The sequence below is a fragment of the Streptosporangium subroseum genome, from assembly GCF_900188345.1.
In the GTDB taxonomy this organism is placed as follows: domain Bacteria; phylum Actinomycetota; class Actinomycetes; order Streptosporangiales; family Streptosporangiaceae; genus Streptosporangium; species Streptosporangium subroseum.
The window spans coordinates 57672-114933 of record NZ_FZOD01000016.1 but is presented as its reverse complement, the minus strand read 5'-3'; the positions used below and the strand labels follow the sequence as shown (position 1 = coordinate 114933).

Here is a 57262-nt window from a genome sequence, read left to right as displayed (position 1 = left end):
GTGGCGGTGAAGGTTCTTCGCGCTGAGGTGGCGGGCGACGACGTCGCGCGTCGCCGTCTTTCGCGCGAGGTGGAGACCATGCGGAGGGTGCGCAGCGAATACATCGCCGAGGTGCTCGACGCCGACGTGACCGGGCATCGGCCCTACATCGTGACCCGATACATCGCGGGCCCGCCGCTGGACGAGGTCGTCAAGCAGGACGGCCCCATGGAGCTGCCCGCGCTGCTCAAGATCGCGAAAGGGGTGGCGTCGGCGCTCGCCGCCGTGCACTCCGTCGGAGTGATCCACCGCGATCTCAAGCCGGGCAACGTGCTCATTCTGGACGGCCAGCCCGTCCTCATCGACTTCGGCATCGCGCAGGCCGTGGACGCCACCCGGCTGACCCAGACCGGCATGTTCATCGGCACGCCCGGCTACCTCGCCCCCGAGATCATCGAGGGTCACGAGGCGGGCCCCGAGGTCGACGTGCACGCCTGGGCGGGCACGCTGGTCTTCGCGGCCACCGGCCAGCCGCCCTTCGGCAAGGGCACGCTGGAAATGATCTTCTACAACATCACCGCGGGCAAGGCGAACGTGGACGCCGTCCCGCGGGAGCTCCAGCCGGTGCTGCGTGCGGCGCTGCAGCGTGACCCGGCCAAGCGGCCCAAGGCCGCCGAGCTGGCCGCGCAGGTGGAGCGCCTGTCGCCGGGCACCGGCCGGGCCAAGATGCCCGACGAGATCTCCACGCTTCCGCAGCTCGACGACTCGAGCCCCGACGCCGGGGGCGCCCCGGGACGTCCCGCCGGCCAGGGAGGCCGGACCGGCCGCGGAGGCCCAGACGCGCCCGTCCAGGCGGACCCCGGCGACGTGCCGACCCCGGTGGCCTCCCGTCCCTCGGTCCCCTCGCCCACGCCGTGGCCCCCGGCCCCGGTGGCCCAGCCGCGCGAATACGTCTCGCTGCTCGGCCAGGAGGCTCCCGACCAGGGAGCCGCCCCCCGGGTGACGCCCGAGGAGGCTTCCGATCCGGCGGCCACCCGCCGGGTGACGCCCGAGGAGCTGCGGCAGCTCGCGGCGGCCCAGCAGAACGTCTACGACATGCCCACCGGGATGCTCAGCCCGGAGGACATCCCCACCCGCGGCCCCGCCGTCCGCAACCAGCCCAGGCCGGGCGGCAACCCCGCCAACCCGATCAACCCGGCCAACCCGGACGCCGCCGACCGGCAGGGCGCCACCAAGCCGGTGCCCGACGGCGACATCCCGACCCAGCGGGTCCGCCCTCAGGACCTGCAGGAATACATCCGCAACCACCCCCCGCAGCCCGGTTATCCCGGGCAGCCGAACACCCCGGCCGCGAACGCGCCCGCCTCTCCGCCGCCGCCGTATCCGCAGCGCCAGGTCTCGTTCGAGCAGACGCCGCACGTCCGGCCGCCCGCACAGGCGTCGCCGCCGCCCTACCCGTACTCGCAGCCGCAGCAACCCCAGCAGCCCCAGCAGCAGTCGCCTTCGCAGGGTGCGTTCCATCCCGGCCAGCGGCCGGGCCACACGCTGCAGCGTTCGAAGGCGTACGGCGTGGCGAGCGCGCTGATGCTGGTCGTCATGGCGGTCGCGGCCGTCATGGCACCGGTCATCGTCGCCGTGGTGGTGATCCCGGTCGCCATCCTGCTGCGCGCCGCCGACATCGCCCAGCCCAAGCTCAGCGCCCGCCGGGCGGCGGGAGCGGCGGCGGCCGACGTCCTCAGGGTGATCGGCCAGCCGGCCGCGCTCCTGAAGTCGGTGGGCATCACCGTCGCGCTCGTGCCGTACGCGCTGATCCTCGGCCTGCCGGTGACGCTGCTGCTCACCGTGCTGGTCGGAACGATGCCGACCCCCTACACGTTGAGCTGGGGCACGGCGGTCGCGCTGTGGACCATCTGCGCAGGTCCTGGAGTTGAGGGTCCCAGCCGCCAGATGCGACGTACGCTGGCATCACTGCTGCCGTCCCGGAGCGCGGCGATGATCGTGGCCGCGGTGCTGGGCGCGGTGGCGGCGCTCATGGTCTTTCTCGCGATCGGGACCGTGGACAAGAACGCTCGACCGGCCGTCTGGACGCCGGTCGATGTCGGAACGGTGGTGCACGAGCTGGACGGACTAAGAAAGAAGGCGGCGTGATGGCGGGGGACACGCAAGCGCCTGAGCGACTTGGCCCATACCGGTTGCTCAGAAAGATCGGCGAAGGTGGCATGGGGGTCGTCCACCTGGGGCTCGACGAGGATGGGCGCGAGGTGGCCGTCAAGGTCCTGCACCCGCACGTGGCCGCCGATCTCAAGGCTCGCGACCGGCTCACCCGCGAGGTGGAGACCATGCGGCGCGTGCGCAGCCCCCACGTCGCGGAGGTGCTCGACGCCGAGCTGACGGCCAAGCAGCCCTACATCGTGACCCGGTTCGCCCCGGGGCGCACGCTGGAGGAGACCGTCCTCGAAGACGGCCCGCTCCCCGCCGACCAGGTGATCCGCCTGGCCGAGGGCATGTGCGCCGCGCTGGTGGCGATCCACGCCGCCGACGTCGTCCACCGCGACTTCAAGCCGTCCAACGTGATGATCGTCAACGGTGACCCGCTGGTCATCGACTTCGGCATCGCGCACCTGGTCAACGCCACCCGGCTGACCCAGACCGGCATGTTCGTCGGCACCCCCGGCTACCTCGCCCCGGAGATCATCCGGGATTCCGAGATCACCCAGGCGGCCGACGTGCACGCGCTGGCCTCGACGGTCTTCTTCGGTGCGACGGGCAAGCCGCCGTTCGGCACGGGCAGCTTCGAGGTCGTCTGCTTCAACATCATGGAGGGCCGGGCCAACATCGACCTGGCCCCCGCCTGGCTGCGCGCCTGGCTCAGGCAGGCACTGGCCGTCGACCCCACCGCCCGGCCGAGCGCGGTGGCGCTGCACCGGATGGCGCGTGCCCTCGACCCCACGGTGACGGTCTTCCACGACACCCCGCCCACCGCCGCCCACGAGAGCGGCACGAGGGCGCTCAACGCCGACGGCACCAGGGTTCTGGACGGCCAGGCCCCGACCCCGCCCCCGCCTTCGCCTTCACCGAACGGCACCCGGGCGCTGCCCCACGAGGGGACCTATTCCGACCTGCTCCCGCCGGTGGAGTACGCCAAGCCGGAGCGGCGCGAGCGCAGGCCCAGGTCCGAGCCGACCCGGCCCTCCGCCGGATCCTCGCCCCAGCAGGGCCGGTCCGCCACCGGCTCTCCGCCTCCCTATACGCCGGCGTCCAAGCCGCCTCCCTACGTTCCGGCCCCGCCCTCGGCCCAGGTGGGGTTCGCCCCGCCGCCCCCGCCGTACGCCGACCAGCGGGTCGCCGGATATCCGGCCCCGCCGCCGACCGGCCAGGCCAGGCCGTACGCGCCGCCGCCCCAGTCTCAGCTCCGGCCCCACACTCCGCCGACCCAGCCCCGCACCCCGCCGGAGGACCGCCCGCGCTACCGCACGGGTCACCCGCTGGCCGCGGGGCTGCTGCTGACGATTCTGGTCGCGCTGGCCTGCGTGCTGCCGGTCGTGGTGAGCGCGTTCGCGCTGGTGGCGGCGCTCTGCCTGCGCGTGGGCGAATACCTCTTCGGTGACCTGGCACAGCGCCGTTCGATACGTGGGAACAGCGCCACCGACCCCCTGCTCGCGCTGCTCGGCGCCCCGTGGGCGCTGATCAAGGCGGGCCTCGCGACGCTGGTCACGGCTCCGCTGGCCGCGATGTTCGGCATGTGCGTGTGGGGCGGGCTGGTCTATGTCGGGCAGATGAAGACCAATCCGGCCGCCGCCTACGCGGCGGGCGCGTTCGTGGCCGGGCTGTTCGTGCTGCCCGGTGGGGGCAAGCCCCGCAAGGCCGTGTCCCGCACGCTGACCGGGGTGATCCGCAGCCCCGGCGCGGCCATGGTGACCACGATCGCCCTGGGCACGCTGGCGTTCTTCGCGGTGATGGCCGTGGTGAGCGTGTCACCCTCCTTCGCGCCGTGGGACGCGCCGACCGATGTGATCGACAAGCTGCACGACGAGTGGACGAGGGCGGCGAACGACAGCGCGATGGGCGTGCTCGACCTCATCGGCGGTCTTGTCGACGACCTGATGAACAGCCTCGGCTTCGGTTTCCTGACCTTCTGGAAGTGAGCGTCGCGTCCTGACCTTCCGGAGGTGGGGATCTTCTCCGCGCCCCTCCGGGAGTGAGTGTCGTGCCATCGCTCCCGGGCCCGATGGGATCCATGGTCGACGGGAAACGTCTGGCGTGCGTCTCGTGTCCGCAGGTGGGCGAGTTCTCGGTGTCCCCCCGTGCGGGATCGCCGACTCTACGGCACCATGGATGACATCAGGCCGGAAGGAGTCGCATGGTTGCGCCGGACGGTGAACGCCTTGGCCCGTACCGCCTCCTGTCAAAACTCGGGGCGGGAGGCTTCGGCGAGGTCCACCTCGCGCTGGATCCCGAGGGGCGCACGGTGGCGGTCAAGATCCTGCACCCGCAGGTCGCGGCCGACGCGACTGCCCTCACCCGGCTGGCCCGCGAGGTGGAGACCATGCGGCGTGTCCAGGGCCCGCACATCGCCGAGGTCCTGGACGCCTCGATGGAGGGCGCCCGCCCCTACCTGGTCACCCGCTACGTGCAGGGACGTCCGCTCAGCGCGGTGGTCTCCGGTGACGGGCCGATCGGAGACGACGATCTCGTACGGCTGGCGTGCGGCCTGGCCGAGGCCCTGACCGCGATCCACGCCACCGGGGTCGTTCATCGCGACCTGAAGCCCGCCAACGTGATCCTGACCGACGGCGAGCCGGTTGTCATCGACTTCGGCATCGCCTGCGCGCTCGACTCCCCCTCGGTCACCACGGCGGGAGCGATCCTCGGCACGCCGGGCTACCTGGCGCCCGAAGTGCTGGAGGGTGCGGATTCCGGGGCGGAGGCCGACATCTTCTCCTTCGGTGCGACTGCGGCCTACGCGGCCACGGGGCGGCATCCGTACGGCACGGGCCCGGCCTCGGCGGTCGGCTATCGCGTCGTCCACCACCCTCCCGATCTGGAGGGCGTGCCCGGCTGGCTGGAGCCGCTGCTCCGGGAGTGCCTGCTGCGCGACCCGGCCGCCCGGCCGTCCGCGAGCATGCTCCTGGTCCGTCTGAGCGCCGCCCCGGTCGTCCAGGCAGTGATTTCGGGGGGTCCACGGGGTCCGGGGGGTCCGCCGGGCTCGCCGGCCCCACGCACTCGTTCGGCCTTCGCCACCGCCCCGTTCCAGGATGTCGCCGGGTTCAAGGGAGCACCGGCCGCCGGGCGGCGGGACGCCCGGGCCGGGGGCGCCCGGAGCCCGGGCGCCCACGTCCAGGACGCGCAGGTCCAGGACGCCCACGTTCAGGATGCGCGGATCCAGGAGGTGGCCCTTCAGGCGGAGAAGGGCGGAATGCAGGACCTCACCACCCGGCAGTGGCGTCCGGGCCGTCGGCCGCAGCCCGGCAGGCCCTCGCCTAAGGAGGCCCGCGAGCACCGCAGGGCCGTTGTGCACCGCCGCTGGGTCGTCGGCACCGGCCTGCTCGTGTCCCTGATGGCCGCGGCGGCCAAGGGCCCGCTGCCGGAGGTGTCGCTGCTGCTCCTGACCGGATACGGGCTGGTGATGCTCGCCGACGGGGGGATCGCCCTGTTCGCCCGCCAGAACCGCTCGCGCATGATCATCGATCTCGCCAGTGCCGCCGGCACCGTCGGGTTGTGGGCCGTTCTCGGCACGTTCTTCAGCACGCTCACCCTGGCGCTGGCCCTGGGGACCGTCGTCTTCGTCCTGGTCGCGATCCTGGTCGGCAGCTGAGCCGCAGGCCCGTACGTCGCGTCGATCCCCGCGCAGATTCCGGAATATAGTTCGGTATGGTGGGGAGGACAACCGACCGGGCAGGTCATCCGGGCGTACGGCGCAAGCCGTGCAACCTGGCGATTTGCGCCTAAGCTACCGATGAGTAACATGGTGTTGGGGGAGCTGGAACGGGTACGTCCCCGACCGGGTCACCCACTGTCACAGCGCCCTCGGGCACCTGGCAATCTTGGCAACACGTGCACGTACCCCGCGTGCGCGTACCGCAATCCGGCGCCAACCGCAGCGACGCGGTGGCGTACGCGTACACGGGAGGTCGGCCACCGGCCATGAACATCGTCGTCTGCGTGAAGCAGGTCCCCGACACGGCGACCGAGCGCAAGCTGAGGTCCGATGACAATACGCTCGACCGCGATGCCGCCGACGGCGTCATCAACGAGCTCTGTGAATACGCGGTCGAGGAGGCGCTGCGCCTGAAGGAGGCTCACGGCGGTGAGGTGACCGTCCTCACCATGGGCCCCGCCAAGGCCGCCGACACCATTCGCAAGGCCCTGGCCATGGGTGCGGACAAGGCCGTTCACCTGGTGGACGACGCGCTGCACGGCTCGGACGTGCTGGGCACCTCCTACGCCCTGGCGCAGACTCTCAAGAAGATCGGCTTCGATCTGGTCGTGCTCGGCTCCGAGTCGACCGACGCCCGCACCGGCGTGCTCGCCGCGATGCTGGCCGAGCGTCTGAGCGTGCCGCAGCTCACCTTCGCCAACAAGGTCGAGATCGACGGAACGTCCATCTCGATCCAGCGCGTCACCGACTACGGCTACGACAGGGTCGAGGCTTCACTGCCCGCCGTCGTCTCCGTGGTCGAGAAGATCAACGAACCGCGCTACCCGTCCTTCAAGGGCATCATGGCCGCCAAGAAGAAGCCGGTCGAGAAGCTCGGCGTCGCCGACGCCGAGATCGACGCCTCCCAGGTGGGCCTCGCCAACTCCTGGAGCGAGGTCGTCGACTTCGCGGCCGCGCCGCCTCGCGCGGCCGGCACGGTGGTCAAGGACGAGGGTGACGGCGGCGTGAAGACCGCCGAATTCCTCGCGTCGAAGAAGTTCGTCTGAGAACGGGGGTTAGCTGAGATGTCTGAGATTCTCGTTCTGGTCGAGCATGTCGAGGGCCAGGTCAAGAAGGTCACGCTGGAGCTGCTGACGCTCGCCCGGAAGCTGGGCACGCCGTCGGCGGTCTGGGCGGGAGAGGGATACTCTCCCGACGCCCAGGCCAAGCTGGCCGAATACGGCGCGGAGAAGATCTACGTGGCCGACGCCGCCGAGATCGGCGACTACGTCGTCGCTCCCAAGGCGGAGCTGCTGGCCCAGCTCGTCTCCGAGAAGTCCCCGGCCGCGGTGTTCGTCGCCGCGACGGCCGAGGCGAAGGAGATCGCCGGCCGTCTGGCCATCAAGATCGACTCCGGTGTGCTCACCGACGCCGTGGGCATGGAGGACGGCCTGCTCGCCGACCAGTCCATCTTCGGCGGCGGGGTCAACGTCCATTCGCGCGTGACCAAGGGCACCCCGATCGTCGCGGTCCGTCCGAACGCGACGCCGATCGAGGCGGCCGCGGGTGCGGGCGCCGAGGAGCGGGTCACCGTCGACGTCTCCGACGCCGCCAAGGGCGCCAGGGTCGTGGAGCGGGTCAAGCAGGAGAAGGGCGCCCGCCCGGAGCTCACCGAGGCCTCGATCGTGGTCTCCGGTGGCCGCGGGGTGGGCTCGGCCGAGAACTTCGCGGTCATCGAGGCCCTGGCCGACTCGCTCGGCGCGGCCGTCGGCGCCTCCCGCGCCGTCACCGACGCCGGCTGGTACCCGCACCAGTTCCAGGTCGGGCAGACCGGCAAGACCGTGTCGCCGCAGCTCTACATCGCGGCGGGCATCTCCGGCGCGATCCAGCACCGGGCCGGCATGCAGACCGCCAAGACGATCATCGCGATCAACAAGGACTCCGAAGCGCCGATCTTCGAGCTCGCCGACTTCGGCGTCGTGGGGGACCTGCACCAGGTCGTCCCGCAGCTCACCGAAGAGATCACCAAGCGCAAGTAGCCGTACGAGTTAGTCGTATACGCGAGATGGCGCCGCACGGGTCGTGCGACGCCATCTCGCTTTTCCGCGCCGTCTCGCGTTTCCGGTGAGCGCTGAGGGCTCCCGCGTCCTCCGCCGGACACGGGTGCTCCGCCGACCGGGATCGATCTTCGGCCGCGAGGATGACGGCAACCGGGAACGCTCATCGGCCGCGAGGATGACGGTGCCCTGCCTTCCAGGTGCCCAGGCACCCCAGGCGCGCCCCATGCGCCCCAGGTGCCCAGGTGGACGCGGAGACGCTCAGGCGGCCATGGAGAGCTCGCGCTGAGGGGCCTCGGCGGGGGCGGCGGCCATACCGGGGCGGGGCAGGAACCGGGCGGTCAGCGCGATCAGGACGCCGAGCACGACGGCGATGCCGAGCCCGACCCTGAGCGTGGCCACGTCGGAGAGCAGGCCGATGATCACCGGGCCCAGCAGCAGCCCCGCGTAGCCCATCGCGCCGGTCTGGGCGATGGCCGGGCCGGGGTTGGCGACCGCGTCGCCCGCGAGGGACATCGCCATCGGGGAGACCGTCGCCACCGCGATGCCCACGAAGAACATGGCCGAGATGGCGATCAGGGCCGTCGGGGCCGTGAGAACCACGGAGAAGGTGGCCGCGGAGGCGAGACCCGAGGTGATGATCATGCCGCGGGCGCCGAAGCGGGCCCGGACGCGGTCGCCGGTGAGGCGGCCGAGGAGCATGCCCGCCTCGAAGATCGGGTAGCCCAGGGCGGCCACGGCCTCGGGAGCGCCGAGGATGTCACGCAGGTAGAGGCCGTTCCAGTCGGCGACCGTACCCTCGACCATGAACGCGCAGAACGCGATCACGCCGAGCAGGTAGACCACCGGCGGCATCCGCCGGCGGGTCGCGGTCCGGGCGTTCACGGAGACGGAGTCCGGCAGGTAGGTGCGGCTGACGAAGATCATCAGGGGGAGCGCGATCAGGGCGACCAGGGTCAGATGGACCGTGAGCGAGAGTCCTGCCGCGATCGCCGCGGTGCCGAGCAGGCCGGAGGAGATCGCTCCCACGCACCAGCCCGCGTGCATGCCGTTCATCAGCGGGCGGCCGTAGGCGCGCTCGACCGTCGAGCCCTGCGCGTTCATCGCGACGTCCACCGCGCCGAACGCCATGCCGAAGAGGCCGGTGGCGACCAGCAGCAGCGGGAACGTCGGCGCCAGCGCCAGCAGGGCCAGGGCGACCGCGCTGAGGGGAGCGCCGACCCGCAGGATGCTCCGGCTGCCGAAGCGCGCCATCACCCCGCGCATCGACTGCATGGTGATCAATGCCCCCAGGCCCCAGACGAGGAGGGTGATGCCGATCGAGCCCTCGGACAGGCCGAGTTTGTCGGACAGCGCGGGGATGCGCACGGTCATGGATCCGCACAGAAGTCCGGCAAGCATGAAAGTGACGACCGCGCCGGCGCGGGCCGTCCTCAGAACGCGGGTCATGATTCGATCCCTTCAATAGATGTCGGCAGACGTTTCGAACACTGCCGATTCGGGCACACCAAAGACGGTCGCTTTCGCGCATGCGAAAGCGACCACCAGACTCTGTGCGATGAGACGCCCCCGTTCGGGTGGCGATCAAATCCAGGAACGATCCTGGTCAGGCGGGCAGCAGGCCCAGTAAGCGCTGTTTCAACTCGGCGTAGTGGTCGTCGTCGTAGAGGTCGGGATCATGGCTCGCCACGTCCCACAGACCCTCGCAGGCAAGGCGCACGATCTGTGCCGCCGCCGGGTCGGGCTCGCTGTCGAGCCCCTCGCGATGCCACCGGGCCATCGCCACGCGCAGCGGTGTGAGCAGGTAGAGGTTGCCGGAGGCTCCGGTGACCACCGCCCAGCGGCGCAGCCTGCCACCCTGTACGGCGGCGAAGGTGGCTGCCAGATAGTTTTTTGTGTAGGTGTCCTGGCCCTGGGCGGCGACGAGGTCGTCGAACTCCTCGATCAGCCGCTCGACCATGCCCTTGATCAGGGCTTCCTTGGTGCCGAAGTGATAGAGCAGGCCACCCTTGCTGCATCCGGCGCGCTCGGCGACGGCTGCGAGGGTGAGTGACTGGGAACCCTGGTCGCAGAGCAGATCCTCTGCCGCGTCCAGCAACTCTTCCCGTCTCATGCCGCTTACTGTACCGTCTGGACGGTTCAGTCGTCAACGTGAGTATGAGGCCCCACGCAAGCGCGGATACGCTTGTGAGGCTGAGAACAACCGGGAGGGGAGTGCGGCCGTGAAGTCCGCCTATCTAGATCACGCGGCGACCACGCCGATGCTTCCCGAAGCGATTGAGGCGATGACGGCCCAACTCGGCCAGGTCGGCAACGCGTCGTCCCTGCACGCCACGGGCCGCCGTGTCCGCCAGGTCGTGGAGGAGTCGCGGGAGACCATCGCGGCCGCGCTCGGCGCCCGGCCCAGCGAGGTCGTCTTCACCGCCGGCGGCACCGAGGCCGACAACCTGGCCGTCAAGGGTCTCTACTGGGCCCGTCGCGCCTGCGGCGCGACCCGGATCCTGATCAGCGCGATCGAGCACCACGCGATGCTGGACCCGGCGCACTGGCTGAGCGACCGCCAGGGCGCGACCGTCGAGCTGCTCGACGTCGACGAGTTCGGCCGGGTGCACCCGCAGACCCTCCGTGACGCCATCGAGCGCGACCCGGACAGCGTGGCCCTGGTCAGCGTCATGTGGGCCAACAACGAGGTCGGCACCATCCAGCCGGTCCGGGTGCTCGCCGCGATCGCCCGGGACCACGGCATCCCGTTCCACACCGACGCGGTTCAGGCCGTCGGCCAGATCCCGGTGGTGTTCGCCGACTCCGGAGTCGACGCGCTGACGCTCTCCGGCCACAAGGTCGGCGGCCCGATGGGCGTCGGCGCGCTGCTGCTGGCCCGGGGGGTGGATCCGGTTCCGGTGCTGCACGGTGGCGGACAGGAGCGCGACGTGCGCTCGGGCACGCTCGACGCGCCCGCCGTCGCCGGTCTCGCCATGGCCGTGCAGACCGCGGTGGCCCGCCGGATCGAGACCTCGGCCCGGATGATCGAGCTCCGCGACGACCTGATCCGCAGGGTCCGCCAGACGGTGCCCGACGTGATCCTCAACGGCGATCCGGTGAACCGCCTCCCCGGCAACGCGCACTTCTCCTTCCCCGGCTGCGAGGGGGATGCCCTGCTCATGCTCCTGGACGCCAAGGGCGTGGAGTGCTCCACGGGCTCGGCCTGCTCGGCCGGGGTGGCCCAGCCGTCCCACGTGCTGCTCGCCATGGGCGCCGACGCGGTCCGTGCGCGCGGCTCCCTCCGCTTCTCCCTCGGCCACACCTCCACGATGGCCGACGTGGACCGGCTGACCGAGGTCCTCGGCCAGGTCGTCGAGCGCGCCCGCCGCGCGGGTCTCAGCTGATCGCTCCCGGCCGGGGCGAGTGACGCCACAGCCGGGGGTGCCGCCGTACGCCGAGCGGGTCTCAGCTGATCGCTCCCCGGCTCGGGTGAGCGACGTCACGGCTGGAGGTGCCGCCGTACGTCGAGTTCGAGCCGGTGGAGCGCACCGTCGACCAGTGGCTGCGCCACGCGTTCGAGGAGCGGGTGAAGGACGCGGATGCCCGGTAGCCGGAGGCCGCCGAGGAAGGCGAACCGGGTGCCGTCCGGGTGCGGTGCGGCGGCCATTCCTCCAAGGAGGTATCGGCTCTGCATCCAGCACCACCCGGGACGTAGGACCACGTCGAATCGGGCGCGTTGCCCAAGGTGTCCGCGTGCCCGCACCTCGAGCCGATCGCCGTCACGGACGGTGACCCGGGCGCTGCGGATGTCGTGGATCAGGCGCGGTAGCTCGACCTCGAGGTCGCCGGCGACGGCCCACACCTGCTCGAACCGCGCGGGGATGACGGTCTCACCGAACATGGCGCCGGGGTTCGCGGCGGCCATGACGCGTAGCCGTCGCACGGGATCCAGCTCGGCTACGGGCCAGTCCTGACTCATCGTCCCCACACCTTCCTGAAGTTGTCGCGTGCTCGGTGCAGCCGTGACTTGACCGTTCCGACCTCGATTGCCAGCAGGTTGCCCACCGTTTTCTCGTCGAGCCCTTCCAGGTCGCGCAGGACCAGCACCGCCCGGTGCTCCGGGGACAGCCGGTTCAGGACATCGCGGATGTCCGTGGCCAGCTGCGGATCTCCCCGGGCGGGCACCTCCTCATAGGACTCGGCATCCGTGCAGCGAGGGGTGCGTCGCGCCATGCGCACCGCCTCGCGAACAGCGATCATGCGGACCCAGCCGTAGAGGGCGGCGGGGTCGCGCAGACGGCGTAGCTCGCGGAACACGGTGGTCAGCGTCTCCTGCGCCGCGTCGGGGCCGTCCTGGAGGGCGATCGGGCCGCACAGGCGGCCGACGTAGGGCGCGAGCCGGTCGAGCAGTTCGCTCATCGCGCGCGTGTCGCCGCGTTGCGCGGCCCGCACCAGATCGGCGAGCTCCACGTCGTCCCCCCAGCGCTGTGACGTGTCGGTGTGCATCGATCTCATATCTGTCCGCGAGAATCCGTTGTCCGGGTGCGTCTGCGAGGATCTGCCGTCCGTGCGATCCCCGTACGGGCCGGCCAGGCCGGGGCGCCCGGCGCACTAACCGGGCTGCCGCCCGGTTGCGAAGAACGCGAGGATCTCCTCGGCCACGAGGTCGGGGTGCTGCTCGGCGAGCATATGTCCGCCACCGGGCACCACGCGGATACGGAGGTCGTCCGCATAGGGCTCCCAGCCGCCCAGTGAGTGCGGTGAGAGACGCACGTCCCGCTCACCGTTGAGCATCAACGTCGGCACCGTCAGCCGACGGGAGCGGTTACGACCCCTCAGCGTCGGGATGATCTCGTGATAGGCGAACTCGTACATCAACCGCTCGCCGGCCCTGGCCCGCGCGGGCTCACGTGTGGCCGCGACGTACTCCGCGACCTCGTCCGGCGACAGGACGTCACGGTCGACCGCGCCGAGCCGGAGCATCATCCGGGTGAAGGCCGGCAGGTGCCGTACGACCCGGCGACCCAGCAGCGGGGTCTCCACCAGCGGCGTCCACCATGACCGCCACGCGCCCGAGGCCTTCATCGAGCGCGCACTCCAGTACGGGTGCACCGCGTTCAACGTGACCAGCCGGCGCACTCGCGTGGGATCACGCAGGCTCAGGTGGAAACCGACCCGCCCACCAACGTCATGGCCCACCACGAGCACGCGCTCCAGCCCCATCACGTCGAGCAGTGCGATGAGATCGTCGACCAGCTCCTCGGTCCGGTAGCCCGACCGCGGCGCGTCCGTCCATCCGAAACCACGCAGGTCCGGGCAGATGACCCTGTGGTCACCGGCGAGCAGCGGAATCACCTTGCGCCACGCCCACCAGTGCTGCGGCCAGCCGTGCAGCAGCAGTACGGGCTCACCCGAGCCGGCTTCCGCGACGTGAAAGCGGAGCCGTGGCGTATCCACGAACCGGTGCCGAACCCCGTCCACCGCCGGGATGGCACGCCCATCACCGCCCTGGGTGACGCCGTCCGGCGACCATCGCCGGCTGCCGTCCACCGTCGTCACATCTACGTCATTCACGAGCTTCTCCTCATGTTTTTCGTCACAAAATGTGCCGTCATCAACAAGGAGGAGGAGAAGGAGCGAAACGTTCCCTCGCATTTTAAAAAAGGTCGATCCGCCTTCGCGCGTCTCGGCAAGCCGCCGGTGCGCGGAAAACCCGCTGCGGGGCGACCTCGCACATCGCCCGCGTCAGCGAGTGGCCGTGATCGTGTGTGACCGTATCCGAAGGATGCCGAGCCTGGGGCTCACTCTGCGGTGCGGTGGTGGCAACCGCATATCTCACTGAAACCCATTCGTTCGTACAGTCGGGGCTGTCAGCTCAGGAAGGGCGAGATCATGATCCAGCCGGGGTCGTCGGCCACGTCCGTCCTGGGATGGCCGTCCTTCCAGCTCGCGATCAGCTTCGCGAGGTGGGCGGCCGCGTCGCCCGCCGGGTCCGCGTAGACGTGGAACGTCCGCTGGCCCTCGGCGCTCATGTGCGCGGCGAGGACGGCGCTGCCGGTCAGCCTGCCGATCTGCCCGGCCAGGCGCCTCTCGAAGTCGCTCAGCGCCTCCAGGGAGGGGCCGATGGGCAGCCCGTCGCCGTCGCGGTGCGTGTAGGGCAGCGTGATGGTGATGTGCCGGTCGAACAGCGGATAGTCGACCGGGCGGAGCGGGTAGCGGACGGTGGCGGACAGCCGGGCCCCGGTGGCGGTCTCGCCCTCCATCAGCGCCCACTGCTCGCCCTGGTGGCCGGAGGCCAGATCGGCGACCACGCCCGGCAGGTGCACGGCGGGCACGGCGTCGATCGGCTCGAACGCCGAGGCGGAGACGTCGCCCACCCAGCGGGCCACGTCGTCCTCGCCGAGGATCCAGTCGAGGGCGAGCAGGGTCGCCTCGGTCCTGGTGTCGTCGTCCATGATGGTGAAGCTCGGGTGGTAGGCGATCACCTCGATGCGGAGGCTGCCGTGCGGGACGCGCAGTCCCAGCATGAGCTTGTCCAGGGTGAACTCGTAGCCGTCCACGTCGAGTGTAAGGTCCATGGCCTGCGGGTTGGCCCACCTGGACGGGTGGAACTCCCACAGGGCGTCGGCGGCCGGAGCGGCGGCGGCCCAGCGGTGCGCGACGGCACGCAGCTCGGGATCACCGGCGGCGGTGACCACGAGGGCCCGGTCGGCGCTCAGCCCCGCGGTGATCTCCCACACCAGGGAGGGATGGACGGCCTGGACCGCGGGGCCGATCAGCTCGGCCGTGCGGTCGGTCTCGCCGGCGGCGACCATGGTGTCCAGCTCGGGCCTCGCCTCCGCCCACCACGTCCAGAATTCACCGATACCCTCGGCCGGACCGGCGTCGGCTTCGCTCTTACGTCCGAACAGTCGCATGACCCCGGATTCTTCCAGCCGGACGGGGCGCACGCCAACGTGGATACGCTCCGCGGACTCATCCGGCCCGAGGGCTCACGCCGGCGCGGGTACGCCGTGCGGATTCTCCCGGCCCGAGGGTCCACGCCGGCGTGGGTACGCTCTGCGGATTCTCCCGATCTGACGGGGCGCGCGCCAACGCGGGTACGCTCAAGGGGTTATGACTCTTCGTGTGCTTGCCGCCATGTCCGGCGGCGTCGACTCCGCCGTGGCGGCCGCCCGCATCGCCGAGGCGGGACATGACGTCACCGGGGTCCATCTGGCCCTCTCCTCCAACCCGCAGTCCTATCGGACCGGCGCCCGCGGGTGCTGCACGATCGAGGATTCGCGGGACGCCCGCAGGGCCGCCGACGTGATCGGCATCCCCTTCTACATCTGGGACATGGCCGAACGGTTCCACCGCGACGTGGTCGAGGACTTCGTCAGCGAGTACGCGGCCGGCCGTACGCCCAATCCGTGCCTGCGCTGCAACGAGAAGATCAAGTTCGAGGCGGTGCTCGATCGCGCCCTCGCGCTGGGCTTCGACGCGGTGGCCACCGGCCACCACGCGCGGATCGCCGACGGCGTGCTGAGCCGCAGTCCCGACCAGGGCAAGGACCAGTCCTACGTCCTGGGCGTGCTCACCAGGGGCCAGCTCAAGCATGCGATCTTCCCGCTGGGCGACTCCACCAAGGCCCAGGTCCGCGAGGAGGCCGCGCGGCGAGGGCTCATGGTGGCCGACAAGCCCGACAGCCACGACATCTGCTTCATCGCCGACGGCGACACCCGCGGCTTCCTGGAGAAGCGGCTCGGCGCGGCGCAGGGCCCGATCGTCGACGAGTCCGGCGAGGTCCTCGGCAAGCACGAGGGTTCCTTCGGCTTCACCGTCGGCCAGCGCAAGGGCCTGCACATCGACCGCCCGACGGCCGACGGCCGCCCGCGCTATGTGCTGTCCATCGAGCCGGTCTCCAACACGGTCACGGTCGGCCCGCGCTCGTCCCTGGAGGTCACGAGCATCGTGGCCGGGCGCCCGGTTTGGAACGGCCCGGTGGACGCGCCCCGCGAGCCGCTGGCCTGCATGGTCCAGCTCCGTGCCCACGGCGAGGTGTACGGCTGCCGCGCCCAGCTCTCCGGCGACGAGGTCCACATCACGCTGGACGCGCCCGCCACCGGGGTCGCCGCAGGCCAGGCCGCGGTGTTCTATCTGGACGACACCGTGGTCGGCTCGGCGACCATCGCCTCCGCGGCCTGACCGGGATCCGGGGCCTCGGCGCACCCGCGTCAACCCGGCGACGGTCCCCAAGCGAGCCGGCGCGATCTCCGGGCGGCGGTCCCAGGGGGCCGGCCTGGCGGTGGTCCCCGAGACGTTCGCCGGCGGCGTGATCGGCTAGGGAAGCGTGACCGACTCGCCCGGCTTGAGGCGGCGCATTTCGGCCTTCTGCTTCTCCGACTCCATCTCCAGCCAGCTGTCGATGATCCTGAGGCCGATGTCGTTGAGCAGGCCGTCATGCATGGAGAACGCCCGTGCGGGCCGGACCTCGCGCAGATAGGCGATCATCTCGACACCCTTCATCCACGGCGCGTTGGTCGGCACCAGCAGCGTGGGCACCTCGACCCCGGGAACGGTCAGCGCGTCGCCCGGATAGAAGGCCTCATCGTCCACCAGGAAGCCGGTGTTGGCGATGATCGGGATGTCCGGGTGGACGGGGGCGTGCCGCTCGCCGAAGACCTTCACCCCGAAGCCCGCCGTGTCGAAGGCGTCGCCGTGCCGTACGACCTGGACCTTCGCCGGGACGTCGGTCAGCTGGGCGGCCACACTCTCGTTGGTCCAGATCTCCAGCGACGGGTTGGCCTGGGCCGCCCCGCGCAGCCGGTCGGGGTCGAGGTGGTCGAAGTGCTCGTGGGTGATGAGAACGGCATCCGCGCCGTCCAGCGCGGACTCCTCACCGAAGGATCCCGGGTCGATGACCAGGATCGAGTCGCCCTTCTCCAGGCGAACACACGCGTGGATTAACTTCGTGAGCTTCATCACCACATTTTAGATCGCCGGTAATCGCCGCCCGTGGCCGACGGGGCCGTTACCGGTCTTCGACGGGAATCGCCGTCAGTAGCCGACGTAGCCGCTGCCGGTCTTCGATCCGACCACGCCGGGCACGTTGGAGACCGAGCCGTAGCGGTCGATGGCGTAGCGGACCCCGGCGATGATGTTGTCCACGGGGTTGTAGATATCGCCGTGCCCGGGCAGTTTGTGGCTGTCGAAGGTCGGGTCGATGGTCTGCATCAGGCCCTTGGACGGGTGCCCCGCCGCCGCGTTGGAGTCCCACTCGTTGATCGCGTTTGGATTCCCGCCTGACTCGTGCTGGATGATCATCCAGATGTCGTTCGGATTCATCTTCTCGACGGGATATCCCTGATCCTTGAGGATCTCGATCGCCTGGTCGATCCACTCCTTGACCTTGCCGCTGGGCGCGGGGCCGCCGCCGGGCGGGGGAGGGCCGCTCGGCCCGTAACCGCCGAAGCCGCCTCCCGAACCGTTGCCGCCGGCGCCACCGGGCCCGTCGCCGTCCGGGCCGCCGGCCTGGCCGTAACTCGCGGTCCGCTCCCAGAGGAAGGGGTGGCCCGGCTGGGGCAGGAACGTCTGCTCACCGGGTGCCCCGATGTAGGAGCCGACAAAGGAGAGGGGCCTGTTCTCCATCTGTTTTGTGATGTCGCCCAAGGCCTTGGTCACGGCATTCTCGGCGGCCGTGAAAGAGATGCGGGCGTAGGAGGTGGCGCCACTGACCGACGACGCGACACTCGGTTCGAGCTTCTTCCGCTCCTCGGGTGACGTGCTGTTGAGGTAGGTGACGACGTCCTTTATCTCGAGGAGGCTGCCGCAGGTGGCGTCGACCTCGGACTTTGCGGTCTCCAGCGCGGTGGCCGCCGTGTCGAGAGAGCTCGCGCAGTTCGACAGCGCGTCGTGGAGCGCCTCACCGGCCTTGCCGTACTTTCGCATGTAAGTGCCGAAGGCCTCGGAGGACTTGCCCTGCCAGGCGGCGTCGACCGTGTTGACCGCGGCGCCGAGGTCGCCGGCGTATTCGTTCACCTTGCCCGCCGCGCCGCGCCAGCGGGTCGCGACCGCACGGATCGCGGTGGGATTGCCGCCGGCGAGCTTGCTCGCGAAGCCGGACAGTTCGCCGCCACCCGGCAGCATGGAGACGCTGTCGGCCAGGCTCATGACGGCTTTGTCCCGTCGGGGTTGTCGGCCTTGCGGACGTTGCGTTGCACGTCGTCCAGGGCCCGCTCGACCGCGTCGAGCTTGCTCGTGACGCTGCCGAGCTCGCTGTCGATCGTCTTCTCGACGTCGTCGAGGGCCGTGGCCAGCGCGGAGGAGTCGGCCAGCTTTCCGAAGATGGAGGAGTCGCTTCCCTGGGCGGGATACAGGCCGCTCAGCGCGCGAAACTGCTTGACCACTTTGTTCGTGGCCGTCCGGCACTGCTCAAGCGCGTCGAAGTGAAGATCAAGACCTGCCATCCGGCCGACTCCCTCCGAGGTTTCCACAGAGCGGACAAATGTAGATCTTAGTGGACGAAGATCTGTTCGTGAGGGCGCCGTCCGTGTCCCCGGTCGGAGGGCTTTTCCGTGAAGGCGTCTCTCCGAGGGGAGGTGAGGGGCGCGATGAGCGTGACAGGCTGCAATGAACAGGGGGAGCGGGGGTCTCCTCCGTGAAGGGCTCGGGAACCTCACGCTTGGGAGCCACCCACCGGGAGGGGGGCGTCGTCGGGATCACGGCTCGCTGGAAGCCGGTTGAGCCAGAGCTCCGCCTGGAGCCTTGTGTACGGGGTGAGCCTCATGAGCTGGCATGCCACCACGTAGCCGACGACGATGCCGGCCCGCTCGGCGCCCGGGTCCGTTCGAAGGTCCGGCCCGCCCGAAGGTCCGGCGCCGGCGCGGCGCTTCCCGGACCGGTTCTCATTGAGGATCCGGCGGCTCCTGGGGCGGGAGGAACGCGGTCTGCGTGAGGCGTGCGCCGTACTTCCTGTCGACGAAGTAGCCCCGGCCCGGTGGCAGCGGATGCGGCCGCACGTTGCCGAACAGGAAGCCCTCGTCCTTGTTGCCGGAGAGGATCACGGCGGGACTGGCCATGTCCTTGATCCTCTGGATGATCGGGTCGAACATCGCCCGGCCGACACCGCCCATCGCCCGCGAAATGATCAGGTGCAGGCCGATGTCACGGGCCTGCGGCAGCAGTTCCGCCAGCGGATGCAGCGGGTTCGACGAGGTCGCCACGAGATCGTAGTCGTCGACGACGATGTAGAGGTCCGAGCCCTGCCACCAGTTTCTGGCCCGGAGCTGTTCGGGCGTGAGGTCCGCGGGAGGCAGCCGCTTGAGCAGCGCGCTGCGCGCGTCGTTGATCATTTCGAGCGCCGCCGCGCTGGAGGCGGCGTAACCGATGCGGTGCTCGGTCGCGGCGGAGTCCAGCAACGACCGCCGGTAGTCGATCACGATCATCCTGGCCTCGTGCGGCGTGTGCCGGGCGACCAGGCCCTCGGTGATGAGCCGCAGCAGGTTGGACTTCCCGCTCTCGGTGTCGCCCACCACGATGAAGTGCGGGTCGGCCTCGAAGTCGAGGAGGACGGGATTCAGGGTGGCCTCGTCGATGCCGACGGCGATCCGGTTGGGCCCGGTCTGCGACGCGTCGGGCAGCGTCTCGGCGGGCAGCACGGACGGCAGGAGTCGCACGCCGGGGGCGGGGACGCCCTGCCAGGCGTCGCTGACCGCGTGGACCAGAGTGCGCACGCCGACCGACAGGTCGTCGGCCTTCTGGATGCCGTCGATCCGGGGAAGCGCGGACAGGAAGTGCAGGCCGTCCTTGGTGAGCCCGCGGCCGGGGGAGCCCTCGGGCACGGTCAGCGACCTCTTGCGGTCGACCTCGGATTCGTACGCGTCGCCGAGCTTGAGCTCCACCCGGTTGCCGAACAGGTCCCGGATGCCCGGCCGGAACTCCGACCACTTGTTGGTCGCGGCCACGACGTGGATGCCGTAACCGAGGCCGCGGGCGGCCAGGTCGGTGATGACGGGTTCGAGCGTTTCGAAGTCCTGCCGGACGGTCAGCCAGCCGTCGATCACCAGGAAGACGTCGCCGAACCGGTCGCCCTCGATCGCTTTGGCGGCGAGCTGCTGCCGGTAGGTGGAGATCGAGTCGATTCCCTGCTCGGTGAAGCTGCGTTCCCGCTGCTCCAGGAGGGTGGCGATCTCGGCGACCGTACGGCGGACGCGGTCGGTGTCGAGGCGGCTGGCGACCCCGCCCACGTGGGGGAGGGCCTCCAGCGAGGCGAGCGAGCCGCCGCCGAAGTCCAGGCAGTAGAACTGCACCTCGCGCGGGGTGTGCGTGAGGGCCATGCTGGAGATCAGCGTGCGCAGCACCGTGCTCTTGCCGCTCTGGGTCCCTCCCGCGACGCCGACGTGGCCGGCCGCCCCCGACAGGTCCAGCCAGTACGGATCGCTGCGCTGCTCGAACGGCTTGTCGATGATGCCCACGACGGCGTGCAGGCGGCCCCGGCCCACCCAGCCGGTCGTGGTGAGGCCGAACTCCTGCGTGACCGACAGTGCCGGGAGCAGGTGGATGAGGGTGGGGGGATCGCCCAGCGGGGCCAGCCAGATCCGGTGGGCGGGAGGGCCCTGGCCGCGCAGCCGGCCGACCACGATGTCCAGAAGGTTGGAGGAGTCCTTCGCACCGGGCGCGTCCGCCGCCGTCAGCTCCTTCGCGGGTTCTTCGATCATGGGGACGGGGGCGAACGCCGGGCCGTACTCCACGACCTCCCGGATGGGGCCCCGTCCGTCCGATGCCGCCGCGCGCTGGGGGTCCGCCTGGTAGGCCCCGGACACGTAGGCGGCCTTGAAGCGGGTCATCCCGGTGGTGTCGAACTTGAGGTAGGCGTTGCCCGGGGCCGACGGCAGCTCGTAGGCGTCGGCGACCCCCAGCACGACCCGGCTCTCCATCGCCGAGAACGTCCGCAGGCCCACCCGGTAGGACAGGTGGGTGTCCAGGCCGCGCAACCGGCCCTCGTCCAGACGCTGGGAGGCCAACAGCAGGTGCACGCCGAGGGAGCGGCCGAGCCGTCCGATCATCACGAACAGCTCGATGAACTCGGGTTTGGCCGCGAGCAGCTCGCTGAACTCGTCGATGACGACGAACAGTGTGGGCATGGGCCGGAGGTCCGCGCCCTGCTCGCGGGCGCGCTCGTAGTCGCGCAGGGAGGCGTAGTTGCCGGCGGAGCGCAGCAGCTCCTGGCGGCGGACCATCTCGCCGTGCAGGGCGTCGTACATGCGGTCGACGAGGGGGAGCTCGTCTTCGAGGTTGGTGATGACCGCCGAGACGTGGGAGAGGGTGTCGAGGCCGAGGAAGGTGGCGCCGCCCTTGAAGTCGACCAGGACGAAGTTCAGGATCTCCGAGGAGTGAGTGATCGCCAGGCCGAGCACCAGGGTCCGCAGCAGTTCGCTCTTGCCCGATCCGGTGGCGCCGATGACCAGGCCGTGCGGCCCCATCCCGCCCTGCGCCGACTCCTTGATGTCGAGCTCGACCACGCGGCCGTCGACGCCGAGACCGATCGGCACCCGCAGCCGGTTGCGTCCGGCCCTGGGCCGCCACGTCATCGAGGCGTCGAGGAGAGAGGCGTCGCCGACGCCCAGCAGGTCGGTCAGCGAGGTGTTCACCGCGAGCACGTCCTGCGCGTCCCCTCCCTTGGCGGTCGAGGCGCGCAAGGGGGAGAGCTGACGGGCCAGGCCCTCGGTCCGCAGGAAGTCGAGCCCGTCGGGGGAGCCCAGGCGGGTCGAGCTCTGCTTGCCCGCGTGATCGATCTTGACCATGAAAAAGCCGTCCGGCTGGATGTTCAGCCGCAGCGTGTTCTTCTCCTCGATCGGTCCCGCCGAGCCTGACAGGTCGATCACGGTGACGCCCTGGATGGCGTCGGTGCCGAGCTGGGAGTCGTGCGGGACGTGCCCGCCGTCGATGATCAGCACGTGGTACGGCAGGGCGTCGGCGGAGGCCCCCGGCTTGAAACGCGCCCGCTCCTTCAGGTCTCCGCCCACCAGCCGGTCGAGCTCGGCGAGGTTCTCGGTCATGAGCCGCACCTGCCCCGCGGCGTCGGTCTGCTCGGGATGCAGCGCGTGGGGCAGCCACTTGACCCAGTCCCACTGGGCCATCCACTCCTTGCTCGCGCACACCATGATCCGCATGTCGTCGGGAGAGTGGAACACGGTCATCTGCGCGATCATCGCCCGGACGAGCTCGCGGACGGCGAGCGGGTCACCGGTCAGATTGATCCGCGCGAAGGAGTGCAGGGCCACCGCGACCGGCAGCTCGGACACCGTGGAGTGTGCCCGGACGAACCGTCGCAGCGCGCCGGCGGACAGGGCGTCCAGGTCCTCGACGGGCTTGGAGTCCGGGGGGATCAGCTGGATGGCGAGCTTCTGCACACCCGTGCCGAGCCGGATCGTGCCGAAGTCGTCGTCACGGGGCCGCCGTTCCCACAGGCGCTGGCTCATGGCGACCCACCACAGCGAGTCGGGGGCGGGGCCGCTCCATTCGAGGGCCTCGCGCTGCTGGGCGGCCGCTCGCCGTACCTTCTTGCGGACCTGGGAGAGATAGCGGAAGTAGTCGCGGCGCAGGCCGTTCAGCCGCTGCTTGCGCTCTCCGGACTGGCGGCCCATCTGACCCAGCGTCATCCCCATCATGGACACGGCGAACAGGCCGCTCGCGACGTACATGATCGGGCTGGAGTTGCCGCCGGCGGTGAACATCAGGCCCATCGCGGCGCCGCCCGCCACCATCGGCAGGTAGGTGAGCATCGCGATGAAGCCCTGCGGCTGGACCTCCGGGATCTCCGGGGGAGATTCGAGCAGGACCTCGCCCCGCGGAGGCTTGGGCGGTGGACGGCGCTCCGGGCGCCGCACGATTACGATGCTCACCCTGGGAGCGCCTTTCTGATCATCCGGGCTGTTTTTCCCGCTGGAAAACGTTTACGTACGGCTGTCGCACATGATCCTCACTCTGCCCGCTACCGTATCCGGCATATTCGTGAGGTTTGCGATGCTTATGGTACGAGGGGGTACGACTGTGAGGTCGCCGGCTCAACCGCCCGCTTCGGGGCCGATGCCGCAGGGCGCGCTGGCGCAGTTTCCCGCGCCGCTGCCGGCCCTGTGCCACGTCACGATCGTGGCTCCGCGTATGAAGGCCGATCTGGCGCTGCCCGCGGACATTCCCCTGCCCCACGTGCTGCCGAGCCTGCTGCGCGCGGTGGGCGAGGCGGGGGGCGACTCGGCGGCGGCTCCCGGATGGATGCTCCAGCGGCTCGGCGGCACTCCGCTCGACATCGGCCAGAGCCTGGGGAGCCTGGGCGTGCTCGACGGTGAGGTGCTCTACCTCAGGCCGCGCGAGTCCGTGCTGCCCCCGGCCATGTTCGACGACGTGGCCGACGTGGTCGCCACGGGCGTCACCGAAGGTCCCGGGAAATGGGGTGACCGGCACACCCGCCTGGCGGGCGTGGGGACCGCGGCCGTGGTTCTCGTCACCGGGTCGGTGGCCCTGGCACTGGCGGGGCCGCCGTGGACGGTCTCCGCGGTGCTCGCCGGGGTGCTCGCGGTCCTTCTGATCGTCGCGGGCACCGCGCTGTCCCGGGCCGTGGGCGACTCGTCCGCGGGCGCCCTGATCGGCTACGCGGCCCTGCCGTACGGCTTCTTCGCCGGGTTCCTGGCGCCGGCGGGCGCCGGAGGCCCGTTCGCGTTCAGCGCGCCGAACATGCTCGCGGCCTTCGCCTCCCTCGGTCTCGTGGCCACCATCGGCGTGATCGCGATCGCCGACGGCGTACCGGGCTTTCTCGGTGCCGCGGTCGCCTCGATGGCCGGATCGGTGAGCGCCGCCGTCGTGATGGTCTCCGGCGCCTCCCCCGCGGGAGTCGCCGCCGTGACCCTGACGGTCCTGCTGGCGCTCAGCCCGCTGATCCCGATGCTGTCGTTCCGGTTCGCCCATCTTCCGATGCCCACGATGCCGACCAGCGCCGAGGAGCTCCGCAACGACAACCAGCAGATCGACGGGGCGTCCCTCCGAGAGCGCACCGTCTACGCGCAGCGCTACGCGACCGGGCTGGTCGCGGGGGTCGGCATGGTGGCGCTGGTCGCCCTGACCTACCTCGCGACGGACGACGACTGGGTCGCCGTGGCCACCGCGCTGACGCTGTCGTTGACGCTCATCATGCGGGCCAGGGTTTTCCAGGGGCTCGGCCAGCGGCTCTGGCTGCTGCTCTCGGGACTCACCGGGATCGTCGTCTTCGTGATCTCGCATGTCGCCGGTCTGGGCGGTGTGGCGGCGATCGCCGCGGTGATGGGACTGCTGTGCGTCGCGGCGATCTCGGCGGGTCTGGGCCTGTGGCTGCCGGTGGGAAAGCCCTCCCCGTTCTGGGGTCGCGCGGGGGACATCATCGAGGTCCTGCTGATCATCTCGCTGTTCCCGCTCGCCCTCGGCGTGCTGGACGTCTACTCCTGGGTACGGGGCCTGTCCGGCTGAGCGGTCTGTTCCGTTGAGCGGTCTGTCCGGATGAACGGCCCGTCCGTTGAGCGGTCTGTCCGGATGAACGGCCCGTCCGTTGAGCGGTCCGTGCGGCTGAACGGACCGCCCGGTTGAGCGGTCCGTCCGGTCGTCCGGGCTTTATTGCGCCTGTCTCCGCGGTGCGGATAGATTGGTGCAAAAGTGGCTGCTGGCGCCTTCTGGTGTTGGTGTGGCCGGTTGGCTGCGGTGGAAAACGGGGCAGTCGATGACGGGGTTCGGAAACTTCGAGAACATTGACGTTGACAAGGTCCTCCGAGGCGCTGGAGAGCACTTCGCCCGCGTGGAGGAAATCCAGAAGGGCATGGCCGCGCTGGTCGGGCGCGCACGGGACGAAGACGGCCTGGTCACCGTGGAATACACCAGTGGCGGGCTGAGCGAGCTCGATCTCAATCCCAAGGCGATGCGTCTGAGCTCGGGCGAGCTCGCCGAGAAGATCAAGATGGTCGTCCGCGACGCGGCCAGGGACCTGCAGGAGCAGATCGGCACCGTCATGGGAGAGGCGTTCGGCGAGGAGGGCAACCCCATGAGATACGCCGACGACCCCGACGCGGCACTGGAGCAGATCAGGGAGGCGGGGGCGGCCTACGACCGGACGTTCGAGGACGTGATGGGCGAGCTCGACCGCATCAGCCGCCGTCTCGACCTCTGAAGACCCGTACCTCGCCGTGGCGTTGCAACCGCCGGCCGAACTCGCCGTCGCCCTCAACCTCATCGGGTTCCCCTGGCCGGTGGCCGACGAGGAGAAGCTGCACGAATCCGGCCGGCGGTGGGTCGCTTTCGCGATGACGCTGCGCCGCAACGTGTCGACCGCCGCCGCCCACGTCGCCCGGACCGTGTCCCGCAACGACGGCGACGACGTCAGGGCGTTCGAGCGGGACTCGCGGGATACCTCGCGCCAGGGCGGTGAAGCGGTCACCGCCGCCCTGCTCATCGGCGCCGCCCTGCAGATCTCCGCCATGGCGGTGCTCGCCCTGAAGGTCGCGCTGATCGTGATCCTCGTAAGGTTCGCGCTGCGTCTGTCCCAGCTCGTCACGGCCTCCGGGCCGACCGCCGGGGCTTCCCTCACCGCCGTTCCCGTCGTGGTGGGCAGCGCCCGCGTGGCCGTACGGCAGGCCATCCGCAAGATAGTCGACCTGCTGAAACGCAGCGCGCTCCGCCTCTTCACGCAGGCCTCCCATCTCCTGCGTAAACTCCCGTCGCGACATCCCTCGGCCCCTATGCCGCCGCGGCGTCCGCCCACGCCCCTTCGCGGTCCGGACAACTATCTGGAGGCGGCCGCCGACAAGAGCGTCAACGTACGGAAAGTCACTCCCTACCCGATGTGGCGCAGGGAGCGCGAGCCGCTCTACCGGGCTGACGACCGGTCGCCGGACGAGATATTCGACCAGGGGTTCCACCCGCGGGATCCGACCGTGACCGCGCTGGACGACTACGTGAGCAAGGCCAGGCCCTCCGCCTTCGTGGGGACCAGCCGACGTCAGGACATCGACAACGTCTTTCCGCAAGGCTACGTCTACGAGGTGGACGCCCCCGGCGGGATCGATGTCGGCAGGACCATGCCGGCGGAGAGCACCCGGCTGGGCCACGAACAGGAGGTCGCCTTCGTCGGTGGCGTGCATCGGCGATACGTCTCGGGCGCCTGGCCGACGGGAGTGGCCAGAACACCGAGTAACTTCATTCCCAACCCCCATTTCGATCCTTACCCCGGCTACTCTCAGGCCTGACCAGGAGAATTCGAGTGAACGACGTCCCACCGCCTCCCCCGCTCACCGACGAGCTGCGGGAACAGGCGCGGCGCAGTCCCGGAAAATGGTTCTACGCGATCGACCCCTTCTTCGACCCCGGGGGCGAGGTGCCGCCGTACGGCATCATCGGCGCGTGGCAAGCCGACGAGCGCGGCGAGATCAGCGGTGAGTTCCGCCACAATCCGAACTACCGGCCCTCGCCGGTGGCGCTCGACTACCCTGACCCGACCGATCCCCTGGACGATGCCATCCAGCTCAGCTCGACCGGTTATGCCACGGGGGAGGGCATCGTTCCCCTGCTTCTGGAGGCCGAGGTGATCGTGGCCGCCGGTCCGGACGGGGGCATTCCCGTGTTCGACACGGATGAGGGCCGGACGGCGCTCGTCTGCACGGCGCAGGCCCACCTGCCCGGCGAATTCCCGGAAGGCTCCACGGGCTGGCAGCGGATCCGCGGCGGCGACCTGATCGGCCTGCTGCCCGCGGGCGTCGGCGTCGCGATCAATCCCTTCGGCCCTGCCGGCGTCGTGCTGCCACACACCGATCTCCACCGGTGACCGGTCGTCAGACCTGGCGGAAGGCTCGCATGATCCGGTCGGCCTCCTCCTCGCCTCGCCGCTCCGCCGACCGGTAGTTGATCGACATCGTCCCCGCGTCGCCGCCCGCCGTCGTGTGGCGTCGGGCCAGTGATTCGAAGGCCTCTAGCGCCTGCCGGGTCACCGCGAGATAGGCGGCGCCGACCATGCTTCCCAGCTCGTCGTCGCCCCAGGGATTACCCTCTCCTTCGAGGTAGGCGCGCAGGACCCGCACCTCGGCGGAGTGGTCGGCGCCGACCGAGGTGAGTCCCGTGTCCGCGCTCCGGAAGTCCGCGTGCGAGGCCTGCACGCCGTGGCTCGCGTTCAGCGTTCCTCCAGCCGTCGTACGGTGAGCTCGATCTCCGACGCGAACTCGTCCAGGCGGCGCATCACGTCGTCCTGCATGCCGTCCAGGCTTCCCGCGAGTGCCTTCGGGTCCATGATCGCCGTCTCCAGGCCGGGGATGCTCGCACGGAGGTCGTCGAGGGCGGCGTTCACCGCCGTGAGGATCTCCCGCGCGAGATCCTCCGAGGCCATGCGCATGACCCGCGGATTGATGATCAGCTCACGGAGCCGTCCGTCCGGGCCGGCCACGGCGCTCACCTGCCCGTTCGCCGCCTGGCCGCTGCCCTGGAGCGTGTGCTCCACCGGGTCCCGCGGGTCCTCCAGCTCGGAGAGGAGCCGGCTGCTCTGAGCCAGCAGGTCGCCGAAGCGCTGCCCGTCCTGATGCACGTCGGCCGCTCTCAGCAGATAAGGGGAGGGATGGTCTCGTGCTGGGAGGCCCACACGTCGCCCTCCGGTGAGTAGATCGTCCGATCGCGCTCCTGCTCGTCCTCGCCGCCCGCACCGCTGCCCGGCATGAACGGCATCATCGAAGAGCCCGTCGCGCCCGTGCCCGCTCGCAGGATTCCGGCCTCGTTCATGCCCCCCGCGCCGGCTCCCTGCCCGCCGAATCCGGTGCCGGGCCCCTGCGCGCCGAACCCGGCGCCGGGGGGACGGGCGCCGACCGCGCCCTCTTGGGCGGAGCCGATCATCCCGTTGTGGTTCAGCAGGTTGGGGCCCATTCCGGTGGTGGGGCGGCTGTCGACGATGGTGGCCGGGGCGTTCAGCCCGGTCTGGCCGCTCGTCGGCGGTCCCGCGTTCCAGGGACTCTGGGTGTCGCTCGCCAGCTGGGTCTGCCGGGACGGATCATCCGCGCCGCCGATGACGGGGGGAGCCTCCGGCCCCGTCCCGTCCTGTGGGTCGGGGTCGTTCCAGCCGCCCTCGCCGTTCTGGCCACCCGGCACCTCGGTCCCGCCGGGTCCGTCCTGACCGCCGGGGGCACCCTGATCGCCGGTCCCGCCGGTCCCGTCCTGGCCGCCCGGTGTATCCGACCCGCCCGGCGTACCGGACCCGTCCTGACCGCCGGATCCGCCGGTCCCGCCGGTTCCGTCCTGATCGCCCGGCGTGCCGGAACCGCCCGCTCCGCCGGTCCCGGCGGACCCGCTCTGCCCCCCTGCCGCGCCGGATCCACCCTGGCCCGCGGACTGGCCGTTGTCGTGGCCTCCGCCGGTCCACACCCCCTCCGAGCGAGCATGGGGCACGTAAGAGGTGTCGACCGTGACCTTCGGAGCCTTGGCCTTCGGGGCGAAGGAGATCGGCTCGACGGAAGGAAGGTCGAAGGCCAGCCCGTCGGCGAGCGTGGCGTTTATCTCCTCGATCTCCATGTTGAAGTTGCGGAGATGGGTCTGGGCCGGCTTGTCGGGATCGACGATGGCGGGCGGCGCACCGATGGTGCCGCCCCCGACGCCCTCCGGGGCGCCGCCTGAGTTCAGCCTGTTCTGGCCCGGGCCGGGCAGCGGAGCGGCCGGAATCGTGTCGCGGTAGTGCCGGAGCCGCTCCGCGTACCAGGAAAGCGGTACGCCGGTCGCCAGCATCGCGTCGCCGAGCGCCCCCGCGGTGGCGTGCAGCTTGCGGAGCGTGGTCTGCACCTCGGCCGCGTCCTCGCCGCTCCACGCGTCCGCCAGCTGCTTGGCCGCACTGCTGATCGCGGCCTGGATTCCGAACTCGCCTCCGCCGTTGCCCCCTGATTTACCGCCGAGCAGCTCGGACCCGGCAAGAAAGGCCTTCCCCGCCTGCTCCAGCCGGTCGGGGTCGGTGGCCTTGAGTTTCTGTTCGATCTGAGCTCTGGTGAGCTTCCCCTCGTCAAGGCCGTACAGGGTTGAGTAGATCTTGATGAGTTCCCAGCCGCGACCAGACCCCATGGTGACACTCCCGCCATAACCTCACGCGCTGCTGGCGTCGTGACCCTTTTCGTAATTTTCGACGGCTTTTTCGATCGCCACGACCAAGGCTTCGTACTGTTCGGCCAATGCCTGATATTTGCCGTTCAGTACCGTGTAAGCCTGCGTGACGTTCTGGCCGAAATAATCGGCCGTCTCCCAGGTCCCGGTCTCCGCGGGACCCACGTTGCCGAGCCCCGAGATCTCGCCGAGCGTGCCGGGACCACTCCAGGTGGCGCTCATCGACGCCGGGGCCCCGCCCTTCAGCGCGGCGAGCTCGCTCCGCAGCGCTTGGGCGATCTTTCGGATCTGGGTGTGGTCGACGTCAGGGCCGGCTTTTCTGCCCGCCGCGTCAAGCCCGGGCCAGTCCTTCCGGAGCTCAAGCTCGGGAGGCGGCGTGCCAAACTCGCTGTCTCTCATGCCTTACCCTTCGGCGCCCCGTCGATGAGGGGCGATGTCACCGGCCGGTCGCTCATGAACAAATCCTCGTCCTCCAGCAGCCACGTCGACCGCTCACGCTCTTCGTCACCTTCGCTCGTGCCGGTTCCACCGGGTGGGATCAACGGCATCGCCGAGCCGGTGCTCGCGCTGAGGGCGCGTGCGGAGCCCATGCCTCTGGAGTCGGCCCCCGATCCGCTGCCTGCGCCACCGGCACTGCCTCCGCTGGTGGCTCCGCCGCCTCCGCCGGCTCCGTAGCCGACGGCGCCCCCCGGGGTGGGGGCGCCGATGCCCGTGGCGGAATTTCCGGAGCCGCTGCCCGGGTAGCCCTGCTGGCCGGAGTTGCCCGGGTGGTTCTGCTGGGCGGCGAGGCCGGGCGTCTGCGGGGTGTAGTCGGCCAGTTTGGTGTCGCGCCCGGGATCCCCGGACGGATACGCGCCGACCCCGGTGCCGCCGTTCGTCCCGGATCCGGTCCCATCGGCGCCGCCGACTCCGGTGCCGCCGTTCGCGCCGGGCCCGTCTGAGCCGGGTCCGTTCGCGTCAGGTCCGTTCGCGCCGGGCTCGTTCCAACCGGGCTCGTTCGCACCGGGCCCGTTCGCACCGGGTCCGTTCGGGTCAGATGGGTTCCAGCCGGGTCCGTTCACGCCGGGCGTGCCGCCCCCCGGACCGCCGGGACCGTCGCCGTTCAGGCCGAAGCCAGGCGTGGTGAAGTCGTTTCCGCCGGAGGCGGGGGCATACGACTGAACTCCGGCCGGGGGATACGGACCGGGGCCGCCGGGCCGGTACGCGCTCCCCGGAGGCGCGCCGGCATTGGGAGGGGTGAAGCCAAGCGGGGTGAACTCCGGGATGTCGGTCTTGACCGAGTGCGGAAAGGCCTCGTTGACCGAGGCCGTGGCCTGGGTCAGCTTCCTCAGATGCTCCTTGGCGGCCTTCAGGTCCTGCTCCGCTTTCGAGTCGCCGAACATGTTCTGAAAAGGCCCGTCCGTGAACAGCGTCGTGACGCCTCCGACGATCGTGCCGCCCACGGCCCCGATGACCGCTCCAGGCACGGCGCCGACCCCTCCGGCGAACACCCCGACTCCCGCGCCTCCTATGGCACCGACCGTTCCGCCCTCATAGGCCCCTTCAAGGAAGGAGATGTCCCGGTCCGCGCTCTGCGGCACATTGTCGCCCCTGAACTCCTTCAGGGTGGAGCTGTACATCTCCAGGGCCGGAGCGACGCCCGTGGGAACGTAGGGCCCCATCATCCCGGGAGGATTAGGCCCCACAATCGCGTCGACCACGCTCTGCGCCGACTCCCGGAGCCGCCGGAACTGGGTCTTCACCATTTTGGCGTCTTCGCCGGCGGTCCAATTCTTGTCGAAGGAATCGAGGTGCCGGTCGAGGCAGTCGATCAGGGACTTCAGGTTGGTCATCGCCGACCTGAACTCTCCCGCCGCATTCTCGATCAGCTCCGGCTTGGTATCGGCAAGAGCGGACTTCAGCATGTCCAGCGTGATGTCACCGGATTCGCCTGGTTCGATTTTTTCCCTGATCGGCATTTCTTTGGCAGCCACGAGTCCCCCGTCTCCTCAAGCCGACATGCCGGGTGTTCCGCCACGGCACAGGGGCCGCGCCTGTCAGACCTGGATCTGCCCGGCGCGCTCCATGCCGTCGCGTTCGGTGTTTTCGAGTTTTGTGACCGCCGTGTTGAGCAGTCCGATCACGTACGCGAGCTGCGTCGTGATTTCCGTATAGGCGCCGCCGACCGCGGTCCCGGCGTTCTGAACGCTCGTCTGGAAGCCCTGGGCGGCGGGCCAGAAACCGCCGATCGCCGCGCGATCTCCAAGGAGTTGCTGGACGGCACCGTTCTGGGCGAAGACGGGCGTGACCTTGTGGTTGCCCGGGCTGGGCCGCATCAACTCGAGCACCTCTTCGAGGTCCGTCTTAGCGTCCTTGACGGCCTTGTGGGTGACCTCGATCCCACCATCGCGACCCATGTCTACAGTCCCCGTCCACGGTCACGGCTCATGCCCTCCCCGCCTTCGACGGCGGGGAGGGCTTCGCAAACGTCTCTTCGATCACTTGCCGTCGAACATGGCGGTGTTGATTCTCTCAACGTCCTGCATGTTCATCCGGGTGATGTTGATGTTCTTGGCCAGCAGCGCCACGATGTCGGCCAGACCCTTCGCCTCGGCCTGCCACGTCGCTCGCGTGACGTTGTAGGCCTCCTGGGCGGAACCCTGCCAGAGTGCGGTCTTCTGGTTGAGCTTGTTCTCCAGGTCCTCAAGCTCGCCGACCAGACTGTTGAAGGCCGCCTGGAAGGCGCCTTCACCCACGTCCAACCCGCCGTAATTGACCTTGGTAACGTCAAAATCAACCATCACGGTCTCCGTTCGTTTTCGAAAGACGGATCAAGGGAGGCCTACCTGCCGGAGGCGGCGGGAGGGGCGGCGTTGATGAGGCTTTCGATCTTGCTGATCTCCGCGAGCGCCTCCTGGGTGAACGCGCTGTAGTTCTTGTTGCTCGACTGGATGTTCTGCGCGAGGTCCTGGAGGCTCTTCAGGATGACGTCGATGCGCTGGTGCCACAGAATGTGGACCTTGTTGAAAGCCTGGTGCGACTGGCCCTGCCAGCTGGCCTGCAGTTCGGCGCCTGCCGTGTCCAGGTTCTTCTGGATGGTGCGGATCCTCTCCGCGGAGTCCACGATCCAGTTGATGGCCTCTTGTAGGTCGTGCTCTTTTACCTGAGTCTGCTGAGCCACGGTCACCTCCACGTGATCTGCTCGCGCACGCCCACCCCCGGATGGTCAGGCAATGGCGACGAAACATCACACTAGCGATCAAGCGTCACACCGCTCACAGATGATCAAGTTGCAATTTCATTACAATCGTGCCCACATTTGGTATCCGTGCAGCTCGTGGGGTATTCGCGACTCTCGGTATTCGAGTGAGTGATGTATGTAGGGGGGGCTTGAGTCCGCATTAGATGATGATGGCCGATTTTGTCGTGGGCGGTCCTGCGCGGCGTGACCGTTACGCCGGTGCGTCACATGACATGGAGGGGATCCGCCTTCCCCTGTGGGCGATCCCTTGCCGGTGGCCGGCACGAGACCTCTCTGTACGGTGGCCGAATGGCTGACATAGTCTGCGTGATCGATGTGATCAGCTTTCGCGGGGGCTCATCCTCGTGGTGGAGGCGACTGTGACCGACGCTCCCGGAAACGACCCCTACGGCTATCCGGCCATGCCCGTGATGAAACCGGGCGTCACCAACCCCTATCTGTCGGATCCCGGGTTCGAGATGAAGCACGAAAAGGTCAGAGATCTCGGCGACGGCATGGGGAAACGCGCTCCGGTCATGACGGAGCTCAGCGGCAAGATCAGGGCCATCCAGATCAACACGCTCACCTTCGGCGCCATCGGCGGAGGTCTGAACGTGGCGCACACTCAGGTGCGTGACAGTGCCGCTGACGCCGTGGAAAAGGGCAGAGAAGTCCTGGAGTCCTGGAAAGAGGCGCTCTCCAAGGTCGCGGAGAATACCAAGGAAGCGGAGAAGGCCGGAGCCGGCAAGGAGGGGCCGGGCGGCCCCAAGCCCCCTGGCGCCGGTGGTGGGAAGATGCCGCCGTTCAAGGGGGCGGATCTGGGTGACTTGGGGGTCAAGGATCCCAAGGGACTGGGCGGCCTCGACGGGAGTGGACTCGGAGACCTGGGCAAGCAGCCTCCCGGGTTCGATGACAGCTTCGATCCTCCGGGTGCCGATGACGCTCCCAAGCCTCCCGATTTTGATGACAGCTTCGATCCTCCAGGTTCTGATGACATTCCCAAGCCTCCGGGTTCCGATGACGTTTTCGATCCTCCGGGTTCCGGCGATCTTCCCAAACCTCCCGGCATGGAAGATATTCCGAAGCCGCCCGGTTTCGACCCGAGTCAGGGAGATCCCGGGACCGCGGGTAACGTCGACCCGCCGAAACTGAACGGCCTTGACGAAGACGCACTGGGCAAGAACGCGTTGAACGATCCGCTAAAAACTGAACTTTCCGGATATGACCCGAAGTTGGCTGGGTTGGATGCTCCGTCTAATACGTTTAAAACGCCTGAAATGTCAGATCTGAGGTCGCCCGGCGCCGAGGGCGTATCCACGGGGGGCCGTACCGGCACCAGCACCGGAAGCGGTTTTTCGGGGGCGAACCCCGGTGGCGTCGCCGGTCAGGGCGCGGGTCTCGGGGGGCGCGGCCTGGGATCCAGCGGCATGCCCATGATGCCGCTCAGCCCCATGGGCGGCGGGGCGGGCGGCGAAGGCGACAAGGATCGTGAACGCTCCACATGGCTCACGGAGGACGAAGGCGTTTGGGGCGGCGACGGCGACGTCGCGCCTCCGGTGATCGAGTAGGGGAGAGACCTTCGCAATGTCGTACGACTCGGATCACACTCTTTATGTCACCGCGTTCTCCATGGCCGGGGCGGCCGCGATTGTTCTGCCCTACGCGAGGCCTATCTCATTCATGATGGGATTGATGATCGCCGACCCGGCCGACATGCAGAGAGCCGCGGCGCAATGGAATGACAAGTCGCCCGTCGATATCGGGCCGGCCCCCACCACCTTCACGGCCAGTTCTGCTCAGTTTCACCCCCCGATGGCCGCCCCGAGTGGCGGCGACATCGATTACCTCCGGCAGGAGTTGGGGCGGTTGGCGAGAACCGTCGGCGTCAACAAGGAATGGGTGGGCGCGTCTTATGACATGTTCATGAAAACCTTCAAGGAGTTCGACGACCAGCTTCTGTTACTTGAGAACCGCCGTAAGGGCGTGGGCGACAGTCTCGATTCGGCGGCAGAGATTTACCACTGGGGCGCCGTGATATGCATGTCCATAGCAGGGACTCTTATGGCATTGGCGGCTTTTGTTACGGCCGCTCGCTTTATCCCTCCGATCGCCGTGGGCGCCGAGACTACGGCGATGAGCATCGTGGCCAGGATCGGACTGTTTCTGCGGCAGGTCCTGAGCACACATATGAAAGTCATCTGGAAAGTCACCGGGATCGTCGCCGGCGTGGCCGTTCTCTATAACCAGCAGTCTCAGTCACTGCCCGGTATGAAGGCCATGAAGGGGGAGACACCCGAATTCACCCAGGCACTCAGCTACGAACCGGCCAGCGGAGGATTGGCTCCCGTCCTGCCCAAGGTGGATACCGATATCGAGCAGCCGTCGATGTTCCCGGACTTCGGCTGGTAAAGCCGATCGCGACCGGTCCTGGTGAAACCGGTCCGCGGATGGCGAGGCCCGGCCGGGCTCCGGATCGATTTCCCGGATCCGCCGAACTCCTGACCCGCCGAACCGCACCTGGTCCACTCGGCCGTGACGGCACCGTCCCCCGAGATACCCGCCCGGCGGTGACGGCGCTATCCCTGCGATCGGACCGGTGCCGGCTGGTTGACCTGAATGGGCGCCCGCGCGGCCGCGGCGTCGAGCGCGGGACCTTCGGGGATCAGCTTCATCAGGTGGGCGGGGAGCGGGGCCACCTCCTCCGGGGTGTAGCCGAGGCTCGGCAGCGAGCCGGGGGACGGGATGGAGTGCCGCCGGCCCTGGTCGCTGATCAGGAAGAGCGGCCCGACCGCGTCCAGCCTGCCGTCACCCGGAAGCACTCCCACCAGGGCGCCGCTGCCGGGCGGAAGCACCACCTGATCGACCACGTCCTGGTTGAACCAGCCCTTCGGCGGTGCGGGGATCCGCTCCGTGCCGCCCACCGTCAGAGACGCCCGGGTCGAACCGCGTTCGGTGTCGGAGTAGACGGCGCAGAGCGGGCTCGCCGGGGACGGCGAGCTGATCTCCGGCATGGTTGTGGGAAGCCCGTCGCCGCTCAGGTCGGTGGCCGACTCCTTCGTCCCGTTCGCGGTCGCGGCGTCCAGCTCGGTCTCCCGGACCGGCGCCCGGCCGTACGCCTCCTTGCTGGCGGAATCGGCCAGCAGCAGGGCGGCCTGGGTCGGGGTGAGGTCCGCCAGGCCGTCGGAGAGCAGGACGTACCACTTCGCGGGGCCGCCGACCACGGGCGGCACGGTGAACACCCTGCCGACCGCGGATTTCCCGCCGTCGGGTCCGGTCACCGCGCGGCCGCGATCGGGGATCGCCGGGCTCTTGAAGTCGGGCCCGGTGGGCAGCGCGTTGAGCCAGGCCGCGGGGACCTGGCGGGGCTGTTCCTGAGTCAGCGCTCGCACGCCCTTGGCCGGCACGCGCATCCGCCGGTTCGACCAGAGCAGCCAGGCCTGGCCCCCCTCCTCGACGACCATGGCCGAACTCGGTTCGACCGGCCTGCCGCCGACGTCGAGGCCGCCGATCAGCGAGGTGTACGGCCTGCGTTCACCGCCCGAGTCCATGCCCTCCATCACGCAGGCCGACCAGGGGGTGCGGACCAGATGGTCGTGGGCGGGCAGGGACTTGGGCGCGCCCGGGATGCCCACCAGTGCGCCACGCGGGAACTTCGCGAGCGAGGCCGCGGTGACCGTGCGGACCTTCACCTCCTGGTCGCCCAGCAGCAAACGGGCGGAGGTCACGTTGTCGACGGGGATCATCTTCCCCTCGGGGGCGCTGTAGATGAAGATCGCGCCCGACTCCTCCTCCACGATCACGTTCCCGGGATCGGTGAGCGCGGTCGCGTCGCCCGGCCGTAGCAGTCCCAGGATGCCGAAGCCGGCCGTCACCAGCACCGCGACCAGCACGCTGCCGAACATCGCCACGTTGTGCCGGCGCATCGGGGACTCCGGAAGGTCGGGTTCGCCCTGGAGCAGAGCCATCCCCAGGCGCTGGGTCATCAGCTTGTACGCCTGGTAAAGATCGCGACGGGTCTGCATCCCACCTCCGCCTCGCCGGGTGCGCGGTAGCCCACAGCATAGAAGCATGATCATGGAACGGTCTCACCGGGGCGAAGGGTGAACGGCGGTCGTCCACGACGTTTCCGATCATTGAAGGCCTGCGGAACAGGCCGAACGCGCGCGTGAGCGGCCTGGGCGAGGTGATAGGAGATATCACGGAAAAGTCGTCGATCATGGAGTGCGCATGACCCAGGACAAGTACGTCACGTCGAAGACGATCAAGGGGATCGGCACCGAGATCGGCGACGACGTCGTTCCGCAGATCAGGGAGCTGAGGGCGCTGGTGGACAGCACCGAGCTGGGCGGCGTCGGCTGGGGCGCCGTCGGGGAGCTGGCCATCGGGTTGCACTACCGCGGTGTGCAGAAGGACGTCAGGGAGAAGCTGGCACAGGCCCTGGACGTGCTGGAGTCCTGGCAGGACACGCTGAACACGGCCGCGGGCAACTGGCAGACCGCCGAGATCAACAGCACCGTCGTCTACCAGTGATCCAGAAGATCTGACATGCCGGTACCTGCGGGTAAGCCGCCGACCCCCCTGACCGCGGCCAAGAGCGCGCGGGGCGTGATCGTCAACTCGGCGAAGGTCGTCAGCACCATGGAGAAGGGCGCGCGACTGGCGCCCACGGCCTGGGCCGGTGTGGCGATCGCGGTGACCGCGATCGCGAACGTGCCGGGGATGGCCGACATCTACAACAACTGGGAGTCCCTCCACTCGCGCCTGGACACCGCCAACAAGAGTTACGTGGCCATGCTGCTGAACAAGGGCAAGGAAGGCTGGATCGCCGACGACCGCGACGCGTTCGACGACGCCGTCCAGCGGTACCAGGAGGCGCTGGAGAGCCTGCGCGGCTACATCAAGACGATCGCCGGGATCGTGGACGAACTCGGCGACTCCTACCGTGCCTACTGGCTGGCGATCGCGAAGGTCGCCGGGACCCTCCTCACCCTCGCCGCGATCGCCTCCGCGATGCTCGCGACGCCCTACGCGTCGTCGGCCGCGCTCAACCTGCGGATGCTCGGCATCATGGCCAGCAAGATCATCGCATCCTCGACGGCCATGCTCGGGAAAGTCATCGCCGCGGGGGCCGGCAGCATGTCGATCTACTTTTCCGGCAAAGCCTGGATGCAGTCGTTCAACCTGGAGCCCACCGGCCTCGCGAAGGTCGATTTCACCGCGGCCAGAATCAAGATCGACGGCCTGCCGGCCTTCCAGCCGCCGCCGCCCCCGAAAGCCGGGCAGTCGCTTCAGCTCCCGCCGTCCGGGAACTTCGAGTGGCTCTCCCCCAAGAAGGAACTTCCGGAGAAATACAAGTGATGAACTTCAACCCTGACGACCTGCGTCTGGAGAGCATGGAGGATCTGGAGGAGGTCGTACGGCAGAGCGAGGAGGCGCTGAGCCGGCTCGGCGGCGTCTACGGCGAGCTGGCGGCCATCACGGGGGAGGGCTTCGGCGCCGACGGCCTGGCCCGGGCCGTGGTGGACGGCACCGGCCGGATCCAGAAGATCACCTTCGACCCGCGCATCGCGCGCCTGGACACCCAGACGATCGCCGAGGCGGCGACCGAGGCGGTCCTGGCCGCCCAGAACGCCGCCCAGCGCCAGAACGAGGAGCTGATCAGGGAGGCGACGGGCGGTCAGCCGGTCAACCTGGACATGGACAGCGCCCGCCGCCATTTCGAGGAGATCGGCGAGGATCTGGCCCGCTCCCTGCGCGACCTGACCGGACGCGACTGACCGGACGCTGACCAGACCTGGCTGACCGGACGCGCCGGAGCCGGTCGGGTACGGTGCCGGATTCCTGTCCGGAGCCCGGCCCCGTACCCCATGTCCTCCCGGGCCGTCGGCGCTTCTCCTCCCGGCGGCGCCGGGGAGGATCGCTCGTTCGGAAGCCGGAAGGCGGCCGGAAGTCCGGCCTTGTACCTCATGTCTTTCCGGGCCGTCACCGGTGCCTCTCTTCCGGGCGGCGCCGGGGAGGATCGCTTGTTCGGAAGCCGGAACGGCGTCTCCGGAAGGCGGCCGGGGGTTCGGACGCCTTCCGGAGACGTCATCCGCAGTTGTCCCAGTCGGCCCCGCCGCTGCCGCCGGGTCCGCCGCCGGTGAAGCGGACGCACTTGCCTCTGGCGGGAAGGAAGACCGGGCCCGCGTAGTACTCGTAGTCGCCCCGATCGGTCTCGCTCTCTCCGCCCTGGACCTCGAGGGTGGCCCAGATCGAGGTGGCGGTGCCCACGTCGGTGTCTTTCATGGTGACCACGCAGTTGGAGCCGGTGGAGGCGCTGTAGAACTGGTAGACGGTCCCGCCGGCGAACGGGACGGACCGTTGCATGAAGTAGCCGGTTCCGCAGACCTGCTGAGGGGTGTAGGGGTTGGGGCGGGAGGCGGGCGGCTCCGGTGACGGCTCGTCGGCCGGCGGAGCGGGCGTCGGGGTCACGCTCGTGGCCGGCGTGGAGGACTCGCTCGGCGCCTGCGATTCGCTCGGCGCGGGCGTGGTCGCCGGAGCCGAGGTCGGTTCGACCGTCGGAGTCGCCGTCACCGTCACCGTCGGGGCCGGGGTGGACGACGCGCCGGTGGCCACCGGCGCGGGTGTCGGGACGGCGGTCGGCGAGGTGATCGTCGGGGGAGGGGTGACGAGCAGGGGCGTCAACGGAGTCGGCGGTGCGATCGTCGGGACCTGGGTGCTCAGCTTGGGCGGCTCGACGTCCGGGACCCGCACGTCGGGTGTGGTGTCCCAGGGCACGGTCACCTTGCCGGTGTCCGCCGAGTCCCCTCCGATGCCCTGCCCGGACTGGTCGGCCAGTCCCAGGACCGCGTGGGGAACCTTCCCCTCGGCGGCCGCCTGCCCCACGTTGCCGAGGGAGGCGTAACTTCCGGCGGCCCACAGGCCGAGTCCGGACAGCAGGGCGACCACGCCGACACAGGCGGTCAGCAGGATGGGGAAGCCACCGCTCTTCGGCCGATCCCCGGACTCGGCCTTCGCCTGCAGCACGACCGGCGCCTGCGAGGCGGGAGCCGCTTCCCGTGGGAGCGGTGGCGCACCCCAGCCGGACGGCGCCACCGGCTGCGGAACCGTGACGCCCGACTGCGGTACGGCCGGCGACGCCTCGCCCTGCCACGTGCCGTCCCCGGTGATCCGGATCGCCGGTTCCTCGCCGAGCAGGCGGAGCATGGCGGCTCTGGTGTCCGGCCGTTCGTAGGGATGTTTGTCGAGGCACGCGGTGAGCAGGGGGGCGAGCCCGGGAGGAAGGCCGATGAGGTTGGCCGGGTTGTGGAGGACCTTGCCGGGGTCTCCGCCGAAGGGGGGCCGGCCGGTGGCGGCGTAGACGACGGTCGCGGCCCAGGAGAAGAGGTCGGCGGGCCGTCCTGGGTGGGGGTTCGCCTCTACGCGGAGAAGTTCGGGGGCCCGGTAGTCGGGTTCGGGGTCGGTGGCGCCGAGGCCGATGTCGCAGACGCGGAGTCCGTCGGGGCCGAAGAGCACGGTGTCGGGGGTGAGGGCGCCGTGGGTGAGGCCGGACAGGTGGATCGCGGTCAGCGCGGTGAGGGTGCCGATGGCGAGTCGTTCCAGCGCGTCGCCGGTCAGGGGGCCGTCGGCGGTCACCGTCTCGCGTAGGGAGCGGCCCTGGACGTGTTCGCGGACGATGTAGGGAGAGTCGTCGATCCAGCCGGCTTCGATCAGCTTGACGGTGTGCGCGCCGGAGACGCGTTTGGCGGCGTACAGCCCGTTGGTGATCTGTTCGCGCGCCTGCGGGTCGGCCTCCGGGCGGGGAGCGAGCACGCGGATCACGCGCAGGGTGTCGTCGTCGGGCAGGTGGCCCAGATACACGGTCTGCAGGGGATCCTGGCCGAGACGCCCGACAAGAATGTGAACGCCTATGCGTTCCGGATCTTCAGGCAGTAAAGCTCCTAAATCCCCCATCTAATTCCTTTCAACTTAAATGCTCATAAAGTTTATAAATAGTGTGAAATGGGGCTGCTGAGATAAATGTCGACCCCGTGGTTCGCCGGTCCCGGGATCCTTTTCACGACCCGTTCTCCATCGGGCCGGCTCGCCATCCACGGCGGCGCCCCAACGGGATCGTGATGCTGCCCAGCGTGATCAGAACGGCCGCGGCGAGGGAGAACAGGGCGACCCGGGTCGCGATCGAGACGCTCCGGGCGTCCTCCTCCGGTGCGGGCCGTATCGCGTCGGGCGCGAGCGGGGCGGGCTCCTGCGGTGCGAGCGCCACCGTCTCCGAGGGGAGGATCGCCGACACGGCCAGCAGCGGGTTGACCATTCCCGCGCCGGTCCCGGTCCCGGACCCGCCGTCGGCGGTCAGCGTGATGCGCCGTCCCACCTCCTCATTGGTCAGCTCCGGATAGCGGGCGCGGACCAGCGCGACGACCCCGGTCACGTACGCCGCGGCGAAGCTGGTGCCCTCCAGGTCCTCCTTGTACACCTGGCCGGGCAACGTACTCGTGATTCCCGTGCCGGGCGCCATCACGGCGATGGGTGTGATCGGGTTCGAGGAGTCGGCCCTCCTCCCGTCGGGACCGGCGGAGCCGACGGACAGGACCCCCGGATAGGTGGCCGGATAGGCGGCCACGGGGGAGCCGTCATCCTTGTTGACGTTGCCGGCCGCGGCGACCACCACCACGTTCTTGGCCAGCGCGTAGGCGACCGCGTTGCGCAGGTCGGGCTGGTCGCTGGCCTGGACCGAGACGTTGATCACGTCGGCGCCGAGCTGTACGGCCTTCACGATGGCCTGGGCCAGCATGCCGACCTGCCCTCGTTCGTCGTTGGTGTGTTTGACGGAGATCAGCTTCACCTCCGGCGCGACCCCAGTGAAGGGGACTCCCCTCACCGGGACCGCGGCGACGATGCCCGCCACCTCCGTGCCGTGGCCGAAGCAGTCACGCGCCCCGGTCCCGGTGACGTCCTCCGCGATGCCCCGCTTCAGCTGAGGGTGCCCGGTGTCCAGGCCGCTGTCGACGATCGCGACGGTCACTCCCGCCCCCCTGGTCAGCTGCCACACCTCGGGCAGGTTGAGCCGCCGCTGGGCCCAGGACTCCCCGATGGTCGCCGTCCCGCGAGGCGGAGAGCAGTCGGCTGTCCCTCCCGCTGCCTCTCCAGCCGCCGCGACGGGAGGAGCCGCGATCGTCAGCGCGAGCACTCCCGCGGCGAGCTTCCAGCCGATCATCGAAACTCCCGGAACGGGCGGATGTCAGACGGCATCCCGCTCCTCCGCCCGGTCCGTCCGATCCCGGAGCCCGGCGGGCATCCGGTCGGCCTCACGGTCACGGAGGGGGAGAACGGCATCATGGTCGTCTTCTCGCGCTGTGTTCGCTGTGTCAGCCGCGGGGGTCATCCGCAGTTGGCCCATTGGGTGCCGTTCTGGCCGCCGGGACCGCCGCCGGAGACGCGCACGCACTTGCCCTTGCCGGGAAGGATGACCGGGCCCGCGTAGTAGTCGAAGTTGCCCCGGTCGGTGTTGGAGCCGCCCCCCTGGACTTCCAGGGTGGCCCAGACCTGCGTCGCCTTGCCGACGTCGGCGCTCTTCATCGCGACCGCGCAGTTGTTGCCGGTGGAGGCGTTGTAGAGCTGGTAGACCGTCCCCCCGGGGAACGAGGCGCTCTGCTGCACGGAGAAACCCGCTCCGCATGCCTGCTGCGGGCTGTAGGGATTGGAGCGCGGCGGCGCCGTCGTCGGCTTCGGAGCGGCCGTGGTCGGTTTGGCCGCGGAGGGTTTGGCGGCGGGCGGCGCCGTCGTTTTCGCAGGTGTGGGCTTCGCGGTCGTGGGCTTCGCGGTCGGCGGCTTGGTGGCCGACGGTTTGGTGGTCGGCTTCGGGGCGGCCGTGGTCGGCTTGGCCGTGGTCGGTCTGGCGACGGGCGGTTTGGCCGTCGGCTTCGTGGCCGTCGGCTTGGCGACCGGCGGCTTGGCGACCGGCTTTGCCGTCCCCTTGGCCTTCCCCGTCGTCCGGGGCGCGGTCGGTACGGCGGGCGGCGGGAGCGTCGGCATCAGGACCGGTGGGGTGACCGGGTTCATCGCCGGGAGAGTGGGGACATCGGTGGACAGCTGCAACGGCCCGACGTCTCCCGCCTGCGGCGTCGGAGTCGTGCCCCAGGGTACGGTCACCCGGTTCGCCGGGTCGTCCGTGGTGTCCTGACCCGGCCACTGGCTCGCCGGTGCCGACGAGACCTTTCCGTCGGCGGCGACCCGTTCCGCGTTGCCGAGGGAGGTGTAGCTTCCGGCGGCCCACAGCCCGAGTCCGGACAGCAGGGCGACCACGCCGACCCCGGCCACCAGCATGAGAGGGAAACCATTGCCGTTCCGCTGCTCCTTGACGGAGTCGGCGATCACAGCACCGCTCTTCGGAGGCGGACTTCCCGGTAGGGGCGGTGTGCCCCAGAGCGGTGGCGCCGGTGGCGCCGGTGGCGCCGGTGGTGCCGGTGGTGCCGGTGGCGGCGCCACCGCCGGGGACAGGGCCCCGTTGAGCGGTCCGGCGTGAACGCCGGGGGCACCGGGGGCGTTCGCCTCGAAAGCACCGGGAACATCGAGGACTCCGGGGGCCCCGAGAACGCCAGGGATTCCGGCGGCACCGGGAACGCCGGGAGCGTTCGTGCCAGGAACGCCGGGGGCGTTCGTGCCGGGAACGTTGAGGGCGGCAGGCATGTTCGTACCCGGAGCTCCGGGAGCCTTCGCGCCGGGAACGCTCGGAGTGCCAGGAGAACCCGGATCGTCGGGGACGGCGGGGGCGTTCGCGCCGGGAACGCCGGGAATGGCGGGAGCGTTCGTACCCGGAACTTCGGGGACCACGGAAACGCCGGGCGTGTCTGTACCGGGAACTACAGGAGCGTTCGCGCCGGAAACGCCGGGAACGGCGGGAGCGTTCGCGCCAGGAGCGTCGAGGGCGGTGGGGGCATCTGCTCCGGGAATACCAGGGAGGCGGAGAGCGCCGGGAGCACCGAGGGCGGTGGGGGCGTTCGCACCGGGAACGCCGGGGAGGCGGGGGACGGCGGGGAGGCTGGGGAACGCCAGGACCGGTGGGGCCTGTTCCGCGGGCTGCTCACCGAGCAGTCGCAGCATGGCCGCCCTGGTGTCGGGACGGGCTTCCGGACGCCCGTCCAGGCAGGTGACGACGAGGGAGCGGAGCACGGGCGGAATGCTCGTCAGGTCCGCCGGGCCCTCCGGCGGCGTCTCGGGCCATTCGACGAAGGGCGGCTGCCCGGTGGCCGCGTAGACGACGGTCGCGGCCCAGGCGAAGAGGTCCGCGGGCCTTCCGGGCACAGCGGCCGGGGCCGGGACCGGTTCCCGGCCGGGGCCGGTCCCCGGGATCCGCGCGGCGTCGCCGCCGGACGCGGCCCCCGGGCGGACGTGCTCGGGGGCCCGGAATCCGGGATCGGAGCCGGCGGCGTCGCCGAGGCCGATGTCGCAGACGCGAGGACCGTCGGGGCCGAGGAGCACGGTGTCGGGGGTGAGCCCGCCGTGGACAAGACCGGACAGGTGTACGGCGGTGAGCGCGGTGAGCATGCCGACCGCGAGCCGTTCCAGGGCGTCTCCGCCGAGAGGTCCGTCGGCGGCCACCGTCTCGCGTAGCGAACGGCCCTCGACGTGCTCGCGGACCAGGTAGGGGGAGTCGTCGGACCAGCCGACCTCCAGCAGCCGGGCGGTGTGCGCCCCGGACACGCGGCCGGCGGCGTGCAGCTCGTTGGTGATCCGTTCGCGTGCCTGAGGGTCGGCGTCCGGGCGTGGTTCCAGCACGCGGATCACGCGAAGGGTGTCCTCGTCGGGCAGGTGTCCCAGATAGACGGCCTGGGCGGGATCCTCGAGGAGCCGGCCGACCAGGAGGTGGACGCCGATGCGCTCCGGATCCTCGGGCAGCAGAGGGTGCAGGTCACCCATGGAATTCCTTCCAGCTCACATCTCGGTACAGACACTCATCAGGTTGATCAAGCCCCATCCAATCAAATCCGGCCCACCCGAATCGCCGTTTTCACCCGCTTTTCACGTCTGTTTCCCTGTCGGGGCTAAATGACGGGTTCCATTCGTGTATCGGAGGAACGGAGGGATCGCTCGCCGTGACGAGGGCGACGAGGCTCACCCGCCCGGCACGGCGACCCCCGTACCGCGAATCGGCAGCCGGCGTCGCGCGGGGAGAGGTCGCTCAGGCGGGTACGGGATTTTGCGGTCCTAAGCTGGCCGGGGTGGGTGAGCCGGAAAGACGCCGGCGGGTGTTGCCCACGTCCCGACGCGAAACCAGGAGCAGTCATGAGCCAGTACCCATGGGGCGAGGCGACCGCGACCGGCATCGGGTCGCATCCGGGGGAGGACCACGCGGAGGCGATCAAGGTCGTCTTCGGCGAGTTGCCCGCGCTGCCGTACCTGCCGGAGCTGCCCGCACGCGGAGTCGGCGCCGACATGATCGGGCGGACGGCGTCGCTGCTGCTGGAGCTCCCGGTGGAGGTGCAGCCGTCCGGCTGGCGGTTCGCCGACCGGCCGGGACGCGACTTCAAGCGCGCCCGCGACCACCTTCTGCGTGACCTCGACGCGCTTGAGGAGTCGGCCCAGGGATACCGGGGCCCCTTCAAGATCCAGGTGTGCGGGCCGTGGACGCTGGCGGGGGCGATCGAGCTCCGGTACGGCGACAAGACGCTCGCCGACTCCGGCGCGGTGCGTGACCTGGTGGAATCCCTCGCCGAGGGGATCGTCGCGCACGTCGCCGACATACGCCGGAGGGTGCCGGGCGCCTCGGAGATCGTCGTACAGCTCGACGAGCCGGGACTGCCCGGCGTCCTCGCCGGCACGGTGCCGACCGCGTCGGGCTTCGGGCGGCTGAACGCCGTCGACGTCCAGGTCGCCGCCGACCGGCTCCGGGAGGTGCTCCCCGCCGACGCGTTCCCGATCGTGCACTGCTGCGCCTCCGATGTGCCCTTCAAGGTCCTTCGTACGGCGGGCGTCAAGGGAATCTCGCTGGACGCCTCCCTGCTCAAACGGCGTGACGAGGACGAGATCGGTGAGCTGATCGAGGCCGGGACGGCGTTCTTCCTCGGTGTCGTGCCCGGGGTGGACGCCTCGCTGCCGGACATCGACGTGGTCGCCAGGCCCGCCGTCGAGCTCTGGCGCCGTCTCGGGTTCCCTCACGCCGGCCTGGCCTCGCAGGTCGTGCTCACCCCGGCCTGCGGCCTGGCCGGAGCCTCGCCCGCCTACGCCAGGGCGGCCCTGGCCAAGTGCCGCAAGTCGGCCCAGGTGCTGGGCGAGGATCTCGGCCGGCGGGACGGCTGACCCCCTTCCCTGAGCGAGCGCCAGGCGGTGCGATGCCCGGCCCGCATGTGCCGGGCGAGGATCCCGGCCGGCGGGGCGGCCGGGATCCTTCCCGGAGCGGACGCCGGAGGCCCGTCGGCCGGGCGCCGGGTTCACGTACCGCGGCCCCATGTCCGGCGGCCGCGGCCCCACGTGCCGTCGCCGCCGATCAGACGGCCTTGTTCATCTCCGGGTAAGGCGGACTCGCGATGTCGGTGCTCGGCGATAGCGTTTCCCTGGGTCGTTTTGACGAGGGGAGAGCGGGCGATGGGCGCTGAGGTCGAGGGTGTGCCGGTGGCCGCGTTGGAGCGGCACGCGAAGCTGACCGAGCTGGTCGAGGAGGCCAACCGCAACTATCACGTGCTCGACGCTCCCACGGTGAGCGACGCCCAGTACGACACGTGGATGCGGGAGCTGCGCGAGCTGGAGGAGGAGAGCCCCAGCCTGCGCACGCCCGACTCACCCACGCAGAAGATCGGCGCGCCGATCTCCACCGTCTTCAGGCCGGTCGAGCACCTGCAGCGCATGGAGAGCCTGGACAACGCGTTCAACGCCGACAACCTCGCCTCCTGGCAGGCGCGGGCCGAGCGGCTGGCCGAGCGCGACCCCGCGCCCTACCTCTGCGAGCTGAAGATCGACGGTCTGGCGCTCGCGCTGGTCTACGAGAAGGGCCGCCTGGTCCGGGGGGTGACGCGGGGCGACGGCCGCGTCGGCGACGACGTGACGGCCAACGTGCGCACGATCACGAATGTGCCGCACCGCCTGATCGGTGATGACGTGCCTGATCTGGTGGAGATCCGCGGAGAGGTCTACATCCCAGTCGAGGGGTTCAAGAAGCTCAACGAGCAACTGGTCGAGGAGGGCAAGGCCCCGTTCGCCAACCCGAGAAACTCGGCCGCCGGCTCGCTACGGCAGAAGGACGCGCAGATCACCGCGCAGCGCCCGCTGCTCATGATCGTTCACGGCGTCGGCGTGTGGAAGGGGTCCGCGGAGCCCGCGACCCAGTCCCAGGTCTACGAGCGGCTCAGGGAGTTCGGGCTCCCGGTCAGCGACCTCTACAAGGTCGTCGACGACCTTGAGGGCATCAATGCCTTCATCGAGTTCTACCGCGAGCACCGCCACGACCCGGCCTACGAGATCGACGGTGTCGTGGTCAAGGTCGACCGCATCGAGCTCCAGAACAACCTGGGTTCCACCAGCCGGGCGCCGCGCTGGGCGATCGCCTACAAATACCCGCCGGAGGAGGTCAACACCAAGCTTCTGGACATCCAGGTGGGGATCGGCCGCACCGGCAGGGTCACGCCGTACGGCGTCATGGAGCCGATCGTGGTGGCCGGGTCCACGGTCGAGCGGGCCACGCTGCACAACGGCTCGGAGGTCGCGCGCAAGGGCGTGCTCATCGGGGACACCGTGGTGCTGCGCAAGGCGGGCGACGTCATCCCCGAGATCGTCGGGCCGGTCGCCGCCCTGCGCGACGGCACCGAGCGGGAGTTCACGATGCCGACGCACTGCCCGGAGTGCGGCACCGAGCTGGCGTACGAGCGGGAGGGCGACGCCGACCTGCGCTGTCCCAACGCCAGGGCGTGTCCCGCCCAGCTCCGCGAGCGCATCTTCTTCGCCGCCGGGCGCAGGGCCTTCGACATCGACAAGCTGGGCTACGTGGCGGCCACCGCGCTGACCCAGCCGCTGCCGCCGCAGGAGCCGCCGGTCCGCACCGAGGCCGACCTGTTCGACCTGACCATCGAGCGGCTGCTGCCGATCAGATCCGTCGTCCGCGACCCCGACACCGGCCTGCCCAAGACCGACCCGGAGACCGGCGAGCCGAAGGTCGTCACCCTCTTCGCCAACCAGAGCGGCGAGCCGAGCAAGAACGCCGAGACGATGCTGGAGGAGCTGGAGAAGGCGAAGACGAAGGACGACGCGGTCCAGCGCGTGCTGGTCGCGCTCTCCATCCGGCACATCGGCCCGCCCACGGCCCGGGCGCTCGCCGCCGAGTTCCGCTCGATCGACGCGATCGCCGACGCCTCGGAGGAGGAGCTGGCCGCGGTCGAGGGGGTCGGCCCCCGGGTGGCCGCGGCGATCCGCGAGTGGTTCGAGGTCGACTGGCACCGGGAGATCGTCGCCCGCTGGAAGGCCGCGGGAGTCCGGATGGTGGACGAGGGGCTGGCGGAGCGGCTCCCGCAGATCCTGGCCGGGCTGACCTTCGTGGTGACCGGCACACTGGCCGATTTCACCCGCGACGAGGCCGGCGCGGCCCTGACGAGCCGGGGCGGCAAGGTCTCGGGCTCGGTGTCGAAGAAGACCTCCTTCGTGGTGGTCGGCGAGAACGCCGGCTCCAAACTCGACAAGGCGGTCACGCTCGGCGTCCCGGTCCTGGATGAGCCGGGCCTGCGGGTTCTCCTCGCCGAGGGGCCCGAAGCCGCGGCCGCGATGGCGGTGAAACCCGAAGAATAGTCGGCCATGGACGGACGTAATGGGGCAAAGGCGCTCAATATGCCAGTGACGGAACGTGCGCAACCGGTTTCGCGAAGTGGCCCATAGGCCGTACTCTCCCATAGTGAACTAATGGGGGTTTTGTTACTCATGGCCGACCCAAACGACACACGCGACACTGGCCCGCGCGCTGGTTCGCCCTTGTGGTCCTATCTCGCCACCGTCATCGCGGCGGGGTTCACCGTTCTCGCCGTGACGCAGTGGCTGATCGGTCAGGAGGAGCTGGCGGGGCTCGCCCGCAGCCCGCTTTTCTGGATGCTGTCGATCCTGGTCGTGCTGGGCGAGCTGCGGCCGGTGCTCCTGTCGTCGTCGATGACCGTGGGCGGCACCTACCCGTCGACCATGTTCACCTTCGCCGCGCTGCTCCACTACGGGTTGCCGACCGCCGTGCTCATGCAGACGGTCGCCATCGTCGTCAACGGAGTCGTCACCCGCAAGGCATGGCATCGGGTGATGTTCAACATCGCGCAGGTGACGCTGGCCTGCGCCGCGGCCGGGGCGGTGCTCGGGATCTTCGACAACCGGCCGTCCCCGGTGACGGGCTGGGTGCCCAGGGGGTCCGACCTGCTCGCGATCGGGCTGGCCGGGCTCGCCTACTTCGTGGTCCGGGCACTGCTGGTCTCCGGCGCGGTGGCGCTGCACGAGCGCAGGTCACTCCACCGGGTGATCAAGACCACGATCGGCCACCAGAGCCTGGTCTACGCCGGGCTGCTCGGCCTGGCGCCGCTGGTCGTGGTGGTGATGAACCACTCCCCGGCGCTGGTGCCGCTGTTCCTCGCACCGGTGATGGCGGTTTACTTCACCGCCACCATGTCGGTCCGCCGCGATCACCAGGCGATGCACGACGGGCTCACCGGGCTGCCCAACCGCAAGATGCTCGTGCTCAGCACCGAGGAGGCGCTCGCCGAGGCGCGGGTGGGCGAGCGGGTCGGCCTGTTCCTGCTCGACCTCGACCGCTTCAAGGAGGTCAACGACACCCTCGGGCACCCGGTCGGCGACCGCCTGCTGCAGCTGGTGGCGCACCGGCTCACCCACAGCGTGCGGCCGGGTGACGTGGTGGCCCGGCTCGGCGGTGACGAGTTCGCGGTGCTGCTGCCCTCGATCAGGGACGCCGCGGCGGCCAGGGAGGTGGCCGCGCGCCTGCGGGTGGCCCTGACCGAGCCGGTCCGCCTGGAGGGGATGACCTTCGACGTGGACGCCTCGTTCGGCATCGCCCTCTACCCCGACCACGCGCCGGACTTCGAGATGCTGCTCCAGCGCTCCGATGTGGCGATGTATCTGGCGAAGGAGGGCCGGACGGGAGTCGAGATCTACGCCGCCGACAAGGACCGCAACAGTCCCGAGCGGCTCAACCTCCTCGGCGACCTGCGCAGGGCCATCGACCGTTCCGAGCTCCGGCTGCACTACCAGCCGAAGCTTGACCTGGCCGGGGGGCAGGTGCGGGGCGTGGAGGCACTGCTGCGGTGGTGCCACCCGGACCGCGGGATGATCCCCCCGTCCGAGTTCGTGCCGATGGCCGAGCAGTCATACCTGATGCGCCACCTCACCGGATACGTCATCGACACCGCGCTGGCCCAGGCCGCGCACTGGTGGCACACCGGCCTGCACGAGCAGATCTCCGTCAACGTCTCCGCCCGTGACCTGCTCGACTCCGCCCTCTCCGACCGGCTGGAAGCGGGCCTGGCTCGATACCGGCTGCCGCCCATGGCGATCCAGCTGGAGGTCACCGAGCGGATCCTGATGACCGACCAGGCCTACACCGCCGACGCGATCCGCGCCCTGGCCTCGCTCGGGGTGCCGCTCGCGCTGGACGACTTCGGCACCGGCTACTCCTCGCTGGTCCGCCTGCAGCGTCTGCCGGTCGCCGAGGTCAAGATCGACGCCTCGTTCGTCCGCCGGATCGGCGAGTCCAAGGACGACGAGCGGATCGTCCGCTCCATCGTCGACCTCGTCCGTTCCCTGGGCCTGCGTTCGGTCGCCGAGGGCGTCGAATCCCCCGAGGTGGCCGCCCACCTGGCCGACATGGGCTGCGATCTCGGCCAGGGCTGGTTGTTCGCCAAGCCCATGTCCGCCGCCGACGCCACCGTCTGGCTCCGTGAGCACCGTGACCCCGCCAAGCCCGGCCTCGACTTTCTCGACCCCATCGAGGCTCTTGACCCCGCCGAGGTCTTCGATCCCCACCCCGCCTGACGGCCCCGCATCGGACATCGTCCGGGAAACTCCCGGGCCGGGAAGAACCGGTCAGGGTCCGAAAGACCTCCCACCGGCTTGCGGACCCTCGATGAGGCCCCGGGGCCGTGTTCACCGGAGGGTTCCGGCGGCCAGGACGAGGAGTTCCGCCCCACTTCACAGGCCACGGAGCGGGTGACCAACCCCCCTAACAGATCTTGACTTGGTTACTGCGGCGTTAATGAGTCGGGCACGTTAGGTCACGAGCCATAGGATGACAGGGTCCAATTGCCATTCCACGAAACGGGTTCAACGACTCATGTCCGCCATAACCCGCGACGAGGTCGCTCACCTCGCCCGGCTCTCCCGGCTGGCGCTGGCCGATGAGGAACTCGACCACTTCGCCGCCCAGCTCGATGTGATCATCGGTGCGGTCGCCCGCGTCGCCGAGGTGGCGGCCGACGACATCCCGCCGTCCTCACACGCGCTCCCGATCACCAACGTCTACCGCCCCGACGAGGTACGGCCCAGCCTGACGCCGGAACAGGCACTGTCCGGTGCCCCGGCAGTCGAGGACGGCCGCTTCCGTGTCCCGCGCATCCTTGGGGAGGAAGCATGAGTCTCATCCACAAGTCCGCCGCCGATCTGGGCGCGCTGATCGCGAGCGGCGAGGTCTCGGCCGTCGAGGTCGCACAGGCCCATCTCGACCGGATCGCCGCCGTCGAGCCACAGGTCAACGCGTTCCTGCACGTTGACGCGGAGACGACGCTGGAGCAGGCGCGGGTCGTCGACGCCCGCCGGGCCGCCGGGGAGGACCTCGGTCCGCTCGCCGGTGTGCCGATCGCGCACAAGGACGTCTTCACTACCAAGGACATGCCGACCACGGCCGGATCGAAGATCCTTGAGGGCTGGCGCCCGCCGTACGACGCGACCGTGACCCGCCGCCTCCGCGAGGCCGGTCTGGTGATCCTCGGCAAGACCAACCTCGACGAGTTCGCGATGGGCTCCTCCACCGAGAACTCGGCCTACGGCACGACGCACAACCCGTGGGACCTCTCGCGGATCCCCGGCGGCTCCTCGGGTGGCTCGTCCGCCGCGGTCGCGGCCTACGAGGCCCCGCTGTCCACCGGCACCGACACCGGCGGCTCGATCCGCCAGCCCGCCGCGGTCACCGGCATCGTGGGCATGAAGCCGACCTACGGCGGCTCGTCCCGCTACGGCGTGATCGCCTTCGCGAGCTCCCTGGACACGCCGGGCCCCTTCGCCCGCAACGTGATGGACGCCGCGCTGCTGCACGAGGCGTTCTCCGGCCACGACGTCATGGACTCCACCTCCGTCGACGCCCCGGTGCCCTCCGTGGTCGAGGCGGCGCGCAACGCCGACGTGGCGGGGCTGCGCATCGGCGTGGTCAAGGAGTTCGGCGGCGACGGATACCAGCCCGGCGTGCTCGCCCGCTTCCACGAGACCGTGGAGCTGCTGGAGTCGATGGGCGCCAAGGTCTTCGAGGTCTCCTGCCCGTCGTTCGACGTCGCGCTCCCGGCGTACTACCTGATCGCCCCGTCGGAGTGCTCGTCCAACCTGGCCCGGTTCGACGCCATGCGGTACGGCCTGCGCGTCGGCGACGACGGCACACGGAGCGCCGAGGAGGTCATGGCGCTGACCCGCGCCCAGGGCTTCGGCCCCGAGGTCAAGCGGCGCATCATCCTCGGCACGTACGCGCTGTCCAGCGGCTACTACGACGCCTACTACGGCCAGGCGCAGAAGGTCCGCACGCTCATCGCGCGCGACTTCGAGGCGGCGTTCCAGCAGGTGGACGTGCTCATCTCGCCGACCACGCCGACCACGGCGTTCGCGATCGGCGAGCGCGCCGACGACCCGCTGGCGATGTACCTCGCGGACCTGTGCACCATCCCGGCCAACCTGGCGGGCAACGCGGCCATCTCCGTGCCGTGCGGCCTGGCGGACGAGGACGGGCTGCCGGTCGGTCTGCAGATCATGGCCCCGGTGCTCGGCGACGACCGCTGTTACCGGGTCGGCGCGGCCGTGGAGAAGGCTCTCGAGGCCCGTTGGGGCGGAAGCCTGCTGTCCAAGGCCCCGGCGCTGTAGAAACCTTTTCGAGGAGACGGAGGCGACAGGTGAGAGGGAGAGCGGCGGCATGATCACTCGGATCGAGATCGACGGGTTCAAGTCCTTCTTGAACTTCGATCTCGATGTGCCGCCCTTCCTCGCGCTGGTCGGTCCCAACGCAAGCGGCAAGTCGAACCTGTTCGACGCCGTCGGGTTCGTCGCGGACGAGGTCGCGGGTTCCGGCGGGCTGCTCGACGCCGCCAGGGGTCTGCCGGGCGAGCAGTTCCACCGGGTCGCGCAGGGAACCGCGATCGGCGGGTTCGCCGTCTCGGTGGAGGCCCTGGTCGCCCCGGAGCCCGGCGCGTTGCTGCCGATCCGGTTCGACGTGGGCGCGGAGATGGTGCTCAGGATCCCCAGGTCCAGCGGGACCGTCGTCAGCCACGTGGCCCGTCAGATCCCGGAGGAGCTGCTGGGTCACATGGTCGAGGATCCGGAGCCGGAGAACACGCCTCGCCGTACGGTCCAGTCGTGGCGCCGTTATGTCCCCTCGCCGCGGGCCATGCGCCGCCGGTGCTCCTCGGCGGACGCCGGGCCCCTCGCGGCCGACGGCGCGAACCTCGCCGCGGTGCTCGGGCGGATGGCACGATCGGCGGCGCTGACCGATCTCACGGTCGACCTCGCCGGGGTGGTTCCCGACGTGGTCGCGCTGATTCCTCGCGTCGATCGCGAGGAGTGCTCCTTCGACGTCGTCGTCGACGGTCAGGGAACGGTGCCGGCCGCGCTGCTGTCAGACGGGATCCTGCGGGTCCTCGGCCTGCTCACGGCTCTGCACGACCCCGACCATCCGGGTACGCTGATGGTGGAGGACATCGAGAACGGCGTGCATCCGAGCCGTCTCGGTGAGCTGCTCCGGCGGATTCGGCAGCGGGTCACCGCGCCGGGCAGCAGGGAGCCGTTCCGGCAGGTGATCTTCACCAGCCACTCCCCGGTGGTGGTCGCCGAGATCTACCGGACCGAGCCGGACGCGCTGACCTTCCTGGACGCCGTGGTCCGTGTCGACCCCGACAACGACCGGGTATCGCGGGTGACCGTGGCCAAACAGATCCAGCCGGACGGCGAGCCGGGCACGTTCGTCTCGCCCAGGCAGGTCCGCAAATACCTGGGCGCGGCGGCATGAGCCGGCCTCTGGTGGCGGGGCTGGTCGCCGAGGGGGAGGCCGACGAGGGCTTTCTCGGCATCGTGATCTCCCGGCAGCTGCGTGAGCTCGCCTGGATGTCGCCGCACGCGGTCGACGTCGAGGCGACGGAGGTCGTCTCCTGCGACCGGGAGCACATGGTCACGGCGCTGGAGGAGCTCGCCGCCGACTGCCATCTGCTCTTCACGCACGACGACGAGAGGGACCGGGGCAAGGCCGGTGGCAAGGCCGACGGGGTCCGCTACCACTCGCACTACCTGGTGCCGGTGATCGGACTCGGTGAGACCGAGGCTTGGATGCTCGCCGATCCCGCCGTGTGGGCGGGGCTGGAGGGCAGCGACGTCAGTGGGCTGCCCGTACGGCCCCGCGACGTCGAGAGGATCGTGGACCCGGTCGGTCTCCTGGCCGCGACCGTCCCCCGCCGGGGCAAGCCGATCCGCGACTACTTCGAATACATAGGACGCAACATCGACCTCGCCGTCCTGGCCCAGGTGCCCGCGTACGCGGACTGGGTCGCCGAGACGAGGAACGCATTGAAGGGGCTCGGCTACTTATGAGAGTTCCAAGGAAAATCCGACGAGTGAATGTAGTGGCGTGCGACGAACGAGCACTCCGCATAGCGAAAGAGTCGCGAAAGAGTCGCGAAAGAGGAGTGGTGAACGACAGTGAGCACTGACACGGTGATGCCGTACGACGAGGCGCTGGAGCGCTTCGAGCCGGTGCTGGGGCTGGAGACGCACGTCGAGCTGGGTACGGCGTCGAAGATGTTCTGCGGCTGCCAGGCCGAGTTCGGCGCGCCGCCGAACACCAACGTCTGCCCGGTCTGCCTGGCGCTCCCCGGAGGGCTGCCGACGGCCAACGTCAAGGCGATCGAGTCGACGATCCGCATCGGCCTGGCCCTGAACTGTTCGATCGCTGAATGGTGCCGCTTCGCCCGGAAGAACTACTTCTATCCGGATATGCCGAAGAACTACCAGATCAGCCAGTACGACGAGCCGCTCTGCTTCGACGGCTACCTCGACGTCGAGGTGAACGGCAAAACCGTGAGGATCGAGATCGAGCGCGTCCACCTGGAGGAGGACACCGGCAAGTCCACCCACGTGGGCGGCGCCACCGGCCGCATCCAGGGAGCCGACTACTCGATCGTCGACTACAACCGCGCGGGCATCCCGCTGGTGGAGATCGTCACCAAGCCGATCCCGGGGACCGACAGGCTCGCCCCCGAGGTCGCCCGCGCCTACGTCACCGAGCTGCGCGAGGTTCTGCGCACGCTCAACGTTTCCGACGTGCGTATGGAGGAGGGCTCCATGCGCAGCGACGTGAACGTCTCCCTCATGCCGCGCGGCTCCTCGGAGTGGGGCACCCGCACCGAGACCAAGAACGTGAACTCGCTGCGCAGCGTCGAGCGCGCGGTCCACAGCGAGATCGAGCGTCAGGCCGCGATCCTGGCCGACGGCGGCCGGATCATCCAGGAGACCCGCCACTTCCACGAGAACACGGGCACCACCACCTCGGGCCGGTCCAAGGAGGAGGCGCAGGACTACCGCTACTTCCCCGAGCCCGACCTGGTGCCGATCGCCCCCGACGTCGCGTGGGTGGCCGAGCTCAAGGCCGCGATGCCCGAGCTGCCGCGCCTGAGGCGCAAGCGGCTCCAGCAGGAGTGGGGCGTGTCCGACCTGGACATGGAGGCGATGCACAACAACGACGCCATCGGCCTGGTCGAGGCGACGGTCGCCGCCGGAGCCCCGCCCGCGGACGCCCGCAAGTGGTGGATGGGCGAGCTGTCCCGCCGCGCCAACGAGGCCGGTATCCCGCTCAGCGAGCTGCTGATCACCCCGGACCAGATCGCCAGGGTGTGCGCGATGGTCGCCGGGGGAGCGCTGAACGACAAGCTGGCCCGGCAGGTGCTGGAGGGCGTGCTGAACGGCGAGGGCTCCCCGGACGAGGTGGTGGCCGCTCGCGGTCTGCAGATCGTCAACGACGAGGGCGAGCTGCTGGCGATCATCGACCAGGTCCTGGCGGGCAACGCCGACGCGGCCGAGAAGGTGCGCAGCGGCAAGATCGCCGCTGTCGGCGCCCTGGTCGGCGGCGTCATGAAGGCCAGCCGCGGCAAGGCCGACGCGGGCCGGGCCCGGGAGCTGCTGCTGGAGAAGCTCGGCGTCTCCGAGTAACTCACTCCGGCTGGTTTGATCGAAACGCTCGGCTGGGATGCCCCAGCCGAGCGTTTCGCGTGATGGGCCCGGCGTCAGCCGGTGATGCGGCGGGCGGCCAGCTTCCTGATGAGAGGCGCGAACAGCGCGAGGAGCGCCACCGCCAGCAGCACCGCGGCCATCGGGCTCCTGACCAGGACCGTCACGTCGCCCGCACCGATGGCCAGGGCCCGGCGGAGCTGGACCTCGGCCATCGGCCCCAGGATCAGGCCGATCACGGCCGGGGCGATGGGCAGGCCGAAGCGGCGCATCGCGAAGCCGAGCACGCCCAGGACATAGAGGATGACCATGTCCACCCAGGAGGAGTTCAGCGCGTAGACGCCGAGCGCGGCGAACAGCACGATCCCGGAGTAGAGATACGGACGGGGGATGTGCAGCACCCGGGCCCAGAGGGGGGCGAGCGGCAGGTTGAGCACCAGCAGCATGGTGTTGCCGATGAACAGCGAGGCGATCATGCCCCAGACCAGCGCCGGGTTGTGGTCGAACAGCTGGGGTCCCGGCTGCAGTCCGTACTGCTGGAAGGCGGCGAGCAGGATCGCGGCCGTCGCGGAGGTGGGCAGGCCCAGGGTGAGCAGCGGGACGAGGGTGCCCGCGGCCGAGGCGTTGTTGGCCGCCTCGGGACCGGCGACGCCCTCGATGGCGCCCTTGCCGAACTCCTCGCGGGTGACCCCGCGGGCCAGCTTCTTCTCGACCGTGTAGGACAGGAACGTCGGGATCTCCGCGCCACCGCCGGGCAGCGCCCCGAACGGGAAGCCGAGCGCGGTGCCGCGCAGCCACGGCCGCCAGGAACGGGACCAGTCGGAGCGGCCGAGGAACGGCCGGCCGACCGGGACGACCTCCGGCTCGCCGTGCCGTAGCCGGGAGGCGACGTAGAGCACCTCGCCCAGCGCGAACAGGCCGACCGCGACGATCACCACGTCGATGCCGTCGAGCAGCTGGGGAACCCCCATGGTCAGCCGTGCCTGCCCGGTTTGCTGGTCGATGCCGATCAGTCCGATGACCAGGCCGACCCCCAGGGACGCCAGCCCGCGCACGACCGAACGCGACAGCACGGACGAGACCGCCGTGAAGGCCAGGATGGCCAGGGCGAAGTAGTCCTCGGGGCCGAAGGAGATCGCGAAGTCCACCACCAGCGGCGCCGCGACGACGAGCAGTCCGGTGGCGATGGTGCCCGCGACGAAGGAGCCGATCGCGGCGGTGGCGAGAGCCTGGGCGGCCCGGCCCCGCTTGGCCATCTTGTTACCCTCGAGCGCGGTGATCATCGAGGAGCTCTCGCCGGGAGTGTTGAGCAGGATCGAGGTGGTCGACCCGCCGTACATGCCTCCGTAGTAGATCCCGGCGAACATGATGAACGCACTCGCCGGGGGGACGCTGAAGGTGATCGGCAGCAGCAGCGCCACGGTCATGGCCGGGCCGATGCCGGGCAGCACGCCCACCAGGGTGCCGAGGGTGACGCCGATCAGGGCGTAGATCAGGTTGATCGGGGTCAGCGCGGTCGCGAACCCCTCCATCAACAGCTGGAACGAATCCATCTAGATCACCCCGGAGAGCAGCCCGGCGGGCAGCGTCACGCCCAGGCCCTTGACGAAGGCCAGGTAG

General features: G+C 69.9%; 48 protein-coding genes (2 of these 48 only partly in view). 24 read left to right on the top strand and 24 right to left on the bottom strand.

From position 1 onward, the window contains the following. From CHC08_RS51550 to CHC08_RS18235, 5 genes are all read left to right on the top strand, one after another. Nucleotides 1-2127 carry the 3' portion of a serine/threonine-protein kinase gene (locus CHC08_RS51550; RefSeq protein WP_089208553.1) on the top strand. Its footprint begins 102 nt before the window's first position, so only the last 2127 of its 2229 coding nucleotides appear in the window; its start codon lies beyond the left edge, outside the window; the stop codon is at nucleotides 2125-2127. Continuing rightward, nucleotides 2127-4124, top strand: a complete 1998-nt coding sequence (locus CHC08_RS18250) for a protein kinase domain-containing protein (protein ID WP_089208504.1) — start codon at nucleotides 2127-2129, stop codon at nucleotides 4122-4124. Before CHC08_RS51550 ends, CHC08_RS18250 begins: the two co-directional genes overlap by 1 nt. Nucleotides 4125-4339: 215 nt before the next feature. Next, nucleotides 4340-5794, top strand: a complete 1455-nt coding sequence (locus CHC08_RS18245) for a serine/threonine-protein kinase (protein WP_089208503.1) — start codon at nucleotides 4340-4342, stop codon at nucleotides 5792-5794. Nucleotides 5795-6123: 329 nt separating this feature from the next. Next, the gene (locus tag CHC08_RS18240) at nucleotides 6124-6903 is read left to right on the top strand and encodes an electron transfer flavoprotein subunit beta/FixA family protein (protein WP_089208502.1); all 780 of its coding nucleotides are present in this window, start codon (nucleotides 6124-6126) and stop codon (nucleotides 6901-6903) included. Between the two features lie 18 nt (nucleotides 6904-6921). After that, nucleotides 6922-7875, top strand: coding sequence for an electron transfer flavoprotein subunit alpha/FixB family protein (locus tag CHC08_RS18235; RefSeq protein WP_089208501.1), 954 nt, complete (start codon nucleotides 6922-6924; stop codon nucleotides 7873-7875). A 279-nt stretch (nucleotides 7876-8154) separates the two neighbouring features. Here the strand turns inward: CHC08_RS18235 and CHC08_RS18230 are convergent, their stop codons facing one another. Next, on the bottom strand, nucleotides 8155-9342 hold the full coding sequence (locus CHC08_RS18230) for an MFS transporter (protein WP_089208500.1): 1188 nt from the start codon (nucleotides 9340-9342) through the stop codon (nucleotides 8155-8157). Nucleotides 9343-9499: 157 nt separating this feature from the next. Continuing rightward, nucleotides 9500-10006 carry a TetR/AcrR family transcriptional regulator gene (locus CHC08_RS18225; RefSeq protein WP_089208499.1) on the bottom strand — a complete coding sequence of 169 codons (507 nt, stop codon included), beginning with the start codon at nucleotides 10004-10006 and terminating at the stop codon, nucleotides 9500-9502. Nucleotides 10007-10115: 109 nt separating this feature from the next. Here CHC08_RS18225 and CHC08_RS18220 point away from each other — a divergent pair, with 109 nt between their 5' ends. Next, entirely contained in the window at nucleotides 10116-11279 is a 1164-nt protein-coding gene (locus tag CHC08_RS18220; protein WP_245878393.1) for a cysteine desulfurase family protein, read from the top strand. Nucleotides 11280-11374: 95 nt separating this feature from the next. Here the strand turns inward: CHC08_RS18220 and CHC08_RS18215 are convergent, their stop codons facing one another. From CHC08_RS18215 to CHC08_RS18200, 4 genes are all read right to left on the bottom strand, one after another. Beyond that, on the bottom strand, nucleotides 11375-11854 hold the full coding sequence (locus CHC08_RS18215) for a hypothetical protein (protein WP_089208497.1): 480 nt from the start codon (nucleotides 11852-11854) through the stop codon (nucleotides 11375-11377). Beyond that, on the bottom strand, nucleotides 11851-12381 hold the full coding sequence (locus CHC08_RS18210; RefSeq protein ID WP_089208552.1) for an RNA polymerase sigma factor: 531 nt from the start codon (nucleotides 12379-12381) through the stop codon (nucleotides 11851-11853). The genes CHC08_RS18215 and CHC08_RS18210 overlap by 4 nt, the downstream gene beginning before the upstream one ends. A 105-nt stretch (nucleotides 12382-12486) precedes the next feature. Beyond that, nucleotides 12487-13449, bottom strand: coding sequence for an alpha/beta fold hydrolase (locus CHC08_RS18205; protein WP_179282098.1), 963 nt, complete (start codon nucleotides 13447-13449; stop codon nucleotides 12487-12489). A 296-nt stretch (nucleotides 13450-13745) separates the two neighbouring features. Beyond that, nucleotides 13746-14792, bottom strand: a complete 1047-nt coding sequence (locus tag CHC08_RS18200; protein ID WP_089208551.1) for a DUF695 domain-containing protein — start codon at nucleotides 14790-14792, stop codon at nucleotides 13746-13748. A 199-nt stretch (nucleotides 14793-14991) separates the two neighbouring features. On the opposite strand from CHC08_RS18200, the gene mnmA reads away from it, so the two are divergent. Continuing rightward, nucleotides 14992-16062 carry a tRNA 2-thiouridine(34) synthase MnmA gene (gene mnmA, locus CHC08_RS18195; protein ID WP_089208495.1) on the top strand — a complete coding sequence of 357 codons (1071 nt, stop codon included), beginning with the start codon at nucleotides 14992-14994 and terminating at the stop codon, nucleotides 16060-16062. 135 nt (nucleotides 16063-16197) lie between these two features. Here mnmA and CHC08_RS18190 read toward each other — a convergent pair whose 3' ends face one another. From CHC08_RS18190 to eccCa, 4 genes are all read right to left on the bottom strand, one after another. Continuing rightward, on the bottom strand, nucleotides 16198-16839 hold the full coding sequence (locus CHC08_RS18190) for an MBL fold metallo-hydrolase (protein WP_089208550.1): 642 nt from the start codon (nucleotides 16837-16839) through the stop codon (nucleotides 16198-16200). Nucleotides 16840-16914: 75 nt separating this feature from the next. Then, nucleotides 16915-18027, bottom strand: a complete 1113-nt coding sequence (locus CHC08_RS18185; RefSeq protein WP_089208494.1) for a transglycosylase SLT domain-containing protein — start codon at nucleotides 18025-18027, stop codon at nucleotides 16915-16917. Continuing rightward, nucleotides 18024-18323 carry a hypothetical protein gene (locus CHC08_RS18180; protein ID WP_089208493.1) on the bottom strand — a complete coding sequence of 100 codons (300 nt, stop codon included), beginning with the start codon at nucleotides 18321-18323 and terminating at the stop codon, nucleotides 18024-18026. The genes CHC08_RS18185 and CHC08_RS18180 overlap by 4 nt, the downstream gene beginning before the upstream one ends. Nucleotides 18324-18761: 438 nt before the next feature. After that, a complete protein-coding gene (gene eccCa, locus CHC08_RS18175) occupies nucleotides 18762-22760 on the bottom strand; it encodes a type VII secretion protein EccCa (protein WP_089208492.1) in 3999 nt (1332 codons plus the stop codon). Nucleotides 22761-22908: 148 nt separating this feature from the next. Between eccCa and eccD the strand changes: the two genes are divergently transcribed. The 4 genes from eccD (at nucleotide 22909) to CHC08_RS18155 (ending at nucleotide 26695) form a co-directional block, all read left to right on the top strand. Further along, nucleotides 22909-24354: a type VII secretion integral membrane protein EccD gene (gene eccD, locus CHC08_RS18170; RefSeq protein WP_089208491.1), complete on the top strand. Its 1446-nt coding sequence runs from the start codon at nucleotides 22909-22911 to the stop codon at nucleotides 24352-24354. A 247-nt stretch (nucleotides 24355-24601) separates the two neighbouring features. Then, nucleotides 24602-25045, top strand: a complete 444-nt coding sequence (locus tag CHC08_RS18165; protein ID WP_089208490.1) for a YbaB/EbfC family nucleoid-associated protein — start codon at nucleotides 24602-24604, stop codon at nucleotides 25043-25045. Nucleotides 25046-25061: 16 nt separating this feature from the next. Beyond that, nucleotides 25062-26120 (top strand): scabin-related ADP-ribosyltransferase, encoded by a 1059-nt coding sequence (locus CHC08_RS18160; protein WP_089208489.1) that lies wholly within the window; start codon nucleotides 25062-25064, stop codon nucleotides 26118-26120. A 14-nt stretch (nucleotides 26121-26134) separates the two neighbouring features. Continuing rightward, nucleotides 26135-26695, top strand: coding sequence for a type VII secretion system-associated protein (locus tag CHC08_RS18155; RefSeq protein WP_089208488.1), 561 nt, complete (start codon nucleotides 26135-26137; stop codon nucleotides 26693-26695). A gap of 7 nt (nucleotides 26696-26702) precedes the next feature. Here the strand turns inward: CHC08_RS18155 and CHC08_RS18150 are convergent, their stop codons facing one another. The 8 genes from CHC08_RS18150 to CHC08_RS18115 all read right to left on the bottom strand — a co-directional run bounded on the left by CHC08_RS18150 (nucleotide 26703) and on the right by CHC08_RS18115 (nucleotide 32155). Next, a complete protein-coding gene (locus tag CHC08_RS18150; RefSeq protein WP_089208487.1) occupies nucleotides 26703-27023 on the bottom strand; it encodes a hypothetical protein in 321 nt (106 codons plus the stop codon). A gap of 14 nt (nucleotides 27024-27037) precedes the next feature. Next, nucleotides 27038-27445: a YbaB/EbfC family nucleoid-associated protein gene (locus CHC08_RS18145; protein ID WP_089208486.1), complete on the bottom strand. Its 408-nt coding sequence runs from the start codon at nucleotides 27443-27445 to the stop codon at nucleotides 27038-27040. A gap of 11 nt (nucleotides 27446-27456) precedes the next feature. Beyond that, entirely contained in the window at nucleotides 27457-28956 is a 1500-nt protein-coding gene (locus CHC08_RS18140; protein ID WP_089208485.1) for a hypothetical protein, read from the bottom strand. A 21-nt stretch (nucleotides 28957-28977) separates the two neighbouring features. After that, nucleotides 28978-29394, bottom strand: coding sequence for a hypothetical protein (locus CHC08_RS18135; protein WP_089208484.1), 417 nt, complete (start codon nucleotides 29392-29394; stop codon nucleotides 28978-28980). Beyond that, nucleotides 29391-30968 (bottom strand): WXG100 family type VII secretion target, encoded by a 1578-nt coding sequence (locus CHC08_RS18130; RefSeq protein WP_143653260.1) that lies wholly within the window; start codon nucleotides 30966-30968, stop codon nucleotides 29391-29393. The genes CHC08_RS18135 and CHC08_RS18130 overlap by 4 nt, the downstream gene beginning before the upstream one ends. 63 nt (nucleotides 30969-31031) lie before the next feature. Continuing rightward, nucleotides 31032-31391, bottom strand: a complete 360-nt coding sequence (locus CHC08_RS18125; RefSeq protein ID WP_089208482.1) for a hypothetical protein — start codon at nucleotides 31389-31391, stop codon at nucleotides 31032-31034. A gap of 81 nt (nucleotides 31392-31472) precedes the next feature. Further along, nucleotides 31473-31775: a WXG100 family type VII secretion target gene (locus CHC08_RS18120; RefSeq protein WP_089208481.1), complete on the bottom strand. Its 303-nt coding sequence runs from the start codon at nucleotides 31773-31775 to the stop codon at nucleotides 31473-31475. 41 nt (nucleotides 31776-31816) lie between these two features. Further along, nucleotides 31817-32155, bottom strand: coding sequence for a WXG100 family type VII secretion target (locus tag CHC08_RS18115; RefSeq protein ID WP_179282097.1), 339 nt, complete (start codon nucleotides 32153-32155; stop codon nucleotides 31817-31819). Between the two features lie 440 nt (nucleotides 32156-32595). On the opposite strand from CHC08_RS18115, the gene CHC08_RS18110 reads away from it, so the two are divergent. Next, nucleotides 32596-33783 (top strand): hypothetical protein, encoded by a 1188-nt coding sequence (locus tag CHC08_RS18110; protein ID WP_089208479.1) that lies wholly within the window; start codon nucleotides 32596-32598, stop codon nucleotides 33781-33783. 16 nt (nucleotides 33784-33799) lie between these two features. Beyond that, a complete protein-coding gene (locus CHC08_RS18105) occupies nucleotides 33800-34624 on the top strand; it encodes a hypothetical protein (RefSeq protein ID WP_089208478.1) in 825 nt (274 codons plus the stop codon). Between the two features lie 167 nt (nucleotides 34625-34791). Here CHC08_RS18105 and eccB read toward each other — a convergent pair whose 3' ends face one another. After that, complete coding sequence (gene eccB / locus CHC08_RS18100; protein ID WP_089208477.1) at nucleotides 34792-36237, bottom strand: type VII secretion protein EccB; 1446 nt, start codon at nucleotides 36235-36237, stop codon at nucleotides 34792-34794. Between the two features lie 205 nt (nucleotides 36238-36442). On the opposite strand from eccB, the gene CHC08_RS18095 reads away from it, so the two are divergent. From CHC08_RS18095 to CHC08_RS18085, 3 genes are read left to right on the top strand one after another with little or no spacing between them, the layout of a single operon-like run. Further along, nucleotides 36443-36745: a hypothetical protein gene (locus CHC08_RS18095; protein ID WP_089208476.1), complete on the top strand. Its 303-nt coding sequence runs from the start codon at nucleotides 36443-36445 to the stop codon at nucleotides 36743-36745. Between the two features lie 15 nt (nucleotides 36746-36760). Then, nucleotides 36761-37573 (top strand): hypothetical protein, encoded by an 813-nt coding sequence (locus tag CHC08_RS18090; protein WP_089208475.1) that lies wholly within the window; start codon nucleotides 36761-36763, stop codon nucleotides 37571-37573. Next, the gene (locus CHC08_RS18085) at nucleotides 37573-37992 is read left to right on the top strand and encodes a YbaB/EbfC family nucleoid-associated protein (RefSeq protein WP_089208474.1); all 420 of its coding nucleotides are present in this window, start codon (nucleotides 37573-37575) and stop codon (nucleotides 37990-37992) included. The genes CHC08_RS18090 and CHC08_RS18085 overlap by 1 nt, the downstream gene beginning before the upstream one ends. A 310-nt stretch (nucleotides 37993-38302) precedes the next feature. Here CHC08_RS18085 and CHC08_RS18080 read toward each other — a convergent pair whose 3' ends face one another. The 3 genes from CHC08_RS18080 to CHC08_RS52430 form a co-directional block, all read right to left on the bottom strand. Beyond that, nucleotides 38303-40168: a serine/threonine protein kinase gene (locus tag CHC08_RS18080; RefSeq protein WP_089208473.1), complete on the bottom strand. Its 1866-nt coding sequence runs from the start codon at nucleotides 40166-40168 to the stop codon at nucleotides 38303-38305. Nucleotides 40169-40271: 103 nt separating this feature from the next. Next, complete coding sequence (locus tag CHC08_RS18075) at nucleotides 40272-41429, bottom strand: S8 family serine peptidase (RefSeq protein WP_089208472.1); 1158 nt, start codon at nucleotides 41427-41429, stop codon at nucleotides 40272-40274. A gap of 164 nt (nucleotides 41430-41593) precedes the next feature. Further along, a complete protein-coding gene (locus CHC08_RS52430; protein WP_089208471.1) occupies nucleotides 41594-44131 on the bottom strand; it encodes a serine/threonine protein kinase in 2538 nt (845 codons plus the stop codon). Nucleotides 44132-44497: 366 nt separating this feature from the next. On the opposite strand from CHC08_RS52430, the gene CHC08_RS18065 reads away from it, so the two are divergent. The 8 genes from CHC08_RS18065 to gatB all read left to right on the top strand — a co-directional run bounded on the left by CHC08_RS18065 (nucleotide 44498) and on the right by gatB (nucleotide 55624). Further along, the gene (locus CHC08_RS18065; protein ID WP_089208470.1) at nucleotides 44498-45511 is read left to right on the top strand and encodes a methionine synthase; all 1014 of its coding nucleotides are present in this window, start codon (nucleotides 44498-44500) and stop codon (nucleotides 45509-45511) included. Between the two features lie 285 nt (nucleotides 45512-45796). Further along, nucleotides 45797-47983 (top strand): NAD-dependent DNA ligase LigA, encoded by a 2187-nt coding sequence (gene ligA, locus CHC08_RS18060; protein WP_089208469.1) that lies wholly within the window; start codon nucleotides 45797-45799, stop codon nucleotides 47981-47983. 129 nt (nucleotides 47984-48112) lie between these two features. After that, nucleotides 48113-50212, top strand: coding sequence for a putative bifunctional diguanylate cyclase/phosphodiesterase (locus CHC08_RS18055; protein WP_089208468.1), 2100 nt, complete (start codon nucleotides 48113-48115; stop codon nucleotides 50210-50212). Between the two features lie 298 nt (nucleotides 50213-50510). Beyond that, nucleotides 50511-50810 (top strand): Asp-tRNA(Asn)/Glu-tRNA(Gln) amidotransferase subunit GatC, encoded by a 300-nt coding sequence (gene gatC / locus CHC08_RS18050; RefSeq protein WP_089208467.1) that lies wholly within the window; start codon nucleotides 50511-50513, stop codon nucleotides 50808-50810. Continuing rightward, nucleotides 50807-52297, top strand: a complete 1491-nt coding sequence (gene gatA, locus CHC08_RS18045; RefSeq protein ID WP_089208466.1) for an Asp-tRNA(Asn)/Glu-tRNA(Gln) amidotransferase subunit GatA — start codon at nucleotides 50807-50809, stop codon at nucleotides 52295-52297. The genes gatC and gatA overlap by 4 nt, the downstream gene beginning before the upstream one ends. Nucleotides 52298-52346: 49 nt before the next feature. After that, on the top strand, nucleotides 52347-53435 hold the full coding sequence (locus CHC08_RS18040) for an AAA family ATPase (RefSeq protein WP_089208465.1): 1089 nt from the start codon (nucleotides 52347-52349) through the stop codon (nucleotides 53433-53435). Beyond that, a complete protein-coding gene (locus tag CHC08_RS18035; RefSeq protein ID WP_143653259.1) occupies nucleotides 53432-54010 on the top strand; it encodes a hypothetical protein in 579 nt (192 codons plus the stop codon). The genes CHC08_RS18040 and CHC08_RS18035 overlap by 4 nt, the downstream gene beginning before the upstream one ends. Nucleotides 54011-54118: 108 nt before the next feature. Further along, nucleotides 54119-55624, top strand: coding sequence for an Asp-tRNA(Asn)/Glu-tRNA(Gln) amidotransferase subunit GatB (gene gatB / locus CHC08_RS18030; RefSeq protein ID WP_275937184.1), 1506 nt, complete (start codon nucleotides 54119-54121; stop codon nucleotides 55622-55624). 74 nt (nucleotides 55625-55698) lie between these two features. On the opposite strand, the gene CHC08_RS18025 is transcribed toward gatB, so the two are convergent. Both CHC08_RS18025 and CHC08_RS18020 read right to left on the bottom strand, forming a co-directional pair. Then, on the bottom strand, nucleotides 55699-57195 hold the full coding sequence (locus tag CHC08_RS18025) for a tripartite tricarboxylate transporter permease (RefSeq protein ID WP_089208462.1): 1497 nt from the start codon (nucleotides 57193-57195) through the stop codon (nucleotides 55699-55701). Beyond that, on the bottom strand, nucleotides 57196-57262 hold the 3' end of the coding sequence (locus tag CHC08_RS18020) for a tripartite tricarboxylate transporter TctB family protein (protein WP_089208461.1). It continues 470 nt past the right edge of the window; only the last 67 of its 537 coding nucleotides appear in the window; its start codon lies beyond the right edge, outside the window; the stop codon is at nucleotides 57196-57198.

What these genes read in the sequence shown, in the direction of transcription:
- CHC08_RS18250 (WP_089208504.1), top strand. Translation starts at nt 2,127, where the DNA reads ATGGCGGGGGACACGCAAGCGCCTGAGCGACTTGGCCCATACCGGTTG.
- CHC08_RS18245 (WP_089208503.1), top strand. Translation starts at nt 4,340, where the DNA reads ATGGTTGCGCCGGACGGTGAACGCCTTGGCCCGTACCGCCTCCTGTCA.
- CHC08_RS18240 (WP_089208502.1), top strand. Translation starts at nt 6,124, where the DNA reads ATGAACATCGTCGTCTGCGTGAAGCAGGTCCCCGACACGGCGACCGAG.
- CHC08_RS18235 (WP_089208501.1), top strand. Translation starts at nt 6,922, where the DNA reads ATGTCTGAGATTCTCGTTCTGGTCGAGCATGTCGAGGGCCAGGTCAAG.
- CHC08_RS18230 (WP_089208500.1), bottom strand. Translation starts at nt 9,342, where the DNA reads ATGACCCGCGTTCTGAGGACGGCCCGCGCCGGCGCGGTCGTCACTTTC.
- CHC08_RS18225 (WP_089208499.1), bottom strand. Translation starts at nt 10,006, where the DNA reads ATGAGACGGGAAGAGTTGCTGGACGCGGCAGAGGATCTGCTCTGCGAC.
- CHC08_RS18215 (WP_089208497.1), bottom strand. Translation starts at nt 11,854, where the DNA reads ATGAGTCAGGACTGGCCCGTAGCCGAGCTGGATCCCGTGCGACGGCTA.
- CHC08_RS18210 (WP_089208552.1), bottom strand. Translation starts at nt 12,381, where the DNA reads ATGCACACCGACACGTCACAGCGCTGGGGGGACGACGTGGAGCTCGCC.
- CHC08_RS18200 (WP_089208551.1), bottom strand. Translation starts at nt 14,792, where the DNA reads ATGCGACTGTTCGGACGTAAGAGCGAAGCCGACGCCGGTCCGGCCGAG.
- mnmA (WP_089208495.1), top strand. Translation starts at nt 14,992, where the DNA reads ATGACTCTTCGTGTGCTTGCCGCCATGTCCGGCGGCGTCGACTCCGCC.
- CHC08_RS18190 (WP_089208550.1), bottom strand. Translation starts at nt 16,839, where the DNA reads ATGAAGCTCACGAAGTTAATCCACGCGTGTGTTCGCCTGGAGAAGGGC.
- CHC08_RS18185 (WP_089208494.1), bottom strand. Translation starts at nt 18,027, where the DNA reads ATGAGCCTGGCCGACAGCGTCTCCATGCTGCCGGGTGGCGGCGAACTG.
- CHC08_RS18180 (WP_089208493.1), bottom strand. Translation starts at nt 18,323, where the DNA reads ATGGCAGGTCTTGATCTTCACTTCGACGCGCTTGAGCAGTGCCGGACG.
- CHC08_RS18165 (WP_089208490.1), top strand. Translation starts at nt 24,602, where the DNA reads ATGACGGGGTTCGGAAACTTCGAGAACATTGACGTTGACAAGGTCCTC.
- CHC08_RS18140 (WP_089208485.1), bottom strand. Translation starts at nt 28,956, where the DNA reads ATGGGGTCTGGTCGCGGCTGGGAACTCATCAAGATCTACTCAACCCTG.
- CHC08_RS18135 (WP_089208484.1), bottom strand. Translation starts at nt 29,394, where the DNA reads ATGAGAGACAGCGAGTTTGGCACGCCGCCTCCCGAGCTTGAGCTCCGG.
- CHC08_RS18125 (WP_089208482.1), bottom strand. Translation starts at nt 31,391, where the DNA reads ATGGGTCGCGATGGTGGGATCGAGGTCACCCACAAGGCCGTCAAGGAC.
- CHC08_RS18120 (WP_089208481.1), bottom strand. Translation starts at nt 31,775, where the DNA reads ATGGTTGATTTTGACGTTACCAAGGTCAATTACGGCGGGTTGGACGTG.
- CHC08_RS18105 (WP_089208478.1), top strand. Translation starts at nt 33,800, where the DNA reads ATGTCGTACGACTCGGATCACACTCTTTATGTCACCGCGTTCTCCATG.
- eccB (WP_089208477.1), bottom strand. Translation starts at nt 36,237, where the DNA reads ATGCAGACCCGTCGCGATCTTTACCAGGCGTACAAGCTGATGACCCAG.
- CHC08_RS18095 (WP_089208476.1), top strand. Translation starts at nt 36,443, where the DNA reads ATGACCCAGGACAAGTACGTCACGTCGAAGACGATCAAGGGGATCGGC.
- CHC08_RS18090 (WP_089208475.1), top strand. Translation starts at nt 36,761, where the DNA reads ATGCCGGTACCTGCGGGTAAGCCGCCGACCCCCCTGACCGCGGCCAAG.
- CHC08_RS18085 (WP_089208474.1), top strand. Translation starts at nt 37,573, where the DNA reads ATGAACTTCAACCCTGACGACCTGCGTCTGGAGAGCATGGAGGATCTG.
- CHC08_RS18080 (WP_089208473.1), bottom strand. Translation starts at nt 40,168, where the DNA reads ATGGGGGATTTAGGAGCTTTACTGCCTGAAGATCCGGAACGCATAGGC.
- CHC08_RS18075 (WP_089208472.1), bottom strand. Translation starts at nt 41,429, where the DNA reads ATGATCGGCTGGAAGCTCGCCGCGGGAGTGCTCGCGCTGACGATCGCG.
- CHC08_RS52430 (WP_089208471.1), bottom strand. Translation starts at nt 44,131, where the DNA reads ATGGGTGACCTGCACCCTCTGCTGCCCGAGGATCCGGAGCGCATCGGC.
- CHC08_RS18065 (WP_089208470.1), top strand. Translation starts at nt 44,498, where the DNA reads ATGAGCCAGTACCCATGGGGCGAGGCGACCGCGACCGGCATCGGGTCG.
- ligA (WP_089208469.1), top strand. Translation starts at nt 45,797, where the DNA reads ATGGGCGCTGAGGTCGAGGGTGTGCCGGTGGCCGCGTTGGAGCGGCAC.
- CHC08_RS18055 (WP_089208468.1), top strand. Translation starts at nt 48,113, where the DNA reads ATGGCCGACCCAAACGACACACGCGACACTGGCCCGCGCGCTGGTTCG.
- gatC (WP_089208467.1), top strand. Translation starts at nt 50,511, where the DNA reads ATGTCCGCCATAACCCGCGACGAGGTCGCTCACCTCGCCCGGCTCTCC.
- gatA (WP_089208466.1), top strand. Translation starts at nt 50,807, where the DNA reads ATGAGTCTCATCCACAAGTCCGCCGCCGATCTGGGCGCGCTGATCGCG.
- CHC08_RS18040 (WP_089208465.1), top strand. Translation starts at nt 52,347, where the DNA reads ATGATCACTCGGATCGAGATCGACGGGTTCAAGTCCTTCTTGAACTTC.
- CHC08_RS18035 (WP_143653259.1), top strand. Translation starts at nt 53,432, where the DNA reads ATGAGCCGGCCTCTGGTGGCGGGGCTGGTCGCCGAGGGGGAGGCCGAC.
- CHC08_RS18025 (WP_089208462.1), bottom strand. Translation starts at nt 57,195, where the DNA reads ATGGATTCGTTCCAGCTGTTGATGGAGGGGTTCGCGACCGCGCTGACC.